Annotated in this window: 57 protein-coding genes, 1 tRNA gene and 4 pseudogenes; 30 read left to right on the forward strand and 32 right to left on the reverse strand. The window is 37.9% G+C overall.

The window, feature by feature from the left end:
* Window positions 1–26: 26 nt before the first annotated feature.
* Both PN497_RS26010 and PN497_RS15885 read right to left on the reverse strand, forming a co-directional pair.
* Window positions 27–149, reverse strand: a pseudogene (locus PN497_RS26010) (IS701 family transposase); the annotation flags it as partial.
* Between the two features lie 71 nt (window positions 150–220).
* The gene (locus PN497_RS15885) at window positions 221–640 is read right to left on the reverse strand and encodes an NUDIX hydrolase (RefSeq protein ID WP_096566433.1); all 420 of its coding nucleotides are present in this window, start codon (window positions 638–640) and stop codon (window positions 221–223) included.
* A gap of 315 nt (window positions 641–955) precedes the next feature.
* On the opposite strand from PN497_RS15885, the gene PN497_RS15890 reads away from it, so the two are divergent.
* Entirely contained in the window at window positions 956–1114 is a 159-nt protein-coding gene (locus PN497_RS15890; RefSeq protein ID WP_272110666.1) for a hypothetical protein, read from the forward strand.
* A 107-nt stretch (window positions 1115–1221) separates the two neighbouring features.
* Window positions 1222–2031, forward strand: coding sequence for an SDR family oxidoreductase (locus PN497_RS15895; RefSeq protein WP_096566435.1), 810 nt, complete (start codon window positions 1222–1224; stop codon window positions 2029–2031).
* Between the two features lie 372 nt (window positions 2032–2403).
* Here PN497_RS15895 and PN497_RS15900 read toward each other — a convergent pair whose 3' ends face one another.
* Together PN497_RS15900 and PN497_RS15905 are read right to left on the reverse strand one after the other, a co-directional pair.
* Window positions 2404–2865, reverse strand: coding sequence for a cupin domain-containing protein (locus tag PN497_RS15900; RefSeq protein ID WP_096572601.1), 462 nt, complete (start codon window positions 2863–2865; stop codon window positions 2404–2406).
* A 139-nt stretch (window positions 2866–3004) separates the two neighbouring features.
* Window positions 3005–3793, reverse strand: coding sequence for a cysteine hydrolase family protein (locus tag PN497_RS15905; protein ID WP_096566437.1), 789 nt, complete (start codon window positions 3791–3793; stop codon window positions 3005–3007).
* A gap of 92 nt (window positions 3794–3885) precedes the next feature.
* On the opposite strand from PN497_RS15905, the gene PN497_RS15910 reads away from it, so the two are divergent.
* Complete coding sequence (locus PN497_RS15910; protein WP_096566439.1) at window positions 3886–5295, forward strand: amidohydrolase; 1410 nt, start codon at window positions 3886–3888, stop codon at window positions 5293–5295.
* A gap of 253 nt (window positions 5296–5548) precedes the next feature.
* Here PN497_RS15910 and PN497_RS15915 read toward each other — a convergent pair whose 3' ends face one another.
* Window positions 5549–7651, reverse strand: coding sequence for a hydantoinase/oxoprolinase family protein (locus tag PN497_RS15915; RefSeq protein WP_096566441.1), 2103 nt, complete (start codon window positions 7649–7651; stop codon window positions 5549–5551).
* Window positions 7652–8023: 372 nt separating this feature from the next.
* Here PN497_RS15915 and PN497_RS15920 point away from each other — a divergent pair.
* Both PN497_RS15920 and PN497_RS15925 read left to right on the forward strand, forming a co-directional pair.
* Window positions 8024–8487, forward strand: a pseudogene (locus PN497_RS15920) (ISL3 family transposase); the annotation flags it as partial.
* 261 nt (window positions 8488–8748) lie between these two features.
* On the forward strand, window positions 8749–9279 hold the full coding sequence (locus PN497_RS15925) for a hypothetical protein (RefSeq protein ID WP_096566443.1): 531 nt from the start codon (window positions 8749–8751) through the stop codon (window positions 9277–9279).
* 156 nt (window positions 9280–9435) lie between these two features.
* On the opposite strand, the gene recA is transcribed toward PN497_RS15925, so the two are convergent.
* Together recA and moeB are read right to left on the reverse strand one after the other, a co-directional pair.
* Window positions 9436–10512, reverse strand: a complete 1077-nt coding sequence (gene recA, locus PN497_RS15930) for a recombinase RecA (protein WP_096566445.1) — start codon at window positions 10510–10512, stop codon at window positions 9436–9438.
* A 322-nt stretch (window positions 10513–10834) separates the two neighbouring features.
* Window positions 10835–12007, reverse strand: coding sequence for a molybdopterin-synthase adenylyltransferase MoeB (gene moeB / locus PN497_RS15935; RefSeq protein WP_096566447.1), 1173 nt, complete (start codon window positions 12005–12007; stop codon window positions 10835–10837).
* Between the two features lie 56 nt (window positions 12008–12063).
* Here moeB and PN497_RS15940 point away from each other — a divergent pair, with 56 nt between their 5' ends.
* The gene (locus tag PN497_RS15940; RefSeq protein ID WP_272110671.1) at window positions 12064–12195 is read left to right on the forward strand and encodes a hypothetical protein; all 132 of its coding nucleotides are present in this window, start codon (window positions 12064–12066) and stop codon (window positions 12193–12195) included.
* 194 nt (window positions 12196–12389) lie between these two features.
* Window positions 12390–13940: a serine/threonine-protein kinase gene (locus PN497_RS15945; protein ID WP_193943432.1), complete on the forward strand. Its 1551-nt coding sequence runs from the start codon at window positions 12390–12392 to the stop codon at window positions 13938–13940.
* A 47-nt stretch (window positions 13941–13987) separates the two neighbouring features.
* On the opposite strand, the gene PN497_RS15950 is transcribed toward PN497_RS15945, so the two are convergent.
* The 10 genes from PN497_RS15950 to PN497_RS15995 form a co-directional block, all read right to left on the reverse strand.
* Window positions 13988–14446, reverse strand: coding sequence for a M67 family metallopeptidase (locus PN497_RS15950; protein ID WP_272110674.1), 459 nt, complete (start codon window positions 14444–14446; stop codon window positions 13988–13990).
* 99 nt (window positions 14447–14545) lie between these two features.
* Entirely contained in the window at window positions 14546–15328 is a 783-nt protein-coding gene (locus tag PN497_RS15955; RefSeq protein WP_096566449.1) for a carbonic anhydrase, read from the reverse strand.
* Window positions 15329–15405: 77 nt separating this feature from the next.
* Window positions 15406–16422 (reverse strand): retron system putative HNH endonuclease, encoded by a 1017-nt coding sequence (locus tag PN497_RS15960; RefSeq protein ID WP_096566451.1) that lies wholly within the window; start codon window positions 16420–16422, stop codon window positions 15406–15408.
* Window positions 16423–16452: 30 nt separating this feature from the next.
* Window positions 16453–17178, reverse strand: a complete 726-nt coding sequence (locus tag PN497_RS15965; RefSeq protein ID WP_096566453.1) for an ABC transporter ATP-binding protein — start codon at window positions 17176–17178, stop codon at window positions 16453–16455.
* A gap of 128 nt (window positions 17179–17306) precedes the next feature.
* Window positions 17307–17534, reverse strand: coding sequence for an indolepyruvate ferredoxin oxidoreductase subunit alpha (locus PN497_RS15970; protein ID WP_096566455.1), 228 nt, complete (start codon window positions 17532–17534; stop codon window positions 17307–17309).
* 192 nt (window positions 17535–17726) lie between these two features.
* Complete coding sequence (locus tag PN497_RS15975) at window positions 17727–18938, reverse strand: ATP phosphoribosyltransferase regulatory subunit (RefSeq protein WP_096566457.1); 1212 nt, start codon at window positions 18936–18938, stop codon at window positions 17727–17729.
* The gene (locus tag PN497_RS15980) at window positions 18938–19180 is read right to left on the reverse strand and encodes a hypothetical protein (protein ID WP_334310659.1); all 243 of its coding nucleotides are present in this window, start codon (window positions 19178–19180) and stop codon (window positions 18938–18940) included. Before PN497_RS15980 ends, PN497_RS15975 begins: the two co-directional genes overlap by 1 nt.
* Before the next feature lie 106 nt (window positions 19181–19286).
* Window positions 19287–20096 carry an inositol monophosphatase family protein gene (locus tag PN497_RS15985; RefSeq protein ID WP_096566459.1) on the reverse strand — a complete coding sequence of 270 codons (810 nt, stop codon included), beginning with the start codon at window positions 20094–20096 and terminating at the stop codon, window positions 19287–19289.
* A gap of 141 nt (window positions 20097–20237) precedes the next feature.
* A complete protein-coding gene (locus tag PN497_RS15990) occupies window positions 20238–20840 on the reverse strand; it encodes a thermonuclease family protein (protein ID WP_096566461.1) in 603 nt (200 codons plus the stop codon).
* A gap of 16 nt (window positions 20841–20856) precedes the next feature.
* Window positions 20857–21225 (reverse strand): 2Fe-2S iron-sulfur cluster-binding protein, encoded by a 369-nt coding sequence (locus PN497_RS15995; RefSeq protein ID WP_096566463.1) that lies wholly within the window; start codon window positions 21223–21225, stop codon window positions 20857–20859.
* Window positions 21226–21332: 107 nt separating this feature from the next.
* Here PN497_RS15995 and PN497_RS16000 point away from each other — a divergent pair.
* The 5 genes from PN497_RS16000 to PN497_RS16020 all read left to right on the forward strand — a co-directional run bounded on the left by PN497_RS16000 (window position 21333) and on the right by PN497_RS16020 (window position 26376).
* Window positions 21333–21419: transfer RNA gene (locus PN497_RS16000), tRNA-Ser, on the forward strand.
* A 16-nt stretch (window positions 21420–21435) separates the two neighbouring features.
* Entirely contained in the window at window positions 21436–22023 is a 588-nt protein-coding gene (locus tag PN497_RS16005; protein WP_096566465.1) for an rRNA large subunit pseudouridine synthase E, read from the forward strand.
* Window positions 22024–22312: 289 nt separating this feature from the next.
* Window positions 22313–23743 (forward strand): dihydrolipoyl dehydrogenase, encoded by a 1431-nt coding sequence (gene lpdA, locus PN497_RS16010; RefSeq protein ID WP_096566467.1) that lies wholly within the window; start codon window positions 22313–22315, stop codon window positions 23741–23743.
* 188 nt (window positions 23744–23931) lie between these two features.
* Window positions 23932–24816: an indole-3-glycerol phosphate synthase TrpC gene (trpC, locus tag PN497_RS16015; protein WP_096566469.1), complete on the forward strand. Its 885-nt coding sequence runs from the start codon at window positions 23932–23934 to the stop codon at window positions 24814–24816.
* A 411-nt stretch (window positions 24817–25227) separates the two neighbouring features.
* The gene (locus PN497_RS16020; protein WP_096566471.1) at window positions 25228–26376 is read left to right on the forward strand and encodes a pyridoxal-phosphate-dependent aminotransferase family protein; all 1149 of its coding nucleotides are present in this window, start codon (window positions 25228–25230) and stop codon (window positions 26374–26376) included.
* 340 nt (window positions 26377–26716) lie between these two features.
* Here the strand turns inward: PN497_RS16020 and PN497_RS16025 are convergent, their stop codons facing one another.
* From PN497_RS16025 to PN497_RS16045, 5 genes are all read right to left on the reverse strand, one after another.
* Window positions 26717–26944: a DUF2949 domain-containing protein gene (locus PN497_RS16025; protein WP_096566475.1), complete on the reverse strand. Its 228-nt coding sequence runs from the start codon at window positions 26942–26944 to the stop codon at window positions 26717–26719.
* A 517-nt stretch (window positions 26945–27461) separates the two neighbouring features.
* Window positions 27462–27980: a DUF192 domain-containing protein gene (locus PN497_RS16030; RefSeq protein ID WP_096566477.1), complete on the reverse strand. Its 519-nt coding sequence runs from the start codon at window positions 27978–27980 to the stop codon at window positions 27462–27464.
* 545 nt (window positions 27981–28525) lie between these two features.
* Entirely contained in the window at window positions 28526–29134 is a 609-nt protein-coding gene (locus PN497_RS16035) for a class I SAM-dependent methyltransferase (RefSeq protein WP_096566479.1), read from the reverse strand.
* Window positions 29135–29411: 277 nt separating this feature from the next.
* On the reverse strand, window positions 29412–30011 hold the full coding sequence (locus PN497_RS16040; protein WP_096566481.1) for an MBL fold metallo-hydrolase: 600 nt from the start codon (window positions 30009–30011) through the stop codon (window positions 29412–29414).
* 187 nt (window positions 30012–30198) lie between these two features.
* Window positions 30199–31788 carry a glycoside hydrolase family 57 protein gene (locus PN497_RS16045; RefSeq protein ID WP_096566483.1) on the reverse strand — a complete coding sequence of 530 codons (1590 nt, stop codon included), beginning with the start codon at window positions 31786–31788 and terminating at the stop codon, window positions 30199–30201.
* 433 nt (window positions 31789–32221) lie between these two features.
* Here PN497_RS16045 and PN497_RS16050 point away from each other — a divergent pair, with 433 nt between their 5' ends.
* From PN497_RS16050 to PN497_RS16070, 5 genes are all read left to right on the forward strand, one after another.
* Window positions 32222–32383, forward strand: a complete 162-nt coding sequence (locus PN497_RS16050; RefSeq protein WP_190346260.1) for a hypothetical protein — start codon at window positions 32222–32224, stop codon at window positions 32381–32383.
* Window positions 32384–32417: 34 nt separating this feature from the next.
* On the forward strand, window positions 32418–33782 hold the full coding sequence (locus PN497_RS16055; protein WP_272110683.1) for a sedoheptulose 7-phosphate cyclase: 1365 nt from the start codon (window positions 32418–32420) through the stop codon (window positions 33780–33782).
* Window positions 33783–33992: 210 nt separating this feature from the next.
* On the forward strand, window positions 33993–34826 hold the full coding sequence (locus PN497_RS16060; RefSeq protein WP_096566485.1) for an O-methyltransferase: 834 nt from the start codon (window positions 33993–33995) through the stop codon (window positions 34824–34826).
* A 217-nt stretch (window positions 34827–35043) separates the two neighbouring features.
* A complete protein-coding gene (locus PN497_RS16065) occupies window positions 35044–36372 on the forward strand; it encodes an ATP-grasp domain-containing protein (RefSeq protein WP_096566487.1) in 1329 nt (442 codons plus the stop codon).
* Window positions 36373–36581: 209 nt separating this feature from the next.
* Window positions 36582–37604 carry a D-alanine--D-alanine ligase family protein gene (locus PN497_RS16070; protein ID WP_096566489.1) on the forward strand — a complete coding sequence of 341 codons (1023 nt, stop codon included), beginning with the start codon at window positions 36582–36584 and terminating at the stop codon, window positions 37602–37604.
* A 164-nt stretch (window positions 37605–37768) separates the two neighbouring features.
* On the opposite strand, the gene rsgA is transcribed toward PN497_RS16070, so the two are convergent.
* The 4 genes from rsgA to grpE all read right to left on the reverse strand — a co-directional run bounded on the left by rsgA (window position 37769) and on the right by grpE (window position 42026).
* Entirely contained in the window at window positions 37769–38983 is a 1215-nt protein-coding gene (gene rsgA / locus PN497_RS16075; RefSeq protein ID WP_096566491.1) for a small ribosomal subunit biogenesis GTPase RsgA, read from the reverse strand.
* Window positions 38980–39237, reverse strand: coding sequence for a sulfurtransferase TusA family protein (locus tag PN497_RS16080; protein ID WP_096566493.1), 258 nt, complete (start codon window positions 39235–39237; stop codon window positions 38980–38982). The genes rsgA and PN497_RS16080 overlap by 4 nt, the downstream gene beginning before the upstream one ends.
* Window positions 39234–40361 (reverse strand): molecular chaperone DnaJ, encoded by a 1128-nt coding sequence (gene dnaJ / locus PN497_RS16085; RefSeq protein WP_096566495.1) that lies wholly within the window; start codon window positions 40359–40361, stop codon window positions 39234–39236. Before dnaJ ends, PN497_RS16080 begins: the two co-directional genes overlap by 4 nt.
* Before the next feature lie 918 nt (window positions 40362–41279).
* Window positions 41280–42026: a nucleotide exchange factor GrpE gene (gene grpE / locus PN497_RS16090; protein ID WP_096566497.1), complete on the reverse strand. Its 747-nt coding sequence runs from the start codon at window positions 42024–42026 to the stop codon at window positions 41280–41282.
* Window positions 42027–42407: 381 nt separating this feature from the next.
* On the opposite strand from grpE, the pseudogene PN497_RS16095 reads away from it, so the two are divergent.
* Window positions 42408–42518 (forward strand): annotated as a pseudogene (locus PN497_RS16095) (RNA-guided endonuclease TnpB family protein); the annotation flags it as partial.
* A complete protein-coding gene (locus PN497_RS16100; RefSeq protein ID WP_272110686.1) occupies window positions 42500–43039 on the forward strand; it encodes a hypothetical protein in 540 nt (179 codons plus the stop codon). The pseudogene PN497_RS16095 and the gene PN497_RS16100, both read left to right, overlap by 19 nt.
* 90 nt (window positions 43040–43129) lie before the next feature.
* On the opposite strand, the gene bioU is transcribed toward PN497_RS16100, so the two are convergent.
* Window positions 43130–44125: a (S)-8-amino-7-oxononanoate synthase BioU gene (bioU, locus tag PN497_RS16105; RefSeq protein ID WP_096566501.1), complete on the reverse strand. Its 996-nt coding sequence runs from the start codon at window positions 44123–44125 to the stop codon at window positions 43130–43132.
* Between the two features lie 109 nt (window positions 44126–44234).
* On the opposite strand from bioU, the gene PN497_RS16110 reads away from it, so the two are divergent.
* The 6 genes from PN497_RS16110 to PN497_RS16135 all read left to right on the forward strand — a co-directional run bounded on the left by PN497_RS16110 (window position 44235) and on the right by PN497_RS16135 (window position 45966).
* A complete protein-coding gene (locus PN497_RS16110; RefSeq protein WP_096566503.1) occupies window positions 44235–44444 on the forward strand; it encodes a hypothetical protein in 210 nt (69 codons plus the stop codon).
* A gap of 3 nt (window positions 44445–44447) precedes the next feature.
* The gene (locus PN497_RS16115) at window positions 44448–44678 is read left to right on the forward strand and encodes an addiction module protein (protein ID WP_096566505.1); all 231 of its coding nucleotides are present in this window, start codon (window positions 44448–44450) and stop codon (window positions 44676–44678) included.
* A complete protein-coding gene (locus PN497_RS16120; protein ID WP_272110689.1) occupies window positions 44675–44899 on the forward strand; it encodes a type II toxin-antitoxin system RelE/ParE family toxin in 225 nt (74 codons plus the stop codon). The genes PN497_RS16115 and PN497_RS16120 overlap by 4 nt, the downstream gene beginning before the upstream one ends.
* A gap of 220 nt (window positions 44900–45119) precedes the next feature.
* Window positions 45120–45365, forward strand: a complete 246-nt coding sequence (locus tag PN497_RS16125) for a hypothetical protein (protein WP_096566507.1) — start codon at window positions 45120–45122, stop codon at window positions 45363–45365.
* The gene (locus PN497_RS16130; protein ID WP_272110691.1) at window positions 45362–45580 is read left to right on the forward strand and encodes a type II toxin-antitoxin system VapC family toxin; all 219 of its coding nucleotides are present in this window, start codon (window positions 45362–45364) and stop codon (window positions 45578–45580) included. The genes PN497_RS16125 and PN497_RS16130 overlap by 4 nt, the downstream gene beginning before the upstream one ends.
* Window positions 45556–45966, forward strand: a complete 411-nt coding sequence (locus PN497_RS16135) for a hypothetical protein (protein ID WP_272110693.1) — start codon at window positions 45556–45558, stop codon at window positions 45964–45966. Before PN497_RS16130 ends, PN497_RS16135 begins: the two co-directional genes overlap by 25 nt.
* Here the strand turns inward: PN497_RS16135 and PN497_RS16140 are convergent.
* The 3 genes from PN497_RS16140 to PN497_RS16150 are packed head-to-tail and all read right to left on the reverse strand — an operon-like array spanning window position 45961 to window position 46620.
* Complete coding sequence (locus tag PN497_RS16140) at window positions 45961–46098, reverse strand: hypothetical protein (protein WP_190346268.1); 138 nt, start codon at window positions 46096–46098, stop codon at window positions 45961–45963. The two genes, PN497_RS16135 and PN497_RS16140, sit on opposite strands and share 6 nt — an antisense overlap.
* 23 nt (window positions 46099–46121) lie before the next feature.
* Window positions 46122–46454 (reverse strand): type II toxin-antitoxin system PemK/MazF family toxin, encoded by a 333-nt coding sequence (locus PN497_RS16145; protein ID WP_096566509.1) that lies wholly within the window; start codon window positions 46452–46454, stop codon window positions 46122–46124.
* Window positions 46444–46620, reverse strand: a complete 177-nt coding sequence (locus tag PN497_RS16150) for a hypothetical protein (protein WP_190346269.1) — start codon at window positions 46618–46620, stop codon at window positions 46444–46446. The genes PN497_RS16145 and PN497_RS16150 overlap by 11 nt, the downstream gene beginning before the upstream one ends.
* 116 nt (window positions 46621–46736) lie before the next feature.
* On the opposite strand from PN497_RS16150, the gene PN497_RS16155 reads away from it, so the two are divergent.
* From PN497_RS16155 to PN497_RS16175, 5 genes are all read left to right on the forward strand, one after another.
* Window positions 46737–47000, forward strand: a complete 264-nt coding sequence (locus PN497_RS16155) for a hypothetical protein (RefSeq protein ID WP_096566511.1) — start codon at window positions 46737–46739, stop codon at window positions 46998–47000.
* Between the two features lie 5 nt (window positions 47001–47005).
* Complete coding sequence (locus PN497_RS16160; protein ID WP_096566513.1) at window positions 47006–47458, forward strand: hypothetical protein; 453 nt, start codon at window positions 47006–47008, stop codon at window positions 47456–47458.
* A gap of 55 nt (window positions 47459–47513) precedes the next feature.
* Window positions 47514–48089 (forward strand): PIN domain-containing protein, encoded by a 576-nt coding sequence (locus PN497_RS16165; RefSeq protein ID WP_272110697.1) that lies wholly within the window; start codon window positions 47514–47516, stop codon window positions 48087–48089.
* Window positions 48090–48242: 153 nt separating this feature from the next.
* On the forward strand, window positions 48243–49715 hold the full coding sequence (locus PN497_RS16170) for a Fic family protein (protein ID WP_096566514.1): 1473 nt from the start codon (window positions 48243–48245) through the stop codon (window positions 49713–49715).
* Between the two features lie 85 nt (window positions 49716–49800).
* Window positions 49801–49905 carry a DUF4926 domain-containing protein gene (locus tag PN497_RS16175; protein ID WP_096566516.1) on the forward strand — a complete coding sequence of 35 codons (105 nt, stop codon included), beginning with the start codon at window positions 49801–49803 and terminating at the stop codon, window positions 49903–49905.
* A gap of 65 nt (window positions 49906–49970) precedes the next feature.
* Here the strand turns inward: PN497_RS16175 and PN497_RS25940 are convergent.
* Together PN497_RS25940 and tatC are read right to left on the reverse strand one after the other, a co-directional pair.
* Window positions 49971–50054, reverse strand: a pseudogene (locus PN497_RS25940) (hypothetical protein); the annotation flags it as partial.
* Window positions 50055–50188: 134 nt separating this feature from the next.
* Window positions 50189–50983 carry a twin-arginine translocase subunit TatC gene (gene tatC / locus PN497_RS16180; protein WP_096566518.1) on the reverse strand — a complete coding sequence of 265 codons (795 nt, stop codon included), beginning with the start codon at window positions 50981–50983 and terminating at the stop codon, window positions 50189–50191.
* Window positions 50984–51199: the final 216 nt, after the last annotated feature.

Below are 51199 nucleotides of genomic sequence, written 5' to 3' on the forward strand. Positions count from 1 at the left end.
GCTACGCTGCACCGAGCGCCTAAAGACTAAACCATTGACATAGCAATATCTGGACGTTTTAGTTGTCCTATTAAATAATTAGAAAGCAAATTATGCTTAATTTGATAAATAGTTTGACCTGTGTTGTAAGCTAAGTTTTTTTGCCTAAGTCCCGAGATAACAAATATAGAGACGTTTAATGAAACGTCTCTATAATCATGATAAAAATGTTAAATAAATATTAAACTTTGACTTGCTCTTTTGAAGTTTGCAAAATTCTTTTAAGAGAATTTTCTTTGACTATCATGGCAGCGTGATTAATATCTAACCATATCCTTTCTCTTTGAGATGCTTCTGGCCAGTCTTCTAATACTTGATCTACTGGCAACCAAAATAAATGAACCCGGTAAATATTACCACGTTTACTATATTTATAAGCACCGATTTTTTCAGTATTTACCCGACCAATAACCCCTGCTTCTTCCCAAGCTTCTTTAGCTGCTGAATCAGGTGGAGTCATCCCTTTGCAAACTCCTCCTTTGGGAATTACCCAACTTTGCCGTTTACGACTGGTGATTAATAAAACTTCTACTTTTCCATCTCGGACCCGATATGGAATCACTCCTGATTGTTTACAAATTTTATTGGTTTTTCTGCTCATAGAAGTACATTCCTGATACATTAACTTCTAGATTGTAATTACTGCCATATCTACAAGGCGATCGCTATGGTCATGTTGACAATTTTTACTATATGTCTTTGGTTACATCTTTCACGCTGTTAATTGGTTATTCCGTATAATTTTTCACCAAGTTTGACTATTGCTCCTTTGTGATGGTATTTCATATCCAATTAACAGGATAATTATATTGTCATGAAAGCAAAGCCTTGAACGTATTACTCGATTATATTAATTAAAACCAACTGCGGAGGAAAGCCATATTGGCAATAAAATAGTGTAATTATAGTGTCAGTTATGCAAACTCAACTGCCAACATTTTGGTTAATTGAACCAGAAAAACCGCCATTAAAGCAGATTATCGCTGGGGGTGTGATTTTGCCAGATGGACAAATTGCGATCGCTCGCTGTTGTACATTTACAAACTGGTATTTATGTTTTTTAACCTGCTGCTGATGGAAACCGACAGCTGAATACTTACGTTAATTTAACACATCTCATTGAAGATTGGTATATAATATAAATCAGTTTTTTTAAACATAACTAACAACATAAAAACTTTCATGGCAGATTTAATATTAGTTCCGGGTGCAACTGGTGGTGTAGGACAACTTGTAGTTAGCAAACTTTTAGAAAAAGGTTTGTCAGTTCGGATTCTCACACGGGATGCAAACAAAGCTGCAAAAATGTTTAATGACAAAGTAGAAATTTTTGTTGGTGATATCCGCGAACCCAATACCCTCTCACCAGCAATGTTAAATATCACTTCTATTATCTGTTGTACGGGAACTACTGCTTTTCCTTCTGCTAGATGGGAGTTTGATTCATCTGTGAATCCCATTGATTTTGGTTTAGCTTTGTTTGATACTCAACCACTTGAAAATAAAGCTAAAAATACACCTTTAAAAGTTGATTCCCAAGCTGTAAAAAATTTAGTTGCAGCAGCACCGAAAATTTTAAATAGATTAGTGTTTGTTTCTTCCTGTGGTATTCTCAGAAAAAATCAGTTTCCTTTTAATATTCTCAATAAATTTGGTGTGCTGGATGCGAAAAAGGAAGGTGAAGACGCTATCATTAATTCAGGTATTCCCTATACAATTATCCGCCCTGGTAGGTTAATTGATGGACCTTATACTTCTTATGATTTGAATACTTTACTCAAGGCAAAGACAGAAGGTAAATTAAATATAGTCTTGGGTAAAGGTGATCAACTTTCTGGTGATGCTAGTCGCATTGATGTGGCTGCTGCTTGTGTGGAAAGTTTGTTTTATCCCAGTGCTGCTAATCAGGTTTTTGAGTTAGTTAATCAAGGAACAAGACCAAATGTAATTGACTGGGAAAAGCTTTTTTATCAATTGACAATTGACAATTGACAATTGACAATTGATAATTGATAATTGTTTCATTCAAGGCTTCCGCCGTGAGCGTCAGCCGATAGCGTAGCGTGGCGTTAGCCATACGGTTTAAAACCTCCCCTTTCAAGGGGAACAAAACAAAAAAAAATCCGCTTTGTCATTGTCAATTTTTAATTGTTAATTGTCCATTATTGAAATATCCCCAAATCCTTGATTTTTCCTGAGACTTTGAGGATATATGGATTCCAATACTGCTCGGTTAAGGATTTTCGTAGGTTGGGTTGAACAAAGTGAAACCCAAAGAACCCTTGTAAATGTTGGGTTTCGTTCCTTAACCCAACCTACATAATTTATTTTTTTGAGCTTAACCGACAAGTATTGATATGGATTCTAGTTTTCAACGAATTTCAAAGAATCTAATCTTCCTAAAACCGCCATATCTTCAGCATCCAATTCTACAGGTATACCACTCCTAATTAGTTCTGAAAAGTCTTCATTAGGAACCATAATTGTTAGTATGTAAAGACGATTTTTACCTGTATTTCTAATCAAATGAGTGCCATTTGGTGGAACTAATAAACTATCTCCGGCCTTGATAGGTACTTTTTTGCCATCACAAATTGCAACTCCTTCTCCTTTGAGAATAAAAAACATTTCCACTGCCCATTGATGGCGATTTGGTGGAGTTTGTCCCCCAATATCAAAGATTTCCACACAACAAGTTAAGGAAGTATTTGCAGTTGTGGAATCAAAGATAATTGCTAACCGATTAGTGTCACGGGGATTGATACGGTATGCTTGATAATCTTGGGGAGATTTGATAACTGGAATTACACAACTTGTAGTAACCATATATTTGGTAATTGGTGATTGGTGATTGGTGACTGGTGATTGGTGATTGGTGACTGGTGATTGGGTATTAATCAATCCAAAATCCAAAATCTAAAATCCAAAATCTAAAATCCAAAATCTAAAATCCAAAATCTAAAATCTAAAATCTAAAATTATGCTGACTACTGACTCCTGCTATAATTGCCGAAGAATCAGTAACAAAACCAAAGCATTGTTTAACGTTGTACAAAGTTGCTAACCAACAATATTCTGGTGAAGTTGTGGCTGTACAATCTTGGACTAAAATGCAGTCGTATCCTAAAAAATTAGCATCACATAAAGTTGTGAGAACACATTGATCAGCATTGACACCCGCAAATAATATTGTCGTTATTCCTAAGTTTCTGAGAATACTATCTAAGGATGTATCCCAAAACCCACTCATGCGATATTTATCAATGCAAATATCTGTCTCAAGTTGTTCTAATTCCTCTACTACCGCCGCTGCCCAGCTATCTTTCATCAGCACCTTTGCACCGTTTTTAGGTAGGCTATCACCTAATCCTACACCTTCACCGGTGGGATTATAAACATGAAGCAAACCTGCACTAATATTGAGTAAGTCTGGTCTATTACCCCAATTTAACCAAATTATTGGCACATTAACAGCCCGCAATTGTGGTAATAAGTTTTGTAAAGGTACTATGGGTTGACGTGCGGGGGTGACATCCACACCAATATGCGCTAACCAGCCATCAGGATGACAAAAGTCGTTTTGCATATCAATAATGATAATGGCGGTTTTTGCCAAGTCGATACGCACAGTTTTGGTTTCTGTTGTTAAAATAACGGGTTGTGGGGTTTTTTGCGGACGAGTAATATCTGCAAAGCTTTCATTGACTTCCCAAGCGTTGGGGTAAAATCCTAGTGTTCGTAAGGGTAGATTCATAATTGTTGGCACCCAAGATCATTGATTCTTTTGTAACTTGAAATAATCATAATTGTGCAATTGCTTAATCAACGTTAAAAAAGGTGAAAATCATGAACTTTACTATTAAAAAAGCTTTAATTGCTGTTACAGATGGTTACACAACTTTAGATGTTCAGGTTGTTAATGGTATCATCGCTGCTATTGGTGAAGATTTGGATGTGATTGGTACTGCAATTGACGGTGAAAATAAACTGCTGCTACCTGGTTTTTTCAACGCCCACACCCATTCTTCGGAAAAGTGGCAACGGGGAATAATTCCACCTTTACCTTTAGAATTATGGTTGGCGTATTTGTATGATTTTTCTCTTCTGGATATTGAACAAGTTTATCTCAGCGCCTTGGGTACGGCTGCGGAAACTTTGCTGTCTGGGGGAACAAGTGTTGTAGATCATTTGGTGTTAATTCCTGGTAAAGAGTTAGAAACTATTTCTACTGCTGTTCGCGCTTATCAAGAAATAGGAATTAGGGCTTTTATTGCTCCTTTAATTCAAGATGAATCTTTAACTGCGGGGATGCCAGAAGGTAAATTTTTAGAAAATCATCAACCTTATTTTCGTTCTCCTGCGGAAACATTAGCAATTATAGAAGAAGCTGTTATTAAGTTTCATCGTCCAGAGGAAGGTATAACTATTTTAGTTGCACCGACGGGAATTCAATTATGTACTGATGCTTTATTTACGGGTTGTATTGAGTTGAGCGATCGCTACAATCTTTGTCGTCATTCGCACTTATTGGAAACTAAAGCCCAGGAAAAGTTAGCATTAGAAAAATATGGTTGTAGTGCGGTTGAACATTTAAATCATATTGGATTTTTGCATGAAAAAACCAGTTTAGCTCATTGCGTTTGGTTAACTGATGCTGATATTCAAATTTTGGCAGAAACCAAATCTACTATTGTTCATAACCCGTTAAGTAACCTGCGTTTAGGTAGCGGTATTGCACCGATTTTAAAATATATTCAAGCAGGGGTAAATGTAACTTTTGGTTGTGATGGTGCTTCTAGTAATGACTCTCAAGATTTGTTAGAAGCGATTAAAATAGGTTCTATTTTACATAACGTGACTGATTTTGATTATAAATCCTGGATTACACCACGTCAAGCGGTAGAAATGGCTGCTTTAGGTGGTGCAAAAGGATTAGGGATTGATGAAAAATTGGGGTCTTTAAATGTGGGTAAAAAAGCAGATTTGGTACTTTATGATTTAACCAGTTTATCTTTGCTTCCTCGTACAGATCCCATTGGTTTATTAGTATTAGGTCGTCCTGTGAATGTTGTTAATAGTGCTTGGGTAAATGGTAAACAAATTATTGATAATGGGAAATTTACAACTATTAATGTTGATGAATTGCGAAAAGAATTATTTAACCGTAGTCAGTGGGTAAGTCGGGGAAAATCACCAACTTTAGAACAAATTGAGGTTCATTATCGTCGAGTGATGGGCTTATCAATTGACAATTGATAATTGATAATTGATAATTGTTTCATTTTTTTAAATCCTCTTCCTTTCAGGGAGAGGTAATTATCAATTGTTCATGATTGAAATATTTTTTTTGTAAGTATGTCAACCTTAAAAAACCTCATATCCAGATCCCCTACTTCTTTAAGAAGTAGAGGATTTATACACCTTCCTGTTTTACGTTTAATAATATAAAACAATGCGGCTTTTGGGAAATAAATCAACCAACAACCTGACATTTTTTAAAACGAAAAAACTAAACAAGGCGTTGTAAAATTAAATGATTACGCTCAGTTAATATTGCTTTCCAGTTCGGTTCAACGACAATTGTGCTAATTTTTTCCACAATTATTGCAGCACCATTTATATGATCTCCTGGTTGTAAATGTTCCCGAAGATAAACTGGTGTATCATGCCATTTTTGTTCAGTAAACATTTGGACTATTTCTACAGGTTGGGGTGTTTTCTGTTGTGGGCGTTGACGAATAATTACAGGTTCTTCAGGCGTATCCATTTTTTGGATGACTTCTACAGAAATGGATTCAACAATTAAGGGTTTTTCTGTTTGAATGAAACCATACCTTGATTTATGTTCTTTTTCAAAATTATTTTGCATGAATGCCACATCTAAGGTAAAATCTACTGTGATAATTGAATTATTACCCTCATATTTTAAATTAACTTTTTTAACTACTACTTCTTCTAGTTTCGTTTCTTGTTGTTTGTTTAACTCCCTTCTGGATTGGTCTTCTAAAGATGCCATTAATTGCTGTAAGTGGGGAATTAATGATTGATTTAAAGGGTGTTCTACTCCTGTTAATTTGGTAACTCTCACATCAGCTAAACCCATACCATAAGCAGAAAGTACCCCAGCAAAAGGGTGTAAAAATATCTGTTTCATTCCTAAAGTATCAGCAATTAAACAAGCAACTTGTCCACCTGCACCCCCAAAACAACAAAGTACATATTGAGTGACATCATAACCACGTTGGAGGCTGATTTTTTTAATAGCATTGGCCATATTTTCGACAGCAATAGAAATAAAACCCGATGCTACTTGTGCGGGAGTTCGATAATTTCCAGTGAGAGATGCAATATCTTCAGCTAATTGTGTAAACTTCTGAATTACTATTTCTTTATCTAGGGGTAATTTCCCTTCACTACCAAAAACTGCGGGGAAATATTGAGGTTGAATTTTCCCTAACATGACGTTAGCATCTGTGACTGTTAATGGTCCTCCACGTCGATAGGAAGCGGGTCCAGGATTTGATCCAGCAGATTCTGGTCCGACACGATAACTAGAACCGTCAAAAAATAAAATTGAACCACCACCCGCAGCAATAGTATTAATTGCTAATACGGGAACTCGCATCCGCGCACCGGCAATTTCTAAATCTAGTTGTCTTTCATATTCTCCTTTAAAGTGAGCAACATCTGTACTTGTTCCTCCCATATCAAAGGTAATTACTAAATCAAATCCTGCTCTTTTGCTAGTTTGAACTGCACCAACAATACCACCAGCAGGACCACTTAAAATACTATCTTTACCTTGAAATTGTTCTGCATCGGTTAACCCTCCATCAGATTTCATAAACATTAATCTGACATTGGGTAAATGACTAGCTACTTGGTTAACATAGCGACGGAGGATAGGAGTTAAATAAGCATCAACAACAGTTGTATCTCCTCTACTCACAAGTTTCATTAAGGGACTGACTTGATGGGATACTGAAATTTGTGTAAAGCCTATTTCTTCGGCAATTTGGGCTATTTGTTGTTCATGTTGGGGATAGCGATCGCTGTGCATCAAAACAATGGCACAACTTCTAATTCCTGTGTTGTAAACTTTTTGTAAATCCTGTTTAACTTGTGCTATATTGACTGGTATTAATTCATTACCTTGGGCATCATATCTTTCATCTACCTCAATTACCTTTTCATACAGCATAGTGGGTAAAATAATCTGACGAGCAAAGATATTTGGGCGGTTTTGGTAGCCAATTCTTAACGCATCTTTAAAACCTTTGGTAATGAGCAAAACAACCCTATCACCATGTCTTTCTAACAGCGCATTGGTAGCTACTGTTGTTCCCATTTTGACAACTTCTATATTTTGATAGGGAATCTGTTCATTACCGGATATGCCGATAATATCCCGAACTCCTTGAATAACTGCATCTGCATATTGTTCAGGATTTTCTGATAATAATTTATAGACTATTATCCATTGCTGATTAGGCAAAGGAACAATTAAAAAACGTTCTGGACAATTTACAAGTCGATCTATTATTGTTTGATTATTTGTGACAGCGACAATATCTGTAAATGTGCCACCCCGATCAGCAAAAATTTTCAACATTACCAAAATTCCTCAATAATATATAATATATATAGCAATACCTATGCCAATTTTCCAAAGATAGGTCTGAAACCCAATAAAATTGTTATGATATCAATAGGGTTTCAGAGTTTTGGCGAAGGTATTGATATAGCAAATTCGTTTTTATTTCTGAAGAGATTGGTGTGGGCGGGAAATTTTAGATGTTAGATTTTAGGGTTCTTGCGTAGATTTTATGGAGAGAAAGTAAATTAACAGAAATTAATAGTTAACAATTTTCAGAATCGAGGGCTGAAATAGAATAGATACAAGAGTTTACAGATTTTTATGTATGTCTAAATACCGGAGGTGAGATAATTAGAGATATAAAAACAAGAATTGGCGGGGGTGATTATGTTAAAAAGGCAAGTAGCACAAATACAGAAGATAAATTTAAAAGGAGTAAAAAATTAGGGATAGATGAAATAGCCTTGGTGAAAGGACAAGGAAACTATTTGGCAGTATTGGTAGATTTAGATACTCGAAAACCTATCGAAATAGTGAAAACAAGAAGGATAGAAGATATACGTGAAGTCCTGATTGGGTGGGAATTAAATGTACTTGAGCAAATACAAGAAGTGAGTATTGATATGTGGTCTCCTTACAAAAGTTTAGTAGAAGAATTAATGCCAAATGCTAATATAACAGCAGATAGATTTCATGTAATGAAACAGGTAAATGATGAATTAGATAATATGCGTAAAACAGAGAAGAAAGCAGCAATATCTTTACCAGATGAATCAGAAAAAAAGAGAATATTAGCCGGATTAAATAAAAGTAAATATAGCCTAATTAAAAATGAAGACTCACTCAACGAAGGTTTATTACACTGGCACTTTTCTATTAATTCTCCATAAAACAGACGCAAGAACCTAAAAATATTGTACTAACAACCTGATTCTTGGGTAGGGGTAATTCATGAATTACCCCTACTTTCCTTCTATTTTGCATAAGTCTTGCAACTGTGAATGTGAACAATTTACGAACAATTTACAGTCCAATAATTTTCACATCTTCAACCGGACTAGGGCTAAAAATAATAGAATTAATGACTAATATAATATCTCCCAAAAATGCTTATGAGAATTTCGTTTTTTAGGTTTTTGCTAACTTCTCTGTGGTTGATGGTTGCCTTTTTAGCTACAAATTTGCAAAATAGGAATACAGTTTTAGCGGAAGCACCCCCAGAAGTTTCTCAATTAGTTAATGGTAAACAGATTAATGTTAGTAAATCTGAATTTGGAGTGAGAATAGTAGACTCCCAAGGTAAAGCTAATTTTTTTCCCACCACCAAAGTACCTTTAAAAAAAGGTGATGCTTATGGTTGGAGAATGACACTACAAAATTACCAGGGTAAAGTCAAATGGCGGGAAGTTTTACGTTTACCAAAAGCCCCAGAAACTTGGGCTACACCGGAGAAAGATGAGAATTTTTCCCTATCTGCGGATGGTAGTACAGCCATCACAACGCGGACGCAAACAGTTAAAAATGGTGTGATTGAAAATTACTGGAAAATCGCTCCTGGTGATCCTCTTGGTAAACACAGAATAGAAGTTTATGTTGATGATCGTCTGATTTCTATTTTTGAATTTGAAACTGTAGAATTTTAACATTTCTCGTTCCCATATTCTGTATTTTCTCGTTCCCATACTCTGTATGGGAATGAATTATAGAAGGCTCTGCCTTCAATAGAAAAACAGAGGCAGAGCCTCTGTAATAGCATTCCCAGTCTGAGACTGGGAACGAGATCAAAGAAAATAGGGTTTTTATTCTTCGTCTAATTCCATTTCTTCTTCATCATCTTCTTCATTAGATTTAGAAACAGAATTAGCAGAAACTACTGCGCCTTGATCTAATTTCCCGCGGACTTGTTCTTTAATTTTTTCTGCAAAATCTGGTTTTTCTTCTAGATATTTAATGGCGTTATCTCGACCTTGGGAAATGTTATCACCGTTGTAACTGTACCACGCACCTTTCCGCAGTAAAATGCCGGTTTCTTCTGCTAAGTCCACTAAACAACCAAGGGTAGAAACTCCTTTACCAAAGATAATATCAAATTCGGCAATTCTAAAGGGTGGTGCTACTTTATTTTTGGCAACTTTTACTTTTACTCTATTACCAAATTCATCAGAACCTTTTTTCAAGGTTTGAATACGGCGAATATCTAGACGCACGGAAGCGTAAAATTTCAACGCATTACCGCCCGTTGTGGTTTCTGGACTACCGTAGGTGACACCGATTTTTTGCCGTAATTGGTTAATAAATATAACTGTGCAACCAGATTTACCAATATTACCTGTAATTTTCCGTAAGGCTTGGCTCATCAATCGTGCTTGTAAACCTACGTGAGCATCACCCATATCACCTTCGATTTCCGCACGGGGTACTAGGGCGGCTACGGAGTCAATGACAACTATATCAACGGCGGCGGAACGTACTAACTGATCAACGATTTCTAAACCTGCTTCACCAGTATCCGGTTGGGAAACCAGTAAATTTTCAATATCTACACCTAGTGCAGCTGCGTAGGTGGGATCTAATGCGTGTTCTGCATCTACGAAAGCAGCTATGCCGCCATTTTTTTGTATTTCTGCGATCGCATGAAGAGCTACTGTAGTTTTACCAGAACTTTCCGGTCCATAAATCTCAATCACCCTTCCCTTGGGTAAACCACCACCCAAAGCTAAATCCAGTGTTAGCGCCCCTGTGGAAATTGTTTCTACACGCATCCGGGTAGCATCACCCAAGCGCATAATTGCCCCTTTACCAAAGCTGCGCTCAATCTGGTTGAGTACCATATTCAGTGCTTTTTGCTTGCCAGTATCCGCTGTGTTGGTTGCCATTAGAGCCTCTAAATATAGGATTTAAGAAAGTTGCGTTGGGTTCTTGATTGGAACAGATATACTATTTTAACCGGAAAAAGTGCAATTGGTAAGGTGTGGGAAAAAAGTTTTATGGGAGGAGTCAGGAGTGGTAGGGGCGAAGCATTCGGGCGACTAATTATAAATTTTTGTCCAAGCCTATTTTCCGAATGCTGATGCTTCCAGCACGCTTCGCGAACGCCCGTACAGGAGTCAGGAGAAAGATAAATATTTCCTGTTTCCCCAATCACCAGTTCCCAGTCCCCTATCACCAATCACCAATCACCAGTTCCCAATCCCCAATTTAATACTGTGGCACAGAAGGATCTACTTCCAAACTCCAAGCATTAATGCCACCTTTAACGTTAGTTCCCACTATACCCGCTTCTTTGAGAATAGCCAGAGCTTTGGCAGAACGTCCACCCATTTTACAATGGGCAATTAAACGGTGTCCGTTAAGTAATTCTTTTACCTGAGTAACACCATCACCATTTTCAATCTCTGGCAATGGTACTAAGACAGAACCAGGAATTTTCGCAATTTCATACTCGTGGGGGTTACGTACATCCAACAGGACAAAATCTTGCGCCCCGCTATCAATTAATGCTTTTAATTCCGTAACGGTCATTTCTTGAATGTCCATTTGTTGCTTCGCTTCTGCTGCTTTTGCTTGGGGAATACCACAAAATTCTTCGTAGTCAATGAGTTTTTCAATTACCGGACGGATGGGGTTAGGACGTAATTTCAACTCTCGGAATTTCATATCTAAGGCGTTGTACAACATTAAACGCCCACTGAGAGTAGTACCTTTACCAATAATAATTTTTACCGTTTCTGTCGCTTGGATCACACCAATAATTCCCGGTAAAATTCCTAACACTCCACCTTCTGCACAGGAAGGGACCATTCCTGGTGGTGGTGGTTCGGGGTATAAATCACGATAGTTAGGACCACCTTCGTAGTTAAAGACGGTTGCTTGTCCTTCAAAACGGAAGATTGAACCGTAAACGTTAGGTTTGTTTAATAATACGCAAGCGTCGTTAACTAAATAGCGTGTGGGGAAGTTGTCAGTTCCATCAACGACGACATCATAAGGACGAATGATATCTAAAGCGTTTTCCGCACTGAGACGAGTTTCGTATAAGTCAACCTGACAATAGGGGTTAATTTCGTGAATGCGGTCTTTTGCGGATTCAATTTTGGGTTTACCTACCCAGGATGTGCCGTGGATAACTTGACGTTGCAAGTTAGAAAAATCAACCACATCAAAGTCAACAATACCGATGCGGCCAATACCTGCGGCTGCTAAGTATAACAGCAATGGCGAACCAAGTCCACCAGTACCTATACATAATACACTGGCAGCTTTGAGGCGTTTTTGTCCTTCTAGACCCACTTCGGGCAAGATTAAATGACGGGAGTAGCGTTCGTAGTCGTCTTTCGTTAACTGGATTTCATCCAGATTAGGATTTAGCATAGTAAGAAAATGCAGAATCTCAGAGTATTAATATTAACTCAAAGTTGGTTCAGTTTATGAGTTCTATTTTTTTTGCTGGGGGAATTATATCACGTTGGGGACTGGGAAGGGGGCGATCGCACTTTTTGCGGTTAAATTATATTAGCTCACGCAAAGACGCAAAGACGCAAAGAATACAAAAGTGTTAATAAGTCTAAATTAATTGTAATATTTCTGTGTTCTCTGTGCCTGGAGTGGTTCGTTATTTCATGAATCTCAGTTAAATTTCTGAATAATTGGTGATAAAATCGCTATTTGCATTTTTTACATCCTAAAATCTTGGATATGCTCAGATGGCTCGCTATCAGACAATTATCTTGTAAAATCTCTTATTTAATAACCGATGACTATACTGTTGAGTAGGTATAAAATTATCAAGCAAATCGGTACAGGTGGGTTTGGAGATACTCACTTAGCTGAAGATACCGCATTACCAGGTAATCCTAAATGTGTTGTTAAGCACTTAAAACGCAATCCTGATCCGGGTGTATTGGCAATTTCTCAAAGATTATTTGAAAATGAAGCCAAGATATTACAAGATTTAGGTAAACATGATCAAATTCCTGCCCTTTATGCTTATTTTGAAGACAAGGGGGAATTTTTTCTTGTACAAGAATTTGTAGATGGACATGATCTGAATCAAGAGATTGTTCTTGGTAAAAAGTTAAGTGAAGAGAAAGCAATTAAACTAATACAAGAAATCCTAGAAGTTTTATCATTTGTTCATCAACAAAATATTATTCATCGAGATATTAAACCATCAAATATAATGCGTCGTCATGATGATGGTAAAATTGTTTTGATTGATTTTGGAGCAGTTAAAGAAATAGCGGCTTTTATAGTTAATTCTCAAGGGCAAACTAGCTTAACTGTGGGTATTGGTACACCTGGATATATGCCTTCTGAACAAGCAAATGGTAGACCAAAATTTGCTAGTGATGTTTATGCTGTAGGAATAATTGGCATTCAAGCGGTAACGGGTTTATTACCAGCACAACTTGAGGAAGATTCGACTACTGGGGAAATTATTTGGCGAAATTATGCCCAAGTTAGTGATAGATTTGCAGAAGTTTTAAATAATATGGTACGTGATCATTTTAGTCAACGTTATAAAAATACCAGTGAAGCATTACAAGCATTAAATAAAATTGAAAATAAGAAAGATTTTCCTGCTAAAATTTTGGTTGGTTTTGGTGTAGCAGTAGCTGTTAGTTTTGCTGGTGGTTATGCTATGAATAATGTATTATCTAATCAGGGTGATCCAAAAGTAGCTGCAACTTCTCAACCTTCTGTGAAACCTCAAACTTCTTCAAAAGAAACTTCAACTCCTCAAACTCCTGTGAAACCTAAAAGTTCTCCAAAAGGAACTTCAACTCCTCAACCTCCTGTAAAACCTAAAAGTTCTCCCAAAGCAACTTCAACTCCTCAACCTTCGGTGAAAATTACAACTAATAAAGCTAAATTTCGTAATTTAGATAAACTTTTAGCAGCTAAAAAATGGAAAGAAGCTGATATAGAAACCTATAAGATAATACTGAAAATAGCGCGTAGAGAAAAAGAAGGTAATTTAGATTTTAATTCTATTAAAAATTTTTCCTGTTCTTCCCTGCAAGATATAGATAAACGTTGGGTAAAAGCATCAAATGGACGTTTTGGTTTTAGTGTTCAAAAACAAATTTGGAATGATATTGCAGGTACAGTGGGCTATAATTCTGATGACTTTAACAAGTTTGCTGATCGTGTTGGATGGAGGAGAGAAAATAACTGGTTGCGTTACTCAGAACTTACCTACAATATTAATGCACCTAGAGGACATTTACCAAATACACCTCCAGAATATATCGGAATTGGTTTTCGCAGGATGATACCTCTGATTTCACCTTGTAAATTGTAAATTTTAATCAATCAATTTATCGTTGTTTTCACCCTGTATATCCTGATTCAAAAAACCTTTATTACTTCCTTTCGAAACTGATGATTTTCATCTAAACAAAAACTATTTAATTCACCTGCTTTACCCTGATTCACTGATACAATAATATAAGAATATTCTGGCCAAGCATAGATTCTATCCCACTCTGAAGGAATAGCGGGATAGTCAGGATGGGAATGAAAAATACCAATTATATTTAAATTGCGGTTTCTCGCTTCCTTTTGTATTTGTAACATGAAAAAGGGAGCGATCGCATATCTTCTTCTGGTACTATATTCTTCCTGGTTTTCTGTAAAATTATCTTTTTCCGTATTCCATACATTTTCTGTAGGTATTACTTCTACAACAGTTTTCACGTCATGACTGAGATAACCCAGTATTAACCCACAACATTCATCAGGGTAGGTTTTTTCAGCATGAAGATTGATACTTTCTAAGTTTTGATCATTAATTTTTAAAATCTTCATAAATCATAGATTCTGTAATTAAGATATTCAAAAGCTAATCTAGCTATTAATTACATATTATTACATATTGTTGCATATTACATAAATTTTACATAGATTTTACAGAAAATTAACTTTACCTGTATCAATATCATAAAATGCACCGATAATTTTTAATCTATCTGCGCTGATTAACTGCTCTAAAATGGGTGAACTTCTTTGCATTTTTTCTGTTTGAAATTGAATGTTACTAATGACAGCATCTCTATCATTATTAATATCATTATTAATATCATTATTATTAATATCATTATTAATATCATTATTAGTATCATTATCTCTCTCTTGATTTTCAGATATTGCTGGTTGAATACCATCAACAATAGTATCAATATTTCCCGGTACTTGTTTGTTTCTGATTGCTGCTGCAACTGCACCGCAGTTTTTATGACCTAACACTACAATTAATTGTGTACCTAAGGCTGTGGTAGCATATTCTAAACTACCAATAGCTTCATCACTAGCAATATTACCAGCTACACGCACAACAAATAAATCTCCTAATCCTTGATCAAAAATTAATTCTGGTGGTACGCGAGAATCTGCACATCCTAATATTGCTGCATAGGGATATTGTGTTTCCGAAATTGATTGTAAACGTCTTTTTGTTTGGTTAGGATATCGGCGATTTTGATTGTAAAATCTTTTATTTCCTGCTATTAATCTTTTTTGTGCTTCCGTTGCACTGACTGGGTTAGGATTGGGATTTTTTTGAGGAATGATAATTTCTGAACGGTTATTAATGATTTCATTACAAGCAGTTAGACTACCAATACTTAATGTAGTTAAACCTGCGATTTTTAAGAAGTGACGACGACCTACAAAACCGTTAATTCTACTCATGATTTTATCTCAAATCTGTACTGTTTTTCAAAACATATCAGATTTAATTATGATTCTAGAGTACCAAATTACACGGTTTAAGGGTTATTTAATCTTTTGCTTAAATACCAAACAATATATTGACAGTATGGACTATACCTACCATCTGCATCTTTGCTACTTAGTTCTTCTAGTTTCTTTTTAATAGCTTCTTGTGACCATGTTTTGTTAGGAAATTTTTTATTTAACACTGTAATTACTGTGTCTAAAGCTATTTTACGATTTTCTCTAATAGTTTGATAATTCAGATTTAAAACTTCATTTAATTCATGATTAATAGTTTCATCATCACATATAGATAATATTTTTCCAGTAGAACTATATTTGATCTGATTTTCACAATTCTTATTACTATCTACTGGATTAAGATTCATTTTATAATTTCTATGTGTTCCTTCATAATCTCCTTTTCTTGCGTTACAATGTAAATTCTTTTTTCCTTGACCTCTATTACCTGAACAAGAAGCTATTAGATTTTTATAGTCTAGTTGTAAATGTGGATTATCAGCTTGAGGTTTATTATGTTCAATTTCCATATTATCTATAGATATTCGTTGCATACAATAGCAACAAATATAACCTAATGTGTGGGGCGTAAATTCTAAAACTTTTCCATCTTCTAAAATAAATACGTTTTCTCTGTTTACTCCACTCAAAACTTGAGGTGAATGAGTAGTAACAATAAATTGACAGTTGGGAAATGTTCTTCTAAAACTAGGAATGACTATTCTTTGCCATTGAGGATGTAAGTGTAAATCTCTGGAAATATCCCAAGACATTTTTATATCTGAGTAAATTACAATGCGAATAGATTCTTGTGTTCTATGTGCATTTATATTTATATCATCCTCTGTTAAATCAAAATCTAACTTTTTGTAAGGTTTCTTGGGCAGTAATTCAAATATAAATCTTGACAAAAGTATAGCAATACTATCTAAAATAGATGATTTACCTGAACCATTAGATCCAATGAAAACAGCTAAATCTGGAGGAAGTTTCAATTTCAGTTCTTGAAAACCTCGAAAATTCTGTAAATGTAATTCTTCAATGTGCATAGTTCTGACTCCTGACTCCTGACTCTTTATTTAATGTCCTCCCGCACCTAAATATAATTCTCCCACTTTTGGATCATTCAATAATTCTCTCCCAGGTCCAGACATTGCATCACGTCCTGATTCTAACACATACCCTGTATCAGCCATTTCTAAAGCTTTTCTAGCATTTTGTTCTACTAAAACTATCGCAGTACCAGCTTGATTAATTTGTTTGATTTGTTCAAATACCTGTGTTACCAAAATCGGAGATAAAGCCGCGGAAGGTTCATCTAATAATAATAAACTAGGTTCTAACATTAAAGCTTTACCCATCGCTAACATTTGTCTTTCTCCACCTGATAAAGTTCCTGCACGTTGACGACGGCGATCGCTCAATCTGGGAAACATTGCAAATATATTATCCTTCAAAGGTTTCAGGGGAACATTCCGCACAAAAGCCCCCATTTCTAAATTTTCTTCTATTGTTAATGATGAAAAAACGTTGGCAATTTGCGGAACATAACACATTCCCTTTTTCACAATTTGATCGGATTTTAAACCATTAATTTTTTCCCCTTTAAAGGTAATCGTACCTGTGTGGGGTGTCAAAAGTCCAAAAATTGTTTTTGCTAACGTAGATTTACCAGCACCATTAGGGCCAATTACAGTTACTAATTCTCCTCGTTCAACTCGAAAATTAATACCCTGCAATATATCGACATCTTTAATATATCCAGCATGGACATTTTCAACTTCTAATAAATAGTTATTAGTCATAAGAAATAGGGAATAGGGAACAGGGAACAGGGAATAGGTAATAGGTAATAGGTAATAGGTAATAGGTAATAGGTAATAGGGAATAGGTAAAGTTTTTTCCCAATCACCAATCACCAATCACCAATCACCTATTCTGAAATTTTCTGCAATTCAGGGCGTTCTTCTGCTAAAATTGCGTTTTCTACTGGGCAAACTTGTAAACAGATGCCACAGTCGATACAGGTAGCAAAGTCTATCCAGTACCAATCTGTACCTTTAATGTTTTTACCTGGTCCTTCATGAATACAAGCTACAGGACAAGCACTTACGCAGTCAGCAACCCCTTCACAAACTTCCGTTACTATTGTATGTGGCATTTTCTCGTTCCCCTCTCTTGATTGAATCAGCAGTTTCTAAGTTAACAATTTGTAATATTAACGCAAGTAATCAGCTTTCAGTGATCAGCTTTCAGCTTTTATTAATCAACGAATAACAGGAAAAGAACCGCAAAGGTAAAGATTAACATTAGCTGACGGCTGATAGCTAACGGCTGATGGCTGTATTACCTGTTAACTAACTGCTTCAATTGTGGGTGTACCATCAGAGTTAATCCAGGCTATTTGGGCGATAGAGCGATCGCGTGCATAGTTCCGAATTGCTTCGGCATCCCTTCCCCCCAAATCCATTTCTACCCGCACTAAATGGGCAGAATCTCGTAATTTTTGGGCATAAGCAAAAGCAGCAGCATCAGCATTTTGATCTTCTGGAACTACTAACCAGTTACTTGCAGGAATACTTTGCGGTAATTGCTGACTCGATGCTAAAACTTGGTATAAATCATCAATGCTTAATTCAAAACCAATCCCAGGAATATTTTGCCCTTGGGGATGATATAGCCCTAAAAGTTGGTCATAACGACCACCACGCCCTAAAACTAACGCCTGACCTTCAGTATCACTAACTACTTCAAACACAATTCCTGTGTAGTAGTCAATAGTTTGAATCAAACTGAGATCCAGAATCAAAGAAAATTTACCTTCTGATTCCAGTAATTCTACCAGGGATTTCAGGTTATTTACCGCTGCTTGCTGGTCAGCATCTAAATTTAAACTGCTGACTTTTTGCAGCACATCAGCACTTTTACCACGTAAATCTAACATGATTCTAGCGCGTTGGTGCAATTCTTCACTCAGAGGTAAAGTATCGAGAGTTACACGATCTAAATTAGCGATCGCATTTCTCACTTCACTTCTGATATTAGCCGGAAAAGCATCCAGCAGAGATTTAGTAATTCCCGCCTCACCTAAAATCAACTGCCATCCACGCAAATATAAAGCTTCTAAACAATTAGCTACCAACAAAAGCACTTCTGCATTTGCCAGTAAACCGTCCGCACCCAGCAACTCCACCCCAGCTTGATAATACTCCTGCTGCTGATTATGGCGCTTTTCCCAGTTGCGGCGAAATACATTAGCATTGTAATACAACCGTTGGGGATAGGTTGCTTCAGCCATGCGAGTAACTACAGTCCGAGCAATAGAAGCGGTGAGTTCTGGACGCAAACCCAATTCCTCATCTTGCCCATTTTGTAATTGTATGACCTTATGGCGCTGAATTGCTTCACCTGCCATCAGCGTATCCATCCGTTCCAGCGTTGAGGTGATAATCCTGTGATATCCCCAACGATGAAAAACCTGTTGTAATCTATCTTCAATCCAGCGTTTTTGAGCCACATCCAAGGGTAATAAATCCCTAGCTCCCGCTGCTGGTTGATACACCATTATTTTTTCTTCCCACCAAACAAACCACCGAACAAACCACCATTTCTAGACTTATCGAGTTGGGTATCTCCATTATTGGCAGGTTTCCTTCCCTGATGAGTACCAGATTGATTTTCTAAAACTTTATCAAGTTTAGGCTTCCATTCCAAAGCTAATTTGTCATTTGGATCTAATTTCAGGGGATTTTCAAAGTAAATTTTAGCCATTTTTAGCTGATTTTGGCGTAAATATATCATTGCCATCCAGCTATGACAGCGACTATAGAGAAATATTGCAACCTAGCAGCAATTTTTTATAGTTTACCCTGTCAGTAATATTGAATTAACAGACATTAGTAATTTTCCCATATTACCAAGCTGACAAAGGCGAAATTTGCATTAGTTTCTGACTCAGACTGTTATGAATATAACCGTTAGTAGCCAGGATTCTGCCAGAATCAATTTGTAAATCTCCACCATTATAAGCTGTCACCTGACCCCCAGCTTCTTGTACTAAAATTATACCAGCAGCAATATCCCAAGGTGCAATACCTCTTTCCCAATAACCATCCACACGGCCACAGGCAACATAAGCTAAATCTAGAGAAGCAGAACCGCCACGCCTTACGCCTTGGGTAAGATGGGTAAGATGACAAAATTCTGCATAGTTATTATCCTTGGTTTCCCAGCGGTCATAAGCAAATCCTGTTACTAACAAACTTTTACTCAGTTCAGAAGTTTGAGAAACCTTGATAGGTCTGCGGTTGCGTGTTGCACCTAAACCAGCAGCAGCCCGGAATAATTCATTATGGAAAGGATCATAAATTACACCGACTTTTGGCACTCCCTGAATCAACAAACCAATGGAAACAGCAAAACAGGGATATTGATGGGCGTAGTTAGTTGTACCATCTAGAGGGTCAATAGCCCAGAGATATTCACTGGTTTGATTTCCCAATTTTCCTGATTCTTCCGCGAGGATGGAATGTTGGGGAAAGTGACGGTTGATAATTTCCAAAATCACTTTTTCAGAAGCTTTATCAGCAGCGGTAACTAAATCACCAGGTCTGCCTTTTTCGGTAATAGCATCCTCTACTTTACCTAAATAATCTTGCAAAACCACACCAGCAGATAAGGCAGCTTCGGTAGCGATATCGAGAAAAATTTGTAAGTTAGTCATGAGAAGGAGTTCAAGAAGTCAGGAGTCAGGAGTTCTAGGAGTTCAGGAGTTCTAGGAGTTCAGGAGTTCTAGGAGTTCTAGGAGATGGGAAGGATTAATAACCCAATCACCAATCACCAATCACCAATCACCAATCACCAATCACTTATTCATCCGCCGATATTCACCAGGAGTTTGACGCATGGGGTTATCTGGGTTCCAGATACCTTGTCCCATCAGTCTTGCCCAAAGTTGGGCATTTTCTAGGCGTTGATTGTATTTGTGATTAGGCGATCGCCCCACAAATAGAGCATACCCTTGTTTGATCACTTGTTCATTCAAAAACACCTGATCTTTCCACCCATAAGCCCAGATTTGCCCAAACCTGTTTTTGGTTTCCAGGTCAAACTCTAACTTGAGAGATTTTTTCCCGCCATCACCATCATTAATTAACTTTTCTAAAAGTGCTTTAGCATCCTCGCCCCAAGGACGCTGACGTAAATCAGGCGCATCTAAACCGATTAAGCGGACTTGGGAAGTTATATTTGGTTGTTCTCCCAATCCCAGCACTTCTAAAGTTTGTCCGCTGACAACCCGCGCTACTGTGACTACTGTGGGTATGTTTGCTGGCTGATTTTTGCCTTGACAACTGACCAACAACAACAAACAAGATAAAATTGCTACTTTTTGCGCCCAAATACCCAAATAGGATACTAATACGGCAATTTTAGCCTGTAAGTAGCTGCACCTTGGGACAATCTTCATTGTTTATTATTTGCCTCTAATCTTCATCTAAAGGTAAACCCGCTTTGACTTTGCCTTTACCAAAAAAGCGCCCAAATTGAAGTTCATAAACTTCGTCTTCGTCTTGTGTTTCTACTTCTAAATCAGAACGAGCATAACTCACACACAACAAAGCGTAACCTTGTCGGCGTAAATCTGGGGATAAACCAATAGCTTCTGGTTGGTAAATTTCTCCTGAGATTACCCTGACAGCGCAGGTTGTACAAGCCCCATTCCGGCAAGAAAAAGGCAGTTCTATGCCATGATTTTCCCCTGTATGCAGAATATAACGGTCTTCTGGAACTTGCAGGGTATGTGATACGCCTGTTTGGCGGTTGTGAACTTTGACTGTATGGGTCTGAACCATCTTGATTTTTGCTAGAGAATGTGAGATTGTAGATTTATTGTAAAAATCTTTGATCTAATCATTGCATTTTTTACAAGTTTGGTTTAGAATGAAAATTCATGACACCTGGAGAGGTGGCCGAGTGGTTTAAGGCGCAGACCTGGAAAGTCTGTTTGGGGGAAACTTCAACGAGGGTTCGAATCCCTCCTTCTCCGTTTTTTTTTCAAGATAATGACCAATGAATTTAAGTATATTATTTTTCATAAACCCTATGGTGTCCTGAGTCAATTTACCCAAGAATCGCCTAAACACATTACCCTGAAAGACTATATTGATGTGCCTGATGTTTATCCTGTGGGGCGTTTAGACTGGGACAGTGAAGGTTTATTGTTGTTAACTAATCATGGACAGTTACAGCATCGTCTTGCTAACCCCCGGTTTGGGCATAAACGCACCTACTGGGTGCAGGTAGAAAACATTCCTGATGCAGAAGCTATCCAAAAACTATGCACAGGAATAGAAATTCAAGATTACCGAACTCGCCCCGCCCAAGTTAAACTATTTTCAGAAGAACCTATAGTGAGTGAGCGCAACCCCCCGATTAGATTTAGGAAAAATATTCCTACAGCTTGGCTGGAAATGACTCTCACAGAAGGGAAAAACCGCCAGGTGCGACGCATGACTGCTGCGGTAGGATTTCCCACTTTAAGATTAATCAGGGTGAGTATTGCTCACTTACAATTAACTGGTTTACAACTAGGTGAATGGCGCAACCTTACACCCTCAGAAATCCAAGGTTTGAAAAAGTCACGAATTTAACTAATTAGACCTCTCTGAAAAAGAATGTAGAGATGTTGTATGCAACGTCTCTACAAGGTTTAGGGTGCGGAAGGTGGGTTGAATGCTAACGCTTAGTGTGCTGTAAGCATAAAAGTTTAGATGATCGGGAAATCAGGTAAAATGGCAAAATGTCATGAAAAATCCATCATCCAAATATAACTATAATTCTAAGGTTATCCCCATTCTGAACACGATCGCACTAAGTGAACTGTTTTAGCGGGGGGAATGAAGTTAAAAATAAGTAGGTTAAAGAAACGGGGAAACTAACGTGAGTTCTGGATTTGATTACGATTTAGTGATTATTGGCGCAGGTGTAGGTGGACATGGCGCAGCCCTACACGCTGCTCATTATGGTCTGAAAACAGCGATTATTGAAGCTGGAGATATGGGAGGAACCTGTGTTAACAGAGGTTGTATTCCTTCCAAAGCTTTGTTAGCTGCTTCTGGTAAGGTGCGGGAGTTACGTAACGCCCACCATCTCAAGTCTTTGGGGATTCAAATTGGTGGTGTAGAATTTGAACGAGAAGCGATCGCTAATCATGCTAATAATCTTGTCTCGAAAATTCAAGGTGACTTAACCAACAGTCTCAAACGTCTGGGGGTCGATATTATCCGGGGGTGGGGAAAAATCGCTGGTTCACAGAAAGTCAGCGTGATGACGGATAGTGGTGACAAAACTATCACTGCTCAAAATATTATTCTTTCTCCTGGTTCTGTTCCCTTTGTTCCTCCCGGAATAGAAATAGACGGTAAAACAGTCTTTACCAGTGACCAAGGTGTAAAATTAGAATCTCTGCCTCAGTGGATCGCTATTATTGGTAGTGGTTACATCGGTTTAGAATTTTCTGATGTTTACACTGCTTTGGGTTGTGAAGTTACCATGATTGAAGCCCTGGATGTGTTAATGCCAGGATTTGATCGGGATATTGCTAAACTGGCAGAAAGAGTTTTAATTACTCCCCGTGATATTGAAACTAAGGTCGGAATATACGCTAAAAGGGTAATTCCTGGTTCTCCTGTTGTCATTGAGTTAGCAAACTTCCAAACAAAAGAAGATTTAGAAGTTTTAGAAGTTGATGCTTGTTTAGTAGCTACAGGTCGCATCCCCACTACTAAAAATCTCGGTTTAGAATCTGTGGGTGTAGAACTGGATAAACGGAATTTTATCCCTGTAAATGATGGCATGGAGGTGCTGTCAGCAGGTGAAGTAGTTCCTAACCTCTATGCCATTGGTGATGCTAACGGTAAAATGATGTTGGCTCATGCCGCTTCGGCTCAAGGTATCATTGCTGTAGAAAATATCCTGGGTAAAAACAAAACGGTAGACTATCGTAGTATTCCCGCAGCAGCTTTTACCCATCCAGAAGTGAGTTATGTGGGTTTAACAGAAACAGCGGCCCAAGAATTAGGTTTAGCAGAAGGGTTTGAAATTGCTACCAGTAAGAGTTACTTTAAAGGTAATTCTAAAGCTTTGGCAGAAAACGAAGCCGATGGTATTGCTAAAGTAATTTATCGTTCAGATACAGGTGAGGTGTTAGGTGTGCATATTTTCGGCGCACACGCTTCCAGTTTAATTCACGAAGCATCCGCCGCAGTTGCTAACCGTCAATCTGTAAAAGATTTGGCTTATTTGGTTCACGCCCATCCTACACTATCAGAAGTGTTAGATGAAGCCTACAAACGAGCGATCGCTAGTTAGGTGATTGGTGATTGGTGATTGGTGATTGGGAAATTAATCCTTTAAAATCTGTGCTTACTTTGATGGAAAAGAATAAATCTTCCCAGTCCCCAGTCCCCAGCGATGCACTGAGCTTGTCGAAGTGTCCCCAGTCCCCAGTCCCCAGTCCCCAGTGCCCAGTCCCCAGTCCCCAGTCCCCAGTCACCAGTATGCAAATTCGTCGTCGTCAACCTAGTCCAGCTATTGATGTCTCTATTGTTCGCTACCAAGCAGTATTAGAGGATGCTGAACCAAATAATATTCTTGAAGAAATTGTTTGGTATAAAGAAACAGAAGTTGAACAAATGCGGGAAAAATTGCCGTTAAAAGAACTGCAAAAAAAAGCTCTTTCCTTACCTCCTACCCGTGATTTTGTTGCTGCGTTGCGTCAAGGAAAAACTAAACCTGCATTAATCGCAGAAGTAAAAAAAGCATCCCCCAGCAAAGGGGTTTTACGGGCAGATTTTGACCCGGTAGAAATTGCTAAAGCTTATGAAGAAGGTGGTGCAAGTTGTCTTTCTGTTCTCACAGATAAAAAGTTTTTTCAAGGTAGTTTTGATAACTTATCTTTAGTCCGTGCTGCCGTAGATTTACCATTATTATGTAAGGAATTTATTATTTATCCTTATCAAATGTATTTGGCGCGAGTGAATGGCGCAGATGCAGTTCTATTGATAGCGGCAATTCTTAGTGATCAGGATTTACAGTATTTCATTAAAATTGCCAACGCTCTGAAAATGGCGGCTTTGATTGAAGTACATAGTTTAGAAGAACTTGACCGAGTTTTAGCTTTAGATGGTGTTTCTTTAGTTGGTATCAATAATCGCAACCTAGAAGATTTTTCTGTTGACCTCCAAACCACCTGCGAACTACTGAAAGCAAGAGGTAGTCAATTAAAGGAGAAAAATATTTTAGTCGTCAGTGAGTCAGGACTACATACACCAGAGGATTTAAGTATAGTAGAAACAGCCGGAGCATCAGCTGTACTCGTTGGTGAGTCTTTGGTAAAACAACCAGATCCAAAATTGGCAATTAATCAGCTTTTTGGTAAATAAGACTGGGGACTGGTGACTGGTGACTAGGGACTGGTGACTAGGGACTGGTGACTAGGGACTGGTGACTGGGAAAGAAAATTTTAGATTTTAGATTTTAGATTTTAGATTGGAATTGTCAAAAACAATCCAAAATCCAAAATCCAAAATTGTATTACCAATTACCGATTACCAATTACCAATCAAGTGGTTTCTGATCAAAAATAAAGAGGAAAGGTGAAAAGGAAAGCCGAAAGCTGGCCTTTTTGCCTTTAATTTTTAAGTTTATGCCTAGAGCAGATGTGACTCTCTCAGGTACTATAATCTTCTGATGACAGACTGATTGAATTTGTAGATGAATGTCTAAAATTTGCCATCAGAATTAAATCATCCTCAAAGGATTTTGAATCTTATTGGATTTTTGGGATAGAGATAATGGACGATAAGTTAATGTTGATGATTCCTGGACCTACTCCAGTTCCAGAAGCAGCTTTACTAGCTTTGGCTAAACACCCCATTGGACACCGTACCAGTGAATTTAGTAACATGATGGGGGAGGTGACAGAAAACCTGAAATGGCTGCACCAAACCCAAAATGATGTACTGATGCTGAATGTTAGCGGTACTGGTGCGGTAGAAGCGGGAATTATTAATTTTCTGTCTCCTGGCGATCGCATTTTGGTGGGTTCTAATGGTAAGTTTGGTGAACGTTGGGTAGAAGTTGGTCAAGCTTTTGGTTTAAATGTGGAAGTTGTCACCGCAGAATGGGGACAACCTTTAGACCCGGCTAAGTTTGGAGAAATTTTACAAGCTGACACCAACAAAGAAATTAAAGCTGTCATTATCACCCACAGCGAAACTTCTACAGGTGTAATCAATGATTTGGCAGCTATCAATAGTCATGTAAAAGCACATAGGGAAGCTTTAATTATTGTTGATGCTGTCACCAGTTTGGGTGCTTACAATGTGGCTGTTGATGCTTTGGGATTGGATGTAGTGGCTTCCGGTTCTCAAAAAGGCTATATGATACCCCCCGGTTTAGGATTTGTGTCTGTAAGTCCTAAAGCTTGGGAAGCTTACAAAACTGCGAAGTTGCCAAAATATTATTTAGATTTAGGTAAATATCGCAAATCTACAGCTAAAAATACAACTCCTTTTACTCCCCCAGTTAACTTAATTGTGGCACTACACACCACCTTGGGGATGATGAAAAAAGAGGGTTTAGAGTCAATTTTTGCCCGTCATGAACGCCAAAAAAATGCGACTCGTGCAGCGATGAAGGCTTTAAATTTACCATTGTTTGCAGCGGATGAATGCGCTAGTCCAGCTATTACCGCTGTATCAGTACCGGGAATGGAAGCGGATAAAATTCGGTCATTGATGAAAAAGCGGTTTGATATTGCTTTAGCTGGTGGTCAAGACCATCTGAGTAATAAAATTTTCCGTATTGGTCACTTAGGATTTGTGAGCGATCGCGATATTCTCAGTTGTATCGCATCATTAGAAATTGTACTGGCAGAAGTTGGGTATGAAAACTTTACCCCTGGTGCTGGTATCGCTGCTGCTGCTAAGGTTTTTGGATAAGGTCAGTGACTGGGGACTGGGGACTGGGTTATCAACTTCCTCCTGCCCTCTGCCCTCTGCCTCCTGCCTTCTGACTCCTGCCTCCTGACTCCTGACTTCTAACAATAAAAGGGCAAGTGATTTGATCAACTTGCCCTTTTAATTTGGATGTCAATAATTCAAAATTCTCAGCATCAATTTTTCGATCTATCAAACTTTGCCCAGGGCAGAGTTGACTTGACATACCTTATTTCTCCTGAATTAGCTCAACCGTTTCATATTGAATTTGCATACAGTTAGCCGCCAGAATATTGACCAGAATAGTTACCAGCAATGGATTTTCTAGTATTCCATTGCTTACCTATGCAGTCTCCAACCAATCATAAATTTGTTCTAACTGCTCTAGGGTAATCAACCCATACTGCCACAGGATCATGGTTAAAGAGCCTGTATCCTGCTCCCGATGACGCAAAGCCACAGACAGAGAAGCGGCTGAGATCGCCAAATCTTCTTGGAGAAAATTAATCAAACGAGAATATCTTGATTGTGCCATTTGTATCTCACCTCCTTGAGTAGAGTGTATTATCATATATCCTTTCCTCTTTTCTCAGTGATCTAAAGCCAGTATTTTATGTGTCACTGTGCTATGACTGAATAAATCCTCAAACACTTTCACCATCCAAAATCCAAAATCCAAAATCCAAAATCCAAAATCCAAAATCCAAAATCGTATAACTTTCGTACTGCTTGTTTCCCCCAATCTCAAGTAACAGGAACTATAAGTTAAATTGGCTTGATTCTCTTGAGTTTTTTGTGCTTAATGTAATTACATCTGAAGTATCCAAGATTCCATAGCCTATAGTCCTCTATTGATTACTATTTACACTTATGTCAAAAGAAGGATTTTTCCAGTGAAACTTTGAAGTCGGGTTTTTCATTGGGGAAAAGCGAGATCCGATGTTATGATAACTGCTGCTAAATATTAACCTCTATATTTTACGGAATAGTTTTTTTACCAAAATATCTTCATACAAAATTGACAGATTCCTCATAGGTGACTGGTGACTGGTGACTGGGGACTGGTGACTGGGAAGAATAACTAATGACTAATAACTTGGGTTGAAAAATTCAATTTTTACTTTGTCACCTACCTGTAAACCTAATTCTGTAGCTCGTTTGGATCTCAGTTCAATTACTTGGTCTATTGGTACGTTAGGACCATAGGTGGGACAAGGTTCACTTTTACAGGGGGGTGCAGCGGTCTCAATGTACTTGATTACTCCATCCTGAAGAAAGACCATATCTAAAGATACGGGGACATTCAACATCCAAAAACTGACTGGTTGGGCTGAGGGAAATACAAATAACATTCCCCTGTCATCGGGTAAAGCTGGTCTATACATCAACCCCATAGCCTGTTGTTCTGGTGTTTTTGCGACTTCTAGGTTAATTTTTGTGCCGTTGGGAATGGTAGCTTGAGCAGAGATTGGCAAATTTTGACCTTTAGGGGTTTGTAATTGGACTTGAGAGGTTGATGTAGTAGTGGGTTCGGCGGTGGTTGGGGGTGAACAGCCAATGAGTAAAACACTCAGGAGTAGATACAATACAGTTTGCCGACGCAACATAAGCTGTTGAAAATTTAAGTTTCTAAATGGACTATTGCTTTTATCATAAGTTCCCTAACTAGGCTTTGCTGTTCGCGTAGCGTGCCGTTAGGTATAAAAGTCTTTTCGTGGGGCAGGCAAAAGGAAAGGTGAACAATGGCAAAATAAAGAGCTATTCACTTAATAATGTGGTTTTTTTTATTTAGATTTCGATTTTACAGAAATTTCTGCAAAATAGCCCGCTATTGGCAATTATTTTTTTTCAGGAGATTTTTCTGTGATGTGGCCACAAGTTAGATCCCCCCAACCCTTAGAAAGGGGGGTTAATCAGGGATTTTGCTGACTATTACCGGTTCTATCAACGCTGACTAAGGGAATACCCCAGTCAAATCGAGCGTTAAAGTTTTGACTTACTAATAAACGCAAACCTATACCGACTCATGACAGCGATCGCCAAATCCTAAAATATTGGCGAACAATTATCAATTTTTATCTCAGGTTATTTTCCGAATGCCTGTCTGCCGACAGGCAGGCTTCGCCCCTACTGACTCCTGCTGTATGTTGATCTACTTAGGTTTTGCAAAAATAGTTAGCAATACTGGACCCAATAAATAGTAATGACCTAAACACAAAAGTCCAGCATCAGATCCTAATTTTTCACGTTGTTCTTGATGATAAAATTTAACTGCAACCGGCGAATTTGCCATTAATTGAAAAGGGGATGTATTAGCAGTTATATCAACTAAATAAAAGCTTCCACCGGGAACAAGTACCCTGGCAATTTCACTTAAAACTTGTTCTGGTTGAGGATAATGTAAAAAACTGATAGTGTTAAAAACTGCATCAAATTGACCTTCAGCAAAAGGAAGTGATTCTGCATTACCTTCAATATAAATTAAGCGTGGACGGTGCTGATTACTTTGTCTGGCAACCCGCAACATTTGGGGAGATAAATCTAAACCAGTACCGCGTAAGTCAGGAAATTGACTGGCTAATCTATTTAATAAGCGTCCAGTTCCACAACCTAAATCTAAAACATTGGCATTGGCTGGGATTTCGATGTGGGAAATTAATCTTTTATGGATAGCTTGGTAAATAAAAGAAGGAAATGTCCAATCGTAACTTGATGCCCAACGATCAAATAGTTGTTTTTTATTATTGATAAAATTATTCATAGTTGTATGGGAATAGAAAATAGGTAAGAATTCAGGAGTCAGGAGTCAGGAGTCAGGAGTTAGAATGCTTATGAAATCAGGAATAGAGACAAGTGATATTTTCTGAAAATCATCATAACTTACTGGAAAAGCCTTTATTCTTCTGACTTAGAGTATTTTCTATCCTGAATCATTACGAAAATAGCAATATCTTCTATTGTAATTTGAATTTGCTTTGATTGCAGAAAATCAAATACCCAACTTTTTCCAGAAGTCAGGTATCTTGTTGAATTACGAATTACAAAGTAGCTAAAAGTTCCTTTAATCTTTCATTTCCGTCCCGAAATACGGACCAACCATCTCCGACTAAAACAGCTTGTACTTTGGTTAATGTTGCTAATCTGTGAACAGAAGCAATAGCTTGTTTTCGATTTAACAGCTTGTCATCGGATAAAATAGTTAAAGTATCTGCTGAACGCGATCGCACTAAATCACCAATAATCAAAGTTGTGTCCTCTAGTAGTAAAGCTAGTTCACCGGGAGTTTTTGAACCTTGGAGTTCCATCACTTTCAGTCCTGGGACAAATTCTTCACCATCACTCAACCAGCGATCGCACGCTATTGGGAAATTTTCCTTTTCAGCTATCGGTGCTGCAATTTTCGCATAAGTTTGACTGGCAATTTCCTTAGCTGCTCGCAGATGATCGGAGTTTGTCAGGATAATCCAAACCACACCACCGAGAGATTCCAGATGATGCCAATCATGGTTTGATAAAGCTACTGGATCAATTAATATATTACCCTCTGGACGAATCCAGGCGAAGCCATTGAAATCAATATTTCTTGTCGGGTTAAAACAAGACCAGGTATATAAATCGGTACGGTGCAAAGATTTCATGATGATTCTGACTTGAGAACCTGCGATAGTTTGTGTCAATTAGGTAGCATCAATAATAATCTATAATAATCTATCATTGATACTCACCTAATTGCGAAAATTTTGCAATTTCTCTTGTCACAACCACCAGGAATGGAACTTGATCATCTCCAGGCTGGAAACCCAGAGATTGTCAAGCTGCGAAAAACTAAACGGGACGATAAACGCGATAGTTGATGCTGGGGAAAATATTATCCATTAATTCCACTTTTTCCAACCAACCGCTATCAACTTTACCGACTTTTACATCTTCATAGAGTTTATTAAATCTCATTAAGTGCGATCGCGTTCTTCTCACCGCATAGGGAACCATAGTTCCCGTCCGCATAATAAACGCCCAGTCAGAAGATTGCGCTAACAACAACTCCCGCGCTGCTTGGTTTAAAGCTTTCCATTGCAACTCATCCTCTGGTTCTAACTGGGAAATTTCAATCATCCGTTCCGCGGCTTTATGTAAATGCGGGTAAATCCAAGCATTAGTGTCATTTAACCAATATTCATGGAAACCTTTATAACCCCAACTGGACTGAGAAGGACGACAGACTTGTTGATTCTGGTTAGCTCGTAAATAATCAGCTAAATGGGTCATTTCATAAGTTCCCTGATCGTACCATGACTTACGGAACAGGTAATCAATAAACCAAGGACCCTCATACCACCAATGACCGAACAACTCCGCATCATAAGGAGAAACAATAATCGGAGGCCGTCCCATGATCCCGTGTAAATGTTCCGCTTGTCTTTCCCGATTATACATAAAGTTAGCAGCGTGTTCTGCGGATTTTTCCCTTGCCCAGTAAGGATCATACAAAGCCTTATCAGAGAGACCTAAGCCACGTCCGGTAATCTTATGATATTTAATTCCCGTATTTTTACGCTGTCCATTGGGCATGATATAGGGTTTGATGTACTCATATTCTGCTTCCCAACCCAAATCCTTATAAAATTCCCGATATTCAGCAGCACCGGGATAACCCACTTCCGAAGACCATACTTGTTGAGAAGATTCATGGTCACGACCAAAAGCAGCAACACCTGTTTCTGTAAAAATTGGCGCGTAAGTACCAAAGCGGGGACGGGGACGGGCGTATAAAATCCCATGTCCATCGGTGAGGAAATAACGCAAACCAGCATCCGCCAGCATTCGTTCCAAACCTTCATAGTAAGCACATTCAGGCAACCAAATACCTCTAGGCGCTTGACCAAAAGTTTCTGCGTAATGTTCACAAGCCACCTGAAGTTGCGCCCATACAGCTTGGGGATACATCTTCATTAAGGGTAAATACCCATGAGTAGCACCGCAAGTTATGATTTCTAGGTTGTTTGTATCTTGGTATTGTTTGAAAGCTGTTACTAAATCACCCTGATATTTTTCCCAAACCTGACGAGCTTCATTAAATTCAGTGGCGTAATGTTCAGCCAAATAACGCATATGTCCATTGTGGATATTGCGTTCTGCTTCCAATTCTATTAGTTCTTCTAACTTGGCTAAATGTTCATTATAGCGTTCTTGTAACAGAGGATCACGGAGCATGGAAACCAGAGGCGGTGTCATACTCATCGTGATTTTAAAGTCGATGCCGTCTCGCTTTAAGCCTTCAAATACTTTCAATAAAGGAATGTAGGTTTCTGTAATAGCCTCATAAAGCCATTCCTCTTCCAGCACATAGTCACTTTCCGGGTGACGAACGAAGGGTAAATGTGCATGAAGTACAAGTGCGACGTAACCTATAGACATAATAGTTTTGGGGTGGGTTGTAAATTGAAGGTCGAGAGTTTGGCAGAAATTAACAATATTTTAAGATGATATCGGGATCGTGAAGGAAGTTTTATTAGTCAAGCCCCACATCTGAGATTTGAGCAAAGAATATCTACCCGCAGATAGTTGTCATCAAGCAATCCCAAGTATTTTTCCTGAGTTATGTGTTGGCGATCATGTGATTATCATACAATAAATTATTTGGCAAGTATCTAGAACACTGAAAAAAATAGAATTTTTGTAAGTTAAAACAGTTTCTATTAATTTAATAAATACATAAACTTTTCACAAACTATAAGCAACAACTAAATGTTACTCTTTATTAAGAACATTAATTAAATCTAAAAACTTACTTCCAAATCACCACAGAAGATGAGAAAACTTAACATTTAGTTACATTTTCGGTGAAAGTATGAGTAAATTTGCTACCCAGCCGACTTGTTGGCAAGATGCAAATGTTAAATCTGAAACATCGGTTTATCTGATTGATGTTGTTGAAGCTTTTGCAAAAAAAAGACCTGTTCAAATAAATTCAATTTCTACAAGAGCAGAACTTTTTGATCTTCCATATTGACCAAATTACAAAAATCAGAAAAAGGCCAGTTGAAATGACTCCACAAAGCATATTACCAACCCCAGAAATTGCAGATAACTTATTAGTAGAATCAGAAAAAATCGAAAATTCCCTAGCGACTGACACCATCAGATTCACACATGGGGAAAAGTACCTCACATCCCAGTGGTATACGGGATCTGGGGAAATAGCACATAAAAAAGATGGTCGTTCCTTTGAAGTTGCTGCTACATTCACATTAACAGCAGAAGTCAAAGTAGTAGAAGGAGTTTTTCAACCAGGAAACGAGATTTTAGCTAACATATATAATAGTCGTTGTCGTTGTGTAGCAGTGATAGACCAGACAGTTAACGAGTTGTATGGTGAGCAAGTTAGAAAATATTTTGATGCTCATGAAATACCATTAGAAATGATGGTATGTCGTGCATGGGAAGCAGACAAAACCCCGGAAACAGTACACAAAATATTAGGGTTTTTAGGAAAAGACGGTTGCGATGTTTCCCGCAACGAACCTGTATTAATTATAGGTGGTGGTGTGTTAAGCGATGTTGCGGGTTTAGCTTGTGCCTTACAACATCGTCGGACACCTTATATCATGGTGGGAACAACAGTAGTAGCAGCTATTGACGCAGGTCCTTCACCCCGCACTTGTACCAACGGTAAACAGTTCAAAAATAGTATTGGTGCATATCATCCCCCCGTACTAACCTTAGTAGATCGGAGTTTTTTCCGCACCTTAGCAACTGGACATATTCGGAATGGGATGGCAGAAATTATTAAAATGGCCATTACCGATGATGCGGTTTTATTTGAGTTGTTGGAAAAATACGGACCCCGGTTGATAGAGACACATTTTGCGACTGTAGACGCAGATGAAGAGTTAGCAGAAATAGCAGACGAGATTATTTACCGTGCATTGTTCTCCTATATGAAACATGAGGGAACAAATATGTTTGAAACATATCAAGATCGTCCCCATGCTTATGGACATACATGGAGTCCCCGGTTTGAACCAGCGGTGAAGATGATGCACGGACACGCAGTAACAACTGGAATGGCCTTTGGTGCGACATTAGCGGTAGAGATGAACTGGTTAAAACCAGAAGAACGCGATCGCATTATTACACTATGTCAGTCCTTGGGTTTAACAGTGTATCATCCCATTTTGGAAGACATGGAGATCATGATCGAAGGTCAGAAAAATATGCGTCGGAAGCGGGGAGATGGTGGACTTTGGGCCCCTGTTCCCAGAGGTGGAATAGGTGCGTGTGACTATATTCAAGAAGTTGAACCAGAATTATTGGAAGCAGCAGTCAAAGCGCATAAAGCTGTTTGTAGTAATTTAGCAAATCACGGTGCTGGTGTGGAAATGTATTTGCAAGATTTGGGTTTGGAATAAAAAAGTCTAAAATCTAAAATCCAAAATTGTCTGATGGGTTTTCGTTGGTAGCATAACTTTTTTTGATTTCACGCAGAGACGCAGAGAACGCAGAGAAAGGAGAAGGTTAATTTTTTAATTTTTGCTCTCGTTTTTTGAGTTGTCTGTTATCTGTGTGATGAATTTTTCAAGTCTAGAATCTAAAATCCAAAATCTAAAATCTAAAATCTAATGACTGAAACTCTAACAAAAATCAACAAACCTAGACCTGTTACCCCTTTAGGTATTTTGGTTGAGGAACTGGAAAGAACATTAAAGATAGCGAAGCAGGAAAATGTTTCTGCGGAACTTGCGAACTCTTTAAAAAAGGTGTATGAGTTAGCAGCAGGAATAGATCCATATTTGGAAGAGAATACTACACAAGAATCACCAGAATTATCAGCATTAGCGAAAAAAACTGCTGCTGAAGATTGGAGTAAAAGATTTGATGATGGTGAAACAGTCCGTCAGTTAGAACAGGAAATGTTATCTGGACATATTGAAGGACAAACTTTAAAAATGTTTGTGTCCATGACTAAAGCAAAACGCATTTTAGAGATAGGAATGTTTACGGGATATTCTGCTTTAGCAATGGCAGAAGCATTACCGGCAGATGGTGATATAATTGCTTGTGAAGTGGATGAATATGTCTCAGAATTTGCGAAGGAATGTTTTGAAAATTCAGAACATGGTAAAAAAATTAAAGTGGTAACTGCACCTGCAATAGAAACCTTAAAGAAATTAATTGCAGATGGAGAAACCTTTGATTTAGTTTTCATAGATGCTGATAAACCAGGATATGTAGATTATTTCAACCTGTTAATAGAAACCAACCTATTAGCAAAGGATGGATTTATATGTGTAGATAACACATTATTACAAGGACAACCTTATTTACCCAAAGAAAAAAGAACAGCAAACGGAGAAGCGATAGCGAAATTTAATCAAACAGTCACCCAAGATCCCAGAGTGGAACAAGTCATATTACCATTAAGAGACGGTTTAACAATCATCAAAAGAAAATAGAAAATTGAATATTCAAATCCCCGACTTCTCAAAAAAACAATCATAAAATAAGACAACCAAACAAACAAGTCGGGGTTCTTATCCCCAACAGAAAAACCCTCTCAAACCTCTTACCTTTGCGTCCTTTGCGTCCTTCGTGGTTCAATAAAAAAAGACAAAAACACCAAACAGAAAAACCCTCTCAAACCTCTGTGTCTCTGCGGTTCAATAAAAAAACATGAAAAAAATAAAATCCATCTTGCAAAACATAGGAACATTAATATTACTACTCCTAATGTTCCCGATCAACCTCACCCTAGTAATTACCGCATTTCTTACCAACCTGATCACCTTACCATTTCAGAAAAAAATCACCTATGAAAACCCCAAAAACATCCTATTAACAGGTGGTAAAATGACCAAATCATTACAACTTGCAAGGTCATTTCATCGCGCAGGCCACAAAGTATTCATGGTAGAAACCCATAAATATTGGTTATCAGGACATCAATATTCCAAAGCAGTCAAAAAATTCCTCACAGTACCCGCACCCGAAAAAGATCCAGAAGGATATTGTCAAAGTTTATTAGACATAGTAAAACGAGAAAAAATAGATGTATTTATTCCCGTTTCCAGTCCCGTTGCGAGTTATTATGACTCCTTAGCAAAACCAATATTATCACCTTATTGTGAAGTATTTCATTTCGATACAGAAATGACAAAAACACTAGATGATAAATTTAGTTTATGTGAACAAGCGCGGGTTTTAGGTTTAACCGCACCCAAAGTATTTTTAATAACTTCCCCAGGGGAAATTATCAACTTTGATTTTTCCCAAGAACAAAATCCATACATTATAAAAAGTATTCAATATGATTCTGTGACTCGTTTAGATATGACGAAATTTCCCTTTGAAGGAATGAAAGAGTATGTGAAAAAATTACCCATTAGTAAAGAAAGACCTTGGGTAATGCAGGAATTTATCAAAGGTCAAGAATATTGTACTCATAGTACAGTCAGAGATGGAGAAATTCGTTTACATTGCTGTTCTAAATCTTCCCCATTTCAAGTAAATTATGAACAGGTTGATAACCCAGAAATATTCCAATGGGTACAAAAATTTGTCAAAGAATTAAATTTAACTGGACAAATTTCTTTTGATTTTATGCAAACAGAAGACGGAAAAGTTTACCCGATAGAATGTAACCCCCGCACCCATACTGCAATTACAATGTTTTATGACCATCCAGGGTTAGCGGATGCGTATTTAGAACCTGGGAAAAATCAACCTCATATAGAACCTTTACCCACCAGTAAACCAACTTATTGGTTATATCATGAATTGTGGAGAATCACAGGAATTAGGTCTTTTAATGATTTAACAAACTGGTTAAATAAAGTGATTAAAGGTAAGGATGCAATGTTAGATAAAGATGATCCTTTACCATTTTTAATGGTGCATCATTGGCAAATTGTGTTGTTATTGCTGCAAAATATGGTAAAATTAAAAGGATGGGTAAGAATAGATTTCAATATTGGGAAATTGGTTGAAATTGGTGGAGATTAAAAAAGTTGTAATTTGTAATTTCAAAACTTCGGAAATTTGGAACTTCTCAAAAATCATGTCAAAACTCAATCTTTTGTATTTATTTGTATTTAACAGTTTTCGTAGGTTGGGTTGAACAAAATGAAACCCAATAAACCATTAAAAACGTTGGGTTTCTGATCGTGAACCCAACCTACATAACTTTTGAAATTCTAAACTCTTAAAAAATCATGTCAAAACTCAATCTTCTCTACCTTACAGGGTCCCCAGAAAGTGATTTTTTCTGTAATTTATCACGACTGTATGCTCAAGACTCAATAAATGCGATCGCAAATAACCCAAACTATGATATTCTGATTGCATATATTACACCGGATGGTAACTGGAAATTTCCCCATTCTTTGAGTTTTGAAGATATTGCAGACAGTCAACCCATATCCTTACCGGATGCGATCGCATGGATAATGACAAAAAACATTGATGTAGTTGTACCGCAGATGTTTTGTATACCGGGAATGACCCATTACCGCGCTTTATGTGATGTGTTAAAAATTCGCTATATAGGTAATACCCCGGAAGTAATGGCCATAACCGCGAATAAAGCGAAAGCTAAAACCATTGTAGCAGCAGCAGGGGTAAAAGTTCCTCATGGTGAAGTTTTGCGTCCTGGAGACATTCCCACCATCACACCCAAAGCAGTAGTAAAACCTGCAAGTTCAGATAACTCTTTAGGAGTGAGTTTAGTAAAAGACATTAAAGAATACGAAACCGCATTAAAAGAAGCATTCAAATATGCAGAACAAGTGATAGTAGAAGAATATATAGAATTAGGTCGAGAAGTGAGATGTGGGATAATCGAAAAACAAGGAGAATTAATAGGTTTACCCCTAGAAGAATATTTAGTAGACTCCAAAAATAAACCCGTGAGAGACTACGCTGATAAACTGAAATTAGGGGATGATGGTAACTTAAATTTAACAGCCAAAGATAATATTAAAGCTTGGATTGTAGATACACAAGACCCCATCACCCAAAAAGTACAAGCAGCAGCAAAAAAATGTCATCAAGCATTAGGATGTCGTCATTATAGCTTATTTGATTTTCGCATAGATCCGAATGGAGAACCTTACTTTTTAGAAGCTGGGTTATATTGTTCCTATTCACCGAAAAGCGTAATTCCTTGTATGTCCAAAAATGCGGGAATTTCTCTAGATGAGTTATTAGAAATAGCAATAAAAGAAACCTTAAAATGAGGAGTCAGGAGTCAGTAGTCAGGAGTCAGAAGAAAGAATAAAAAAGAAGTAAAGAAAAAAGAAAAACCCTAAAAAACCTCTTACCTTAGCGTCCTTTGCGTTCTTCGTGGTTCAATAAAAAAAGAAACAAACACCACACAGAAAAACCCTCTTAAACTTCTTACCTACTCCTCACTTTCTAAATCTAAATCTTGTAAACTTTGCACCTGAACCCGACGAGAAACCCGACGGTATTTCTTACTTTCCAACTTAGGTTCATACTTACTTTCACCCTTACCCTTAGCTTTCACCTTCAAAGTAGACTCAGGATCAGCTTGTTCTTTAAGATAAGTTTGATAAGCGATCGCATCACTTAAAAATTCCAAATAATGCTCATATCTTTCCCAGTCACTACCCACAATACAACCCGGTTCATCTCGATGTAAACAATCAGTAAAACGACAACTTCCACCTTCTAAACGTCTTCTCGCTTCAGGAAAATAGTAGATTAAATCTTCAGGAAGACAACTTAAATCAGGTTGATTAAAACCAGGAGTATCAGCTAACAAACCACCATCAGGAAGTTCAAATAATTCCACATGACGGGTAGTATGACGACCACGCGCTAACTTACCAGAAACCTCACCCACACGCAAATTAGCATCAGGAATTAACATATTAATTAAACTGGATTTTCCCACACCCGAAGGACCAGCAATCACAGTAATTTTATGATTTAAATAATTAGAAACTTCATTAATATTAATTTGATTTTGCACACTAATAAAAATTGGTTGATAACCCCAACTTTCGAGGCGATCGCTAATTTCCTGTTGTTCGTCTTCTGTAATTAAATCACATTTATTTAGGCATAATAAAACATCTACCCCTGTAGATTCAGCCTTAATTAAAAACCTGCTTAACTGAAAAGGTTCTAAGGGAGGATCAGCAACCGCAAAAACCAAAAGAATTTGATTCACATTAGCGATCGCCGGTCGATCCAACTCACTGTTTCTTGGTAGAACATCAGCGATCGCACCCCTTCCCCCGGTCCAGTCAGGCTCTTCAATAACCACGCGATCGCCAACCATCACCTGTTGACCGATTTTTTTCAACCGAGTCCTGCGGGTACAGAGGAGACTGGAGACTGGGGACTGGTGACTAGGGACTGGGTTATTAATGTTTCCCTGCCTCCTGCCTTCTGCCTTCTGACTCCTGACTCCTGACTCCTGTACGGGCGAAGCATTCGGGCGACCAATTATCAATTTTTGTTCAAGGCTATTTTCCGAATGCTTCGCCCCTACGACTCCTTGATCTAACTGCACCCGATAAAAATTAGCCTGTACAGCTAACACCGTACCCAATAACTCCCCTGTAGTAGAAACACTATCTTCCATCATGCAGCAGTTACCGGACGACGTACAAGCAAAGAAAAATAACCAGAACAGTCAGTAATTTTTTCCACCTGATAACCAGCCATAGTTAAACTATCAGGAACTTGTTCAATAGGTTCACCCCCATCTAACCAGACTTCCAACAAACTGCCATCTGGCATTTGTTCCAGACGTAACTTAGTCCGGACAAAATTAATTGGACAAGGAGTACCACGCAAGTCCAACTGAGCATCAGGAGTTAACAGAGAAGATAGACTCATGACTTAAACAGATTTTCAAAAAATCCCCCACCTTTACCAGTTCTATCACCCTTAATTTTAGCTAGTTTTTCCAGCAGTTCCCTTTCCTCTGGGGTGATCTTCGTAGGAATATCAATTAACACCGTCAGCAAATGGTCGCCCCGACTCACAGGATTTCCCAAACGAGGTACACCACGACTTTCCAGTCTCATCACCGTATTTGGCTGAGTTCCTGGGGGAATAATCAACTCTACCGGACCATCAACAGTATTCACCTCCAAACGGCAACCTAAAATTGCTTGCAAGTAGCTGAGTTTGATTTCCGAAAGAACATTAATTCCATCACGCTGAAATTCTTCATCCTCATTCACAAATAAGTAAACATACAAATCTCCCGCAGGTCCACCTCGTTGGCCAGCATCACCTTCTTGGGAGATCCGTAACCGTGTACCATTATCTACCCCAGCGGGAATAGTAATTTTTAGCTTTTTCGTGACCTGATTTGCGCCTTTACCATCACAAGCATCACATTTATCTTCCACTACTGACCCAGTACCATTACAGGTGGGACAGGTAGAAACTTGGGTAAAGCTGCCAAAAGGAGTTCTAGTCACACGTCGCACCTGGCCAGAACCGCTACAAGTGCTACAAGTCCGGGGACGAGTTCCTGGTTTAGCACCAGAACCACTACAAACTTCACAAGTTTCTAGATGAGAAATGCGGATTTCCTTTTCACCACCAAATACCGCTTCCCGAAAATCTAACTTCAGGTCTAGACGTAAATCATCACCCCGTACAGGACCACTACGCCGTCTTTGCTGTGTAGGTCCACCCATTCCTCCAGCAAAACCGCTGAAAATGCTTTCAAAGATATCGGCAAAACCGCCCATATCCCCCATATCTTGGAAGCCAGCACCAGCAGCACCAGAAACGCCAGCTTCACCAAAACGGTTGTAACGCTCGCGGGTTTCTGGCTCAGACAGCACTTCATAAGCGCGGTTTATTTCCTTGAATCGTTCTTCCGCACCCGGTTCTTTGTTCACATCAGGGTGATACTTCCGGGCTTGGCGGCGATAAGCCTGTTTAATTTCTTCTTTGTCGGCATCACGAGAGACACCTAGAATTTCATAATAGTCGCGGGCCATAGAGCAAGGGTAAAAGTTAGAACTAATAAAGCAGAAATACCTAAAAGACTAAGGTAAAGGAGATAGAGACAGCACTTAATTTTTGTTTATGAATTTATTTTACCTTTTACCTTTAACAAACATTAACAGTAAATCTTGATTAGCAGATACATTCATTGTGGTTAACGACAAAAGCAATGGCATGATGAGTCAATTTAGCTCGATCATCCTGACATTGCCTGAGCCGATCTCTTTTACAATTGTGCTACTTAGAACGACAAAAATAAGCCCATCAAATAGAGGGACTAACCGTACCTTATGGTGTGGAAATCCACCATATACTTTTAGTTTCATATTTAGTATGAGATCATCTACTTCACACTTAGCAGGAGTTAGCAGTCAGCAGTCAGGGAGAGAGGTTAATAACCCATTACCAATTACCAATTACCAATTACCAATTGCCCATTACCTAATCTATCGCTTCATAATCAGATATAGCCGTATTATCCTCATCAAAATCAAAATTGAATTGTGGTATTGACGTTGCTGTTGTGGAACTTTCTTCTACCAAAGTTAAGGAAATATCACTCAGGTCTTCTTCCTCCTCGTTTCCTCCCTCTGACGATGGGCTATTGACCGGGCTACTAACTCGTTTGTAAACATCTGCACCGATCGCAAACAGAGTTTGTTGAAATTCCTCTAATATTGACTTAAAAACAGATAGGGAAACATTAGGGTCATTTACATTTATTCAGCAAGCCCTACATAAAGCCATAGCATATATCTGCTACTAATGATAACGCCTAGTCTTTGATTAAACCCGCTTGCGGAAGGGCTGATTAACTTCAGTAAAGAGTCAACAGCCCTATCCTGTTTGAGAACAGTAATTTTTACCGCAGAATTGAGAATTTTTCAGTCAGTAGGACGAGTGAATACAGCTTAACTGTTTTCTTGACTAGACTCATCTTCCTGTTCTGTAGGTGTATCTTCCTGGGGCGCAGCAACTTTCACCATTGCATGGCGCAACACGCGATCGCCCAAAAAATATCCCCGTACTAATTCTTCTAAAACTGTTCCTTCGGGATGTTCATTGGTCGGTTCTCGCATCACGGCTTCATGCAGGTTAGGATCAAATTCTTGACCTTCAGGACGCATTGGTGACACACCTAATCGTTTCAGACAATCCACTAATTGTTTATACACTCCTTGATAACTTTTGTGAATTGTCATCTCGCCATCATTTTGTGGTTTGAGGTGCGCCCGCGCCCGTTCAAAGTTATCAACTACAGGTAACAATTCCATAATTGTGTTTCTCTTCACCTGTGTTTCCATATCTTCTTTTTCTTTAGAGACGCGTTTGCGATAATTCTCAAAATCTGCGGCGATTCGCATATATTGAGTGCTACGTTCTTCAACTTGCATTTTCAAAAACTCAATTTGTTGAGTCAATTGTGTTAAAGCCGCCGTATCGACTTCTGTTGTTTCTGCCGCAGCGACACCATTTTCTTCTGTGAAAGCAGGTTCTCCCGATACATTGGTTTGCTCTGGGGTTTGCTCAGTCACATCGCTGCCAGATTCATGAGAGTTAATTTCGGCTGGTGAGTCGCTGTTCATTGCTTGGTTTCCCTCTATTGGTTCGCCCAATTGCTGGCTTGTATTGTTTACTTGTTTATTTTCATCCATCATTATCTACTCATCCCAGATGCTTTTGAAGGCTTTGCTGGAAGCAATTGTAGATTTTTGATTCAACCTACGTGCAGCATTTAAACTGTACAATTCAAACATTATTCATGAAATCTAACAATACAGTTGATTTCACCATTTTATAAGAAAGTTGAGTGAACCAAAACCACTGAGGTAAAGTATCTGAGCGTGGTGGTCAGAGAGCTTGCGGTCACTGAGCTTGCCGAAGTGTCGAACTGCGAAGATATTTTACCGTGCTAAGGAACAGTGGATGTAGGTGAACGGCTTGCCCCTCTAGGGGCAGTCACCAGGATATTACCATTTTCTCACTGACAAGTTATGTGAACCGATTTAACATAAGAATGTGGTTGTTAGGTCGTCGCCATGATAATTTACGAGTTCAAAGTCAAAGCAAAAGATAAGCAATACCAAGCAATAGATGAGGCCATTCGTACCAGCCAATTCATCCAAAACAAGTGTTTGCGTTATTGGGTTTAGCAGAATATAGTAATCATATAGCAGCGATCGCACTTCTCAAAAATCATCGTCCTTACTGGGAAATGATTCCCAGTCTACGTCGTCCATCGGAAAGTGTCATTACTATCACTTTACCTGTTGTTAGAGTGCGTGACTTAGAAGCTAAAACTTCACAAACGATGGGTTTACCTTGTGATATTGCCATGATTATGTGTGATCCAGAATGGAAAATCAAAACAGATGTAGAAATTTTATTATTTATTCATCGTCCTGATGAGGATTTTTCTGATTTTTTGGGAAGATGGAGACAAACTCAAGTTTTGTTGGATAAACAATATGAATGGATCATGCACCCCCGTCATAGTCATATTTTAAGCGAAGGTGCAAATAGTGTTTATCCTTTGTTTGTGATTTTTCCTGAAACCCCGCAACACATCCAACGAGGTTTAATAGGTGCAGATTTACCTTTTGTGATGCAAACACCGACAATTTTGGAAGAAGAGAAAGAAGAATATCAAGAATCTTATATTAGGGAATAGGGAATAGTAACAAGGCAAAAGGCAAAAGGCAAGAGTTAATATTATACCCAGTCACCAGTCACCAGTCACCAGTCCCCAGTCCCCAGTCCCCTATTTTACAAATTTAGGCATAATTTCCGCTGCGGTAAATAAGCCGTTAATGCCTCTTTGATGTAATTCTTGACCGGCTTTTAAATAACCAAAGGCAGGACCACAAACGTTAGCGGCCATGCTGGTTTCATCACCTAATGTAAATGTATGAGTTGATATTTTCCCTTCAAAGGTGCGTCCAGTAATTTTCACATTGGTACTTAAAGGCTTTTTGGGGTTGCGAGTATCAACTACACCACCAACGGTTACTCTATCCCGTGAACAAATTCCAGCTATTTCTAACATTACATCATCGGCGTGTTCCATGTTTTCTAATGTCAACACACCGTTAGTTTTATCAAGTAATGCTTCTACTTCTGCATCGGTCATTGCTCTAGCGGTTTCTACAGTATAACCGGGTATATGTCCGATATCTTCCCGAACTGTAGCACGATAAGCTTCCCAGTTAGCAATACCTACACCAAAGGTAATAACTACGCTGTGAATTTCGGCGTAACTTTGGGCTGCTAAAGCGGCGGCGGCGGTTAATAGTCCAGGAGTTGCACCACAACCGGTCATGTAGGTAATACCTGCTGCTTGCAGTTCATCTTTCATCGCTAAAAGTTGTTCTACGGCGCTGGTGCGTTTGATGGCATCAACTAACACACCTTGCCAACCCGCTTCGATAAATTGTTTGGTGACGTTGGGGATAAAGTCGTTAGGTAGGTTGGGTAAAGCCAGGAAATAACCATCTACAGCGTCACCGGTGGCTTGAATTAGGTCTTGAATGCTGTTGTTGCTTAATGTTCCAAAGGGTTCTAAATAACCGACTGTTCCCTGTTTTTGGTAGGTGGAAATGCAAGCATTGGTGTTTAAGCCTTCTGTAGAGTATGCGTAGCCTTTTTGATCTGCGGCTGCAACTAAGATCATTTCCCGTTTGCTGGAGAGGAGTTTTGCTGCTGCTTGGCCGAGTCCCCCAAAACCAAGGACTCCGACGCGGATGGGTTGTTTGTTCATTGTGTTTTTTCTCTGTATGGTTAAAGGTTAATTATGCTTTATTTTTCTGGGTTCTCAAGTAGAAAAAAGCTATAATTATGGGAAAGTTATTTAAGGTAGCTTAAAAATCGTGAGTCAAGTATTAACTCTGGAACTAAACGATGATGTTTATATGGCTTTCCAACAACAAGCTACAGCGGTGGGAGTTTCAGTAGCAGAATTAGTTGCAGCTTCCCTCAATCGTCAGTATAGTTTGTCAGTTAGTCCTCAATCTGATACTGAGGAAGCACGTCAGCGTTTACTTGGTTTTGCTGGTGTTATAACGATATCGGAGCATTAATTTATGACTATTGAACAATTAGAGGCTCAAGTTTTAGCTTTACCAAAGGATACTCTAGCATTATTAGTAGCTCGTTTGATTGAACATTTAGGACAAGTAGAAAAAATTGATCAGCAAATTGCTAATGAATGGATACAAGAGGCAGAATTAAGGGATGAGGATATGAGTAATGGTAAAATTGCTGGTATTTCCTCTCAAGAAGTGTTTAGTAAATTGCGTATTTATTTAGAATGATAACTGTTATATTTCATCCCTGGGCAGAACAAGAATTAACTGATGCTATCAATTATTATGAGCAGCAAAAAACGGGTCTTGGTTTAGAATATTTAGAAGCGGTAGAGCAGGTTGTAAATTGTTTGATGTATTATCCAGAAATAGGTGCAAAGGTTCGCGGTTCTATTCGGCGTTTAGTGATACCAAAATTTCCCTATTCTCTTTTATATCGTGTTCTATAAGAGGAAGAAATTCGCATTTTAGCTGTAGCACATCATAAGCGCAAGCCATTTTATTGGAGTAAACGAAAGTAGGTTTTAAGATCAATAAAATCTCTGGTTTTTATATGGATTCCTTAACTATTCAATATCGTCAGATTATAAATTTTTAAAACAAAGTTTGTGAATATAGTGATAAAATGAGTGTTGTTACAGCCTATTTTGTACAATCTTAAATTATGTTATGTTGCGAGAAAAACTCAAGCAAGAATTAGATCATCTCGATGAAGAACAACTGGAAAAAATAGCTGATTTTATAGCTTTTATTCAGTTTCAATCTCAAAAGTTTTCTGACACTACTCCATTATGGCAAAAATTAACACCAGAAGCAAGGGCGAGTGAGTTTCGAGATTGGGTTTCTCAACTTCCTGAAACTGGTGTGAGTTTGAGTGATGCAGCTTTTTGTCGAGATAGTATTTACGAAGAATGACGAGATATATTATTGATACTAATGTTGTGATGCGCTTCTGTAATCCTTCTGATGTTCAGCATCACCTTGCAACAGAGGCCATATCTCGTTTACTCACGCAGGGAGATGAATGTTTTTTGACGGCGCAAATACTCGTCGAGTTTTGGGCTGTAGCTACACGACCAGTTGAAGTTAATGGTTTAGGTGGAGTGTGGAAACAACGCGCAAGACTATAGACCAAGTTCTGAGGCGTTTTCCATTACTGAAAGAGTCGGAAGATATTTTTCCCAATTGGTTAAATTTAGTAACGACTAATAAGGTAATGGGTAAACGCACTCATGATGTGCGTATCGTGGCTGTTATGCTTGCTTATCAAGTTACCCATATTTTAACTTTTAATCCCAGTGATTTTTTGTTAACTACAAGTATTGTTAATGAATACTTAATTGCTGAATTGAAAATGAAAGCTTCTGCTTTCACATCAAATCATAATAAGGAAGATATTGATGTTCTGATTTGTTGGGAAGATGATGCAAAGATTAAAGATTCTCTACCAAGTAAGGTAGTAGTTTTAAGAGATGTTCTAGAAAAAGCTATTGAGGCAAAGGAGATTGAATTATAATGTAATTATGGGTTTGAAATAAAATAATACTGAATTTAGTACCTTTTGTTGTTTAGAAAGCGATCGCATTTTCTGGATGTAGAGTAGAGAGTGCGATCGCATTTCTGATAGTAGATTAAACAGCGATCGCATTTCTGATGTAGAGTTAGGAGCGATTATTCAGCTTCATCCTGTAGATCAAGTGCGAATTTAATCGCTTGCTGAATTTCTAGCATAACTTCCTCTGGTAACTTGCCCAATTTTCTCTCTAGTCTTATTGTGGGAATAGATCCAATACCCTGAACATTAGCTGTAGAATCTCGCTCCAGAAATTGCAGTCTAGGTAGTGCAACCTCATAAAGACTTCCCCGATTTTGGGTAGTTAGTGGTACATAAATTACCAACGCTCGTGGTGGGTCAGGATCATCACGAGATACAATCACAATTGGGCGTGTTTTTGCAGCTATACCCAAGTCTGCAAGCCAAACTTCACCAAGCTTAGGGTTCATCTAACAAATCCAACACTTCTTGTTCTACTGTACGAGTTCTGAGAATGTCTAAAACATCTTGATCTGCCATTTCGATAATTTCTAGAATACAACGGCGAACTTGATCTGCTACGGCTGGTTGCCAGTAATTTAACTTTGTATTTAGTTCTTCAATTAAAGCATCCATAATAATTCTGTATACTTCTAAATATCAATATTAAACTAATTTTCAACCAAAGTACATTTCTAATTAATAATTTGATATACAATAATATCTAGAAACCTTGCCCAAAATATACGGTTATGGCGATAGTTGTTTCCCTTAGTCCAGAATTAGAAGCTAGACTGCGAGAGAAAGCAGCACAGCAAGGACAAGATATTAGTTTTGTCGCGGCTGAATTGTTGGAGAATATCCTAGACTGGGAATTACAAGACTCAGAAGCAGCTATTCAGGGTATTCAGCAAGGATTAGAAGACTTTGAAGCAGGTCGTTTTCGTTCTTTTGATGATTTTGCTGATGAGCAGCGCTTCAAGTATAACCTACAACCTTTAATGTCACAAGGATAAAAAAAATGGACGCTACAAAACTGAACGACACAACCATAGAACTATCAGATATTACAGCTTGGGACAAAAACGGAAATAAAATTTTAGTATCAAAAGTTAGAGCTAGAGATATTGTAGAAGATATTACTGCCAAAATCGAAAATATCCTCAAATTTGAACAAGAACATAATAGAGTGATAATTCCTTATGCAATGACAGCTACCCGTGAAGAAATTAAATTTTTTCAATGGGATGGGGAAAAGTTAGAAGATGTCTACACCTTCCCAACTCATGAAGTTTTGTCTGAATATGATCCAGAATTTAGTCATAAAAAGAGGATTTTTGAATATTATTTAGAAACATTAGTAGAAGGATGGTTAAGAGATTTAGCTGAGAATTGGAAAACAGATAATCCCCCAAAATCACAAGAATTAACCCAGATAGGTTTTGTAGATAAAATTGCTGATGCTGCACAATAAAGGCGAGTAAATTTAATGATTACGCTTTACATAGAAACTAATTTTTTTATTGACTTTGCAAAAAAAACAGGATCAAGATACTGAGAATTTAGTAAATTCCCAATATCCTGAAGTAACAACAAAAATTAAAATAGTAACTCCTGCAATTTGTTGTATGGAATCTCTTTCTGTACTAGAAAGTGAAAGAAACAGAAGCAATCGTTTTAAAAAGAACTTAGATGATGAAGTTAGTAAACTAAAAGGAGATAGAAACTCAACATACTCTGGAGACATCAAATTATATCTACGACAAGCAATTATTAAGAATAATGAGAGAATAAATGAGATTAATACTCGTCTTTTTGATGTTTTAGAATGGGCTACTAAAACTGTAGACTTAATACAATTAAAACCAGATATTCTCAGTAAAAGTATGGAAAATATACTTATTAATGATCCTACAGACAATTTAATTTTACACTGTATTCTTGATCATTATCAAACATCTACAAATGAGAAAAAAGTTTTTTTGAGTGGAAATCATACAGACTTTGGTAAACCAGAGATTAAAGAAATATTGCAGGAAGCAAGTATAGAAATATATTTTGTCAAGACGGGAGATTTTTTAGGATGGTTAAATTCACAGTTTTAATTATTGGGTAATATTGCATTTCCGATGTAGAGTGAGAGCAATACCTTCGGTGCGCTATCTCTACGAGACGCTACGCGAACGCTAACGCATTTATGATGTAGAGTTAAGAGCAATATCATATTAAACTATTAATCCAGTTTTTGGAGATGATTCATGCAGTGGCAACCAATAGAAAACCTACCAGCAAATTGGCAAAACTTAGCAAGTGCTGAGTTATCATCTTTAGTAACATTTTGGAATGAACAAGCAGAACGTCTACGTTCCTCTGGAGAATTTAAAATCTTTAGGGAAAGGTTGTGTCGAGAAATTGCCATTGAAACTGGAATTATTGAAAGATTATATACCCTTGATCAAGGAATTACTCGGATACTAATTGAAAAAGGAATTAATGAAGCTCTTATTCCTCATAATCCTACCAATCCCCCTATCAAACAAGTTGTATCTCTGATCCAAGATCAAGAAGCAGCTATTGAAGGACTATTTGATTTTGTCGGTGGACAGAGAACCTTATCTAATTTTTATATCAAAGAATTACATCAACTGCTAACTCAAAATCAAGATAGTACAGAAGCTAAAACATCTTCAGGGCAAATTATTCGTGTTTCTCTCATCCGGGGTGATTGGAAACGACAACCTAATAACCCTGAAAGACCTAATGGAATAATACATGAATATTGTCCTCCTGAACAAGTTGCATCAGAAATGGATAATTTGATTCAATGGCATCATGAACATAGAAAACAAAACATTCCTCCAGAAGTTGAAGCAGCATGGTTACATCATCGGTTTACACAAATTCATCCATTTCAAGATGGTAATGGTAGAGTAGCTCGATGTCTTGCTAGTTTAGTTTTCATACAAGCTGGATTGTTTCCTTTAGTTCTCACTCGTGACGATAGAGCAGTTTATATTGAAGCTTCAGAACAAGCAGATCAAAGAAATTTATTACCTTTGATTAACTTATTTTCTAATAGTCAAAAACAGGCATTTCTTCGTAGTCTTCGTTTATCTGAACAAGTTTTGTCAGAAACACGCCGCGTTCAAGCTGTGATTTCATCTATCACTGAGAAAATTAAGCAAAGCCAATCTGTTACTATTTCGGATCGCTGTCAAAAAGTTGAGGGATTTGCTGCAAATCTGTTTGAAATTGCATCTGTTCGCTTACAAGATATCGCTACTGAAATTAAGTTATCACTTCAAAATCTAGTGAGTGATGCTCAGATTTTTACACGCACTGCACCTGCACGTGATCCTAAATCATATTATCATCGCTTCCAAGTGGTAGAAACAGCTAAACAATTAGGATACTTTGCTAATCTTCGTCCCTATCACAGTTGGATACAATTGGTCATAAATGTAGAATCAACAACAACAATTTTACTTTCTTTTCATGTTGTTGGACATGAATATCTTGGCTTACTTGCTTGTTCTGCTTGTGCATATCACAGAGATAATACAGAAGAGGGTGAAAAAAATATTAGTAATATTAGTGATATTCAAGCATTAACAGATTCTCTATTTCAGTTTTCTTATGCTGATGATGAGATAAATCTGAAAGAACGTTTTAAGCAATGGTTAGAAGATGTGATTGTTACTGGTTTAGAGTATTGGAATGAGAGTGTTTAACAAGCATAGTAAGAGCGATACCTTTGGTGCGCTTCGCTAACACATTTCTGGTGTAGAGTTAATGGCGCGATACATTTTGTAAAAAATGAGTAAACTTGAACCAAAGTTACTAGATGTAGTAGCACTCACAGTTGATTTACCTGAATATAACTTATTACGTGGTCAAGTTGGTAAGCTGTTACACAGCTAAATTGTATAATCCTAATATTCTGAACTCTTGTTTAACAGGCAAGATGCCTGTTCCACTTATACAAATTAAATGCACAACAGCTTACTAGCTAAACTAACAGATTTTAACCAAAACTTAGCTGTTGAGTCATCTCTATCAATATGTATATGGGGAGGTTCATTAGGTTAATGACTGTAAAAGTAGAAACGGTAAGAACCAATTCTGAAAACGGTTGGCATATTTGAATATTACACTAAAACTATTATTTCTCATGTTTTGATTATGTCCCATTTCCCATTTCCTATTACTTACCTGTTAATTTCACCAACCCAATACCACCAAAATACAACCCTAAAACCGCCCCTGCTAATAAACTCTGAGTTAAAGGATCAGTAGAAGGTGTTAACACCGCACCTAAAACCACTGCAACCATAATCACAAACCGCCAACCGGCTAACATTTGATTTGAAGAAACAATACCTAAATTACTTAACAATAATTGAATCACGGGAACTTGAAAAGCTAAACCAGTGCTGAATAACAACAATAATACAAATTCAAAATATTTTTCAATTGACCATAGTTGTTCTACCACATCAGCACCGTAGCTAACAAAAAAGTTTAAAGCTGCGGGAATAAGTAGAAAATAGGCAAATACTAACCCACCCAAAAATAAAATACTCGAACCAAAAACTATCGGTGCTAATAAACGACGTTCACGACGAGTCAAACCGGGTAATACAAATTGCACAATTTGGTAAAGTATAAAAGGAGTGGCCAGCACTAAACCACTGTAACCAGCAACTTTTAAGGAGACAAAGAAATATTCTCCTGGTGCTAGTTGCAGAAATTTGATACCGTTTGCAGGAACTTCCAGTATTTGTACAAGTGGTTTAACAACGACAAAGCAACCAACCACACATACAGCTACAGCTATTAAAGAATAAAAAATGCGCGATCGCAATTCTTCCAGATGATCGAAAAACGACATTTCTACTTCATCTGGTAACTCATCTAAGGGATCAACTGCTGAGTTACTGTATCCTTCTTTGTCAACATTGGGAGAATTAATAGTATCTATGTCTGGTGATGATGTCATGAGTCAGTTTCTAGGCAACATTCCTTAACTATTTTATCTTCCAGCGCGACTAGCAACAGAGGTTTTCTTAGTTTTGGGAGATGGAGAGGAGCATTCGGGCGACCATTATCAATTTTATGACCAGGCTATTTTCCTGTAAGGGCGAAGCATTCGGGCAACAAATTATCAATTTTATGACCAGGCTATTTTCCTGTAAGGGCGAAGCATTCGGGCAAC

The sequence above is a fragment of the Sphaerospermopsis kisseleviana CS-549 genome, assembly GCF_028329225.1.
Classification (GTDB): Bacteria; Cyanobacteriota; Cyanobacteriia; order Cyanobacteriales; family Nostocaceae; genus Sphaerospermopsis; species Sphaerospermopsis kisseleviana.

Coding starts and splice junctions, on each gene's coding strand:
- PN497_RS15885 (WP_096566433.1), bottom strand. CDS start 640: ATGAGCAGAAAAACCAATAAAATTTGTAAACAATCAGGAGTGATTCCA.
- PN497_RS15890 (WP_272110666.1), top strand. CDS start 956: ATGCAAACTCAACTGCCAACATTTTGGTTAATTGAACCAGAAAAACCG.
- PN497_RS15895 (WP_096566435.1), top strand. CDS start 1,222: ATGGCAGATTTAATATTAGTTCCGGGTGCAACTGGTGGTGTAGGACAA.
- PN497_RS15900 (WP_096572601.1), bottom strand. CDS start 2,865: ATGGTTACTACAAGTTGTGTAATTCCAGTTATCAAATCTCCCCAAGAT.
- PN497_RS15905 (WP_096566437.1), bottom strand. CDS start 3,793: ATGAATCTACCCTTACGAACACTAGGATTTTACCCCAACGCTTGGGAA.
- PN497_RS15910 (WP_096566439.1), top strand. CDS start 3,886: ATGAACTTTACTATTAAAAAAGCTTTAATTGCTGTTACAGATGGTTAC.
- PN497_RS15915 (WP_096566441.1), bottom strand. CDS start 7,651: ATGTTGAAAATTTTTGCTGATCGGGGTGGCACATTTACAGATATTGTC.
- PN497_RS15925 (WP_096566443.1), top strand. CDS start 8,749: ATGAGAATTTCGTTTTTTAGGTTTTTGCTAACTTCTCTGTGGTTGATG.
- recA (WP_096566445.1), bottom strand. CDS start 10,512: ATGGCAACCAACACAGCGGATACTGGCAAGCAAAAAGCACTGAATATG.
- moeB (WP_096566447.1), bottom strand. CDS start 12,007: ATGCTAAATCCTAATCTGGATGAAATCCAGTTAACGAAAGACGACTAC.
- PN497_RS15940 (WP_272110671.1), top strand. CDS start 12,064: ATGAGTTCTATTTTTTTTGCTGGGGGAATTATATCACGTTGGGGACTG.
- PN497_RS15945 (WP_193943432.1), top strand. CDS start 12,390: ATGACTATACTGTTGAGTAGGTATAAAATTATCAAGCAAATCGGTACA.
- PN497_RS15950 (WP_272110674.1), bottom strand. CDS start 14,446: ATGAAGATTTTAAAAATTAATGATCAAAACTTAGAAAGTATCAATCTT.
- PN497_RS15955 (WP_096566449.1), bottom strand. CDS start 15,328: ATGAGTAGAATTAACGGTTTTGTAGGTCGTCGTCACTTCTTAAAAATC.
- PN497_RS15960 (WP_096566451.1), bottom strand. CDS start 16,422: ATGCACATTGAAGAATTACATTTACAGAATTTTCGAGGTTTTCAAGAA.
- PN497_RS15965 (WP_096566453.1), bottom strand. CDS start 17,178: ATGACTAATAACTATTTATTAGAAGTTGAAAATGTCCATGCTGGATAT.
- PN497_RS15970 (WP_096566455.1), bottom strand. CDS start 17,534: ATGCCACATACAATAGTAACGGAAGTTTGTGAAGGGGTTGCTGACTGC.
- PN497_RS15975 (WP_096566457.1), bottom strand. CDS start 18,938: ATGGTGTATCAACCAGCAGCGGGAGCTAGGGATTTATTACCCTTGGAT.
- PN497_RS15980 (WP_334310659.1), bottom strand. CDS start 19,180: ATGGCAATGATATATTTACGCCAAAATCAGCTAAAAATGGCTAAAATT.
- PN497_RS15985 (WP_096566459.1), bottom strand. CDS start 20,096: ATGACTAACTTACAAATTTTTCTCGATATCGCTACCGAAGCTGCCTTA.
- PN497_RS15990 (WP_096566461.1), bottom strand. CDS start 20,840: ATGAAGATTGTCCCAAGGTGCAGCTACTTACAGGCTAAAATTGCCGTA.
- PN497_RS15995 (WP_096566463.1), bottom strand. CDS start 21,225: ATGGTTCAGACCCATACAGTCAAAGTTCACAACCGCCAAACAGGCGTA.
- PN497_RS16005 (WP_096566465.1), top strand. CDS start 21,436: ATGACCAATGAATTTAAGTATATTATTTTTCATAAACCCTATGGTGTC.
- trpC (WP_096566469.1), top strand. CDS start 23,932: ATGCAAATTCGTCGTCGTCAACCTAGTCCAGCTATTGATGTCTCTATT.
- PN497_RS16020 (WP_096566471.1), top strand. CDS start 25,228: ATGGACGATAAGTTAATGTTGATGATTCCTGGACCTACTCCAGTTCCA.
- PN497_RS16025 (WP_096566475.1), bottom strand. CDS start 26,944: ATGATAATACACTCTACTCAAGGAGGTGAGATACAAATGGCACAATCA.
- PN497_RS16030 (WP_096566477.1), bottom strand. CDS start 27,980: ATGTTGCGTCGGCAAACTGTATTGTATCTACTCCTGAGTGTTTTACTC.
- PN497_RS16035 (WP_096566479.1), bottom strand. CDS start 29,134: ATGAATAATTTTATCAATAATAAAAAACAACTATTTGATCGTTGGGCA.
- PN497_RS16040 (WP_096566481.1), bottom strand. CDS start 30,011: ATGAAATCTTTGCACCGTACCGATTTATATACCTGGTCTTGTTTTAAC.
- PN497_RS16045 (WP_096566483.1), bottom strand. CDS start 31,788: ATGTCTATAGGTTACGTCGCACTTGTACTTCATGCACATTTACCCTTC.
- PN497_RS16050 (WP_190346260.1), top strand. CDS start 32,222: ATGAGTAAATTTGCTACCCAGCCGACTTGTTGGCAAGATGCAAATGTT.
- PN497_RS16055 (WP_272110683.1), top strand. CDS start 32,418: ATGACTCCACAAAGCATATTACCAACCCCAGAAATTGCAGATAACTTA.
- PN497_RS16060 (WP_096566485.1), top strand. CDS start 33,993: ATGACTGAAACTCTAACAAAAATCAACAAACCTAGACCTGTTACCCCT.
- PN497_RS16065 (WP_096566487.1), top strand. CDS start 35,044: ATGAAAAAAATAAAATCCATCTTGCAAAACATAGGAACATTAATATTA.
- PN497_RS16070 (WP_096566489.1), top strand. CDS start 36,582: ATGTCAAAACTCAATCTTCTCTACCTTACAGGGTCCCCAGAAAGTGAT.
- rsgA (WP_096566491.1), bottom strand. CDS start 38,983: ATGATGGAAGATAGTGTTTCTACTACAGGGGAGTTATTGGGTACGGTG.
- PN497_RS16080 (WP_096566493.1), bottom strand. CDS start 39,237: ATGAGTCTATCTTCTCTGTTAACTCCTGATGCTCAGTTGGACTTGCGT.
- dnaJ (WP_096566495.1), bottom strand. CDS start 40,361: ATGGCCCGCGACTATTATGAAATTCTAGGTGTCTCTCGTGATGCCGAC.
- grpE (WP_096566497.1), bottom strand. CDS start 42,026: ATGATGGATGAAAATAAACAAGTAAACAATACAAGCCAGCAATTGGGC.
- bioU (WP_096566501.1), bottom strand. CDS start 44,125: ATGAACAAACAACCCATCCGCGTCGGAGTCCTTGGTTTTGGGGGACTC.
- PN497_RS16115 (WP_096566505.1), top strand. CDS start 44,448: ATGACTATTGAACAATTAGAGGCTCAAGTTTTAGCTTTACCAAAGGAT.
- PN497_RS16120 (WP_272110689.1), top strand. CDS start 44,675: ATGATAACTGTTATATTTCATCCCTGGGCAGAACAAGAATTAACTGAT.
- PN497_RS16125 (WP_096566507.1), top strand. CDS start 45,120: ATGTTGCGAGAAAAACTCAAGCAAGAATTAGATCATCTCGATGAAGAA.
- PN497_RS16130 (WP_272110691.1), top strand. CDS start 45,362: ATGACGAGATATATTATTGATACTAATGTTGTGATGCGCTTCTGTAAT.
- PN497_RS16140 (WP_190346268.1), bottom strand. CDS start 46,098: ATGCGATCGCTGTTTAATCTACTATCAGAAATGCGATCGCACTCTCTA.
- PN497_RS16145 (WP_096566509.1), bottom strand. CDS start 46,454: ATGAACCCTAAGCTTGGTGAAGTTTGGCTTGCAGACTTGGGTATAGCT.
- PN497_RS16150 (WP_190346269.1), bottom strand. CDS start 46,620: ATGGATGCTTTAATTGAAGAACTAAATACAAAGTTAAATTACTGGCAA.
- PN497_RS16155 (WP_096566511.1), top strand. CDS start 46,737: ATGGCGATAGTTGTTTCCCTTAGTCCAGAATTAGAAGCTAGACTGCGA.
- PN497_RS16160 (WP_096566513.1), top strand. CDS start 47,006: ATGGACGCTACAAAACTGAACGACACAACCATAGAACTATCAGATATT.
- PN497_RS16170 (WP_096566514.1), top strand. CDS start 48,243: ATGCAGTGGCAACCAATAGAAAACCTACCAGCAAATTGGCAAAACTTA.
- PN497_RS16175 (WP_096566516.1), top strand. CDS start 49,801: ATGAGTAAACTTGAACCAAAGTTACTAGATGTAGTAGCACTCACAGTT.
- tatC (WP_096566518.1), bottom strand. CDS start 50,983: ATGACATCATCACCAGACATAGATACTATTAATTCTCCCAATGTTGAC.